Raw genomic sequence first — 54,578 nt, 5'->3', positions numbered from 1 at the left:
CATATCACCGATCGCCTCGATGCGTACATTATTCGCCATAAGCTCAGGCAAATGCACACCGAGAAATTCCTTAGGCAGTTTTAGAATGAATTCAACCTCGGTCTTTGGCCGCTTCCAGTTCTCCGTGGAAAACGTATAGAGCGTGAGTGCATCGACACCATAGTCGACTGCCGTCTTGACCACTTTGACGACAGTTGCGACACCCTCCTTATGACCTGCAAATCTCGGCATACCATGCGCCTTCGCCCAGCGCCCGTTCCCATCCATGATAATTGCGACATGCTTTGGCACATTTGTTTCAGGTCCACCGATTGATGCTGTAGATTCATCATTATATAAAGGATCTCTCATCGACATACATTTACCTCCATTCTGTTTAAAAGACCTGCTTTACACTTCAGGATATTTCAAATTCCTTTGAAGTGCGGCTGAAAAAATGAAAACCATAGCCGAACCGGCGATGATGAACGCACCGATCAAGATGGCTGGTGCATCATCTACTGCCATGAGACGGTACAGGAAAGGCAGTTCCAGAACATACACAATACCGATGGCAACCGCACAGTATTTGATCTTTCCCACTGCTTTTATCGCTTTTTCCGAAGATGCTTCGTCTCTGCTCATATAGCCAAGGAATTTCAAAGCCTGGTACAGCGCAAAGAAGAACGGAATCATCCCCATATACATGCCAGTCAGTACTGGATACTGTAGTTGCGCAAGCTCAGGGGAAGACCAGTAGGGAGAATCGGGATTGAACCGGGATAGACCATAGACGCATATCGCAAGAAGCGGAATGGCGATAATCAGAATCATGACTTTCAGTAGGCCGGGATTCAATTTCGACAGCATCATATCCAATCTCATAAGATCACCTCTTCTTTATCATAAGCCTATAATAGCATATATTTATTGATAATCAATAAATATATATTGAAAAGAAATACTTTTTTGCTGTATAGTATTACATCAGATCTCTTCACAAAATAGAACCACCCTCCATTAAATGTGGAGGGTGGTTCTATCGATGGTTCAATTATCCGTATTCCTTCTGGTGCGCTTTCTTCAGCTTAAGGTAGTCTTCGTCTTCCCGTACTGTTTTCCACTTCTCTTCGAAAATGGAAGCCGACTCCGCCTTTTCCGAATCAATATCCCGCTCGTTCACTTCACCGTTCTTGTCGTACTTCCTGCCGCCCTTATAGTTTGCGTAGCGGCGGGATCTCGTATATCCCATCTGCAGAAACTTTCTTGCCATATCCATTCCGACAAAATCGTCCTTTTCCTTATAATCCAAATACATCTGATATATCTTATCGGACGACTCCTTTGCGATATCAGGTGTCTTGAACCGCCAGTGCGGGAGAATTTCACTTTTATAGGGCTCCACCATCAGCACACCCTGCTCCCCTCTCCCCACTCTGTAGAGCTCAGGCTGCTCACGAAAGTTGATGTTGTCGAAATCCAGGTCATAGTCAAAAGCCATTCCTATCCGCCTCACTTATCTCTGTCTTTCCAACTCTGTACCCTTTATTCATACGTTCGAAAAGCACTATCATAATCAGACCCGTCCACGATTACTCTGAAGGCCGGGTCACTCTTTCTCCTATAATAGCCATCGCTTTTCGCGTCATGAATCGGCTCGCCTGGGCAACCCAGTAGTTATTGGCACCATCTACGATATAACTCCTATTTTTTTCGATACCTTTAAAACCCGTCTTAACGACAGACTCCGGTGTGCCTTTGATTCCCCCCGGCATGTCTGTTGTGCCCATCACATCAAAGAATGATGTCTTTGTCGTTCCCGGACAAAGTGCCAGAACTCTTACCCCAAGATGCCGATTCTCTGCATATAGAGCCTCGGAGAAGGATAGAACAAACGCTTTCGTGGCTGCATATGTCGCCATATAGGCAAGCGGCTGAAACGAAGCGACGGAAGCTAAATTCACAATGATCCCCTCTCTCTGTTGCTGCATGTACGGCAAAAACTGGTGTGTCAGTCCTACGAGGGTAGATATGTTGAGTCGGATCATTTCCTGCTCCCGATCAATCGAAATCGTTTCAAAACGACCATGGGTACCGAAACCTGCATTATTGATCAAGATATCTACGTCCAGACCAAGCTTCTTGATACGTTCTGCCAACTCAGCTACTGAACCCGCTTCGGATAAATCCATCGGAATGACATACGTATCTACTTTATGCTTGAATGCTAGTTCGTCTGCCAATGCATTAAGTTTCTCATCAGAGCGTGCAACCAGAATGACATGGCTTCCTCTGGAAGCGAGCTCTTTCGCATACGCCTTGCCAATGCCTCCTGAAGCCCCTGTAACAAGCGCTGTCTTGCCTTTATAGTTCACCATCTTCATAACCTCCACTTTACTTGTATAATAAATGGGCTCCTAAACCTTTTAGAAACCTCTGTCTACATTTGCCTTCGTAACTTCCTGCAGGTAGATTTACTTCAATTATACCTATATGTAACTTTCCCTAATATATCAAATATAGTATGTTCTATTTACTATTAAGCTTAAGGATTTGTTCAAATAAAATAAAAAAGCACTTCCCATTGATGGGAAGTGCTTTAAAACGATAATATTTCGATTAACGTTTTGAGAACTGTGGAGAACGACGGGCTTTCTTGAGTCCGTATTTCTTACGTTCTTTCATACGTGGGTCACGTGTAAGGAGTCCTGCTCTCTTAAGCACGCCACGGTTTTCCGGATCTGCTTCAAGAAGTGCTCTTGCAATACCATGACGGATTGCTTGTGCTTGTCCTGTGAAGCCACCACCATTAACGTTTACCAGTACATCATAGTTACCTTCAGTTTCTGTAACTGAGAATGGCTGATTCAAGTCAAGGATAAGACTTTCGAATGGAAGGTATTCTCTCATGTCACGTCCGTTCACTGTAACGTTACCTTCACCTGGTACGAGACGTACTCTTGCTACTGCATTTTTACGACGACCTGTTCCTCTGTATTCTACTTTAGCCAATGAATTAACCTCCTATTCTTAACCGCGAAGTTCGTAGTTTTCTGGTTTTTGTGCTTCATGTGGATGCTCGCTTGCAGCATATACATGAAGTTTCTTGCCTTGTGCGCGTCCAAGTCTGTTTTTCGGCAGCATGCCTTTGATGGAGTTTTCCAGCAGGCGTACAGGGTTCTTTTCTCTCAGTTCACCAGCAGAGATGGATCTGATTCCACCTGGATGCCCAGTGTGTCTGTAGTAGATCTTGTCCTGTGCTTTGTTACCAGTCATTTCGATCTTTCCAGCATTGATGATGATGACGTTGTCACCTGTATCAACGTGTGGCGTGTATGTCGGCTTGTTCTTACCGCGCAGTATGGATGCAACTTCAGAAGATAGACGACCAAGTGTCTGTCCTTCTGCATCGATAACATACCATTTACGTTCAATATTGGCTTCGTTGGCCATGAATGTTTGACGCATTTCCAGTCCTCCTAAATATATGAGTGGTTCTCTCGTTTATGCTCCCTAAAATAAAAAAAGCTTCGTTTGCTTTATATCTTGTTCACAATAAGTTTCCGGGGCTCATCGTGGGTGATATAAAATTATACCGTTATCTATGATAACCTTAATAGGGTATTTTGTCAATGTTTCAGCGGTTTCTTTTTAATTTTTCCAGTGCCGCTTCGCGTTCTTCATCGTTGAGGAATACGCGTTCGAGGTAGAGGCCTTCGGGTGGGGCTGTTTTCGGCACCATTGTCCGGTCTTTGGCTGCAATCACCTCGGGTGTTCTTGCCCCGTCCCAGCGGCCCTGTCCGACTTCAAGCACATAGGCGACCAGAATGCGCACCATGTTGTACAGGAACCCGGAGCCGATGATCAGGAAGTCATAGCCGTTATCGGTTCTAATGAGATCGAACCGGTAGATGTGGCGCACTTTATTTTCAATCGGTGACTTGGCGCTCGTGAAGCTGGTGAAGTCATGTGTACCGACGAAGTGCTGCATGGCCGCGCGCATCTTCGTTTCATCCAGTTCATAAGTGTAGTGGACCTTGAGCCCCTTCTCGAAAGGATTGCGCACATCCCCCTGATAGATGCGGTAGCGGTATGCCTTCCCCTTCGAGTGATGACGGATATGGTAGTCCGGGCTGATGGTCGTCACTTCGTGGATGGCGATGTCATCCGGCATGGCGATGTTCAGTGCGTGCTGCCATCTGGATACAGGAATATCCAGTCCGGAATCGAAATGGAAATACTGCTCGATCGCATGCACACCGCTATCCGTCCGGCCGGCTGGATGTATCCTGACCGGGGTCTTATGCATGCGATTGAGGATCTTTTCGATCTCCCCCTGCACAGTACGTCCTTTCATCTGATACTGGAAGCCGTTGAATCCGGCTCCGTTATAGCTTATTTTTACCAGGTAGCGCATATCTGTACTCCTTACTGTCTGATCACCCATAGGATGATGCCGAATATGATCATCAGGATCAGGACCATTGTATCCTTGAACTCCCAGTTCAATACGCGATAGTGTGTCCGTCCTTCTTCTCCTTGGTATCCTCTGACTTCCATTGCGATCGCCAGCTCCTCAGCTCTTTTGAAGGAGGAGATGAACAACGGGATGAATATCGGTGTCAGTGCCTGCAGTCTCGACGTGAGGCTGCCTGCCATGAATGTGGATCCGCGAGCGCTCTGCGCCTTGATGATCTTCTCCGTCTCATCCATCAGTGTAGGAATGAAACGCAGGCTGATGGACATCATCAGGGCAATTTCATGCACAGGCACCCGGATGGCCTTCAGCGGCCTGCAGATACGTTCTATGGCGTCTGTCAGCTGCAGTGGACTCGTTGTCAGAGTCATGATGGTCGTGATCAGCACAAGCATCGCAAGACGTATTGTGATGTATATGCCGGTGATGACACCTTCCGATTCGATGGTGAAGAAACCTCCGTCTATAAGTACCGTGCCACCTTTGGTCAGGAAGAGATGCATGAAGAAGGTGAACAGCAGGAGGATCAGTATCAGCTTCAGTCCATTGAAAAGGAATCTGGGTGACAGGTCTGCCATCTTCGTCAGAGTGAGGATGAACAGGATCAGCAGTCCATACCCTGTCCAGTGGTTGGCAAAGAACACGATGACCATGAAGAGGACGACCGCAATGATTTTCGCACGAGGATCAAGCCGATGAATGATGCTGGAGCCTGGAATGTATCTGCCGAGCAGCATTTTACTGAGCATGATTCGTCCTCCACTCTTCATAGAGTCGAGCAAATGCTTCAACGTTCTTCGGCATCTGCTCAAACGTGATGCCTTTTCTCTCCAGATCATGCACCAGCCTGACGATATCGGGCGGTTCAAGAGAATATCTTTCGAGCAGCACTTCATCAGTAAGCAGATCATCGGTTCTGCCTTCTTTGACAAGATGGCCTTCACTTAATATTTTCACCTGGTCCGTATACTGGAACACATCATTCATATCATGAGTGACAAGAATGACAGTGATGCCCATATCCTGATGGATGTTCTGGAACAGTTCCATGGTTTCTATATGACTCTCAGGGTCGAGGCCTGCAGTCGGCTCATCCAGGATAAGTACTTCCGGCTCCATCGCAAGAATCCCTGCAATGGCCACCTTCCGCATCTGTCCTCCGGAAAGGTCGAATGGAGAAGTGTCGAACAGAGAGGCATCGATATTGAGCAGATGCAGATAATGCCTCGCCTTCTCCTCGGCAGTCCTCTGGTCCATGCCCATATTCTTCGGCCCGAACATGACATCCTTCAGTACTGTCTCCTCGAACAACTGGTGTTCCGGAAACTGGAACACCATGCCCACATGCTTTTTTACCTGGTGGATATTCCTCTGTCTGGACTTCCTCCTGAGCACAATGTTCCCTGCATGCACTTCTCCGAGGCTCGGAAGAAGCAGACCATTCAAAGTCTGGATCATCGTCGATTTGCCACTGCCTGTATGGCCGACAATGCCGTAGTATAATCCTTCTTCGAATGTTGTGGTGATATTGTTCAGAGCAAGATGCTCAAATGGTGTGTTCTCGTGATAGATGCTCGTCAGATTTTTAAAAGTGATATTCATAGGCGTCTCACCAGCTCATCATACGACATATATGCTCCATCCAGCAGTCTTTTCGACAGCTTGATGTGAAAAGGCAGGACAAGCCGGCTCGCTATCAGTGCATCGGTATCCTGATAGATCTCCTCAACCGTACCCTCGCTGATGATTCGGCCTTCCCGCATGATGACCGCATGATCACTCTGCTCGATCTCTGTCAGATCGTGCGTAATAAAGATCAGCGTTGTCCGGCCTTCATGATGGATTTTCTGCAGGATATCAAGCACTTCGCGCCGGCCTTCCGGATCAATCATGGATGTTGCTTCATCCAGAATCAGAACATCCGGGGCCATTGCCAGTGCACTGGCGATGGCGACCCGCTGCTTCTGCCCCCCGGAGAGCCTTGATGGCTCATGATCCCTGTAGGAAAGCATATTGACTGCCTGGAGCGCTGCCTCTGTCCTTCTGACCATCTCTTCTCTTGGTACACCATTATTTTCAAGGCCGAATGCCACGTCATCTTCAACGGTCGCACCGACAAACTGGTTGTCCGGATTCTGAAAGACGATGGCAAACCGTTTTCTCAGTTCAGCACGGTTTTCATCGTCCAGCACTGTGCCCTCCACTCGGATGACGCCTTCATAGTCTTCAAGTATGCCCATCAGAATCTTCACCAGTGTGCTTTTGCCTGAACCGTTATGGCCGATTATGGAAACCCAGTCTCCTTGATGGATGGATAGGGAGATATGATCCAATGCCCTATGTTCACCTGATCTATAGCTATAGGTCAAACTTTCAAATTCAATCATATCTCCACCGCCATTTTTATGTAATAAAAAAGCGCGTACCCTGCATTTGGGAGTCGCGCGTCTATTCTGTATAGCCTGCAGGGTACGTTGAGCTAGACAATATGGCCCTATGGGGCCATATTATCGTAACACTCATTCTGCTTTTATATGATTACGCTTCTTCAGTCGCTGCTGCGCCCTGAACGAACTCGATTACTACGAGTTCTGCGCCGTCGCCACGACGTTCACCAAGTTTCTTGATGCTAGTGTAGCCACCTTGACGATCTTCAAAACGTGGTGCGATATCTTCAAAAAGCTTTTGAAGTGCGTACTGAGTTGTACCGTCTTCATTTGCGATTTCAACATTACGTACAGTCTGACCCGCACGGCGTCTCGCTGAAAGATCTCCACGCTTGCCGAGAGTAACCAGCTTGTCTACGACTCTGCGCAGTTCCTTCGCTCTCTGTTCAGTTGTTGTAATGCGTTCGCTTACGATAAGGGATGTTGCCAGATCACGAAGCATTGCTTTTCTTTGGTCGGATGTACGTCCTAGTTTTCTGTAGCCCATTTCAATTTACCTCCTTTATCAGTCTTCTTTACGGAGCCCCAGACCGAGGTCCTCGAGTTTGAATTTGACTTCTTCAAGAGACTTGCGTCCCAGATTTCTTACTTTCATCATATCTGCTTCACTCTTATCAGTGAGTTCCTGTACAGAATTGATTCCTGCACGCTTCAAGCAGTTGTAGGAACGTACTGACAGATCGAGTTCTTCAATGGACATTTCAAGAACTTTCTCTTTCTGGTCCTCTTCCTTCTCGATCATGATTTCGGCATTTTGTGCCTCATCAGTGAGTCCAACAAATATATTCAGGTGTTCTGTCATGATTTTGGCAGCAAGAGATACACCTTCCTGCGGTGTAATAGAACCATCAGTCCAGACATCCAGAGTAAGCTTGTCGAAGTTTGTCATCTGACCTACACGCGTATTTTCAACCGTGTAGTTTACACGTTCGATCGGCGTATAGATGGAGTCCACCGGAATGACACCGATTGACATTTCGCTTTTGTTATTCCCATCAGCAAGAGTGTAGCCTCTGCCGCGATCTGCGATCATTCGTACTTTGAACTGTCCACCGTTGGATATTGTTGCGATCTTCAGGTCACGGTTCAAGATTTCGACGTCACTATCATGGGTAATATCTCCAGCTGTAACGACACCTTCTCCGTTAAAGTCGATTTCCAGAACTTTTTCTTCGTCGGAATAGACTTTAAGTGCCAGCTTCTTGATGTTGGTGACGATTGTTGTAACATCTTCCACAACGTTTTCAATTGTAGAAAATTCATGCAGTACATTTTCTATTTCTATCGTTTTGACTGCCGCACCAGGTAATGATGATAAAAGAATGCGACGTAAGGAGTTCCCAAGTGTTGTTCCATATCCTCTTTCAAGAGGTTCAACAACAAACTTACCAAACTTAGAATCTTCCGATACTTCGACTGTTTCAATTCTAGGTTTTTCGATTTCTATCATTTGTCTACTTATCCTCCCTTTAAACGTCGGAAATATTATGCAGCCATGTGTTTTACATTACACTCGGAATTGTCCTGTGACCAGTAATTATACACGGCGACGTTTAGGTGGACGGCAGCCATTGTGTGGTACAGGAGTGACATCTTTGATTGCTGTGATTTCAAGACCTGCAGATTGAAGTGCGCGGATCGCTGATTCACGACCTGCACCAGGGCCTTTTACTGTAACTTCAACAGATTTGAGTCCATGTTCCATAGCTGCTTTTGAAGCAGTCTCAGAAGCCATCTGTGCAGCGAATGGAGTTGATTTCTTAGAACCTCTGAAACCAAGTGCACCTGCTGATGACCATGACAGCGCGTTACCAAAATCGTCAGTGATTGTGACAATTGTATTATTGAAAGTTGAACGGATATGAGCAATTCCAGTTTCAATATTCTTTTTCACTTTACGTTTACGTGTTTGTTGTCTACGAGCCATATTTTCTCCTCCTTTTCCCTAATTATTTCTTCTTGTTCGCTACTGTTTTAACTGGACCTTTACGTGTGCGGGCATTGTTCTTTGTATGCTGTCCACGCACTGGCAGTCCACGGCGGTGACGGATACCTCTGTAAGATGCGATTTCCATCAAACGTTTGATGTTGAGGTTCTGTTCACGACGAAGGTCACCTTCGATTTTATAAGTGTCAACGACTTCACGAATAGTGTTGAGTTCGTCTTCAGTAAGATCTCTCACACGTGTACTTTCGGATACATTAGCTTTTTCAAGAATTTCTTTCGCTCTTGTGTTACCGATACCGTAAATATAAGTGAGGGAGATTACAACACGTTTTTCACGTGGTACGTCTACTCCTGCAATACGAGCCATATGTTACACCTCCGATATTATAATATTAACCTTGCTTCTGTTTATGCTTAGGGTTCTCACAGATTACCATAACTTTGCCTTTTCTGCGGATGACTTTGCATTTTTCACAGATAGGTTTGACTGATGGTCTTACTTTCATGTGTTTTACCTCCTTAGAATGTGGAGTCCATTATTTAAAACGATAAGTGATTCTGCCACGTGTAAGATCATAAGGTGACATTTCAACTGTTACTTTATCGCCAGGAAGAATACGTATATAGTTCATACGGATTTTACCTGAAACATGAGCGAGAATCTCATGTCCATTTTCAAGTTCCACTTTGAACATGGCATTCGGCAAAGTATCCAATACAGTGCCTTCCAACTCGATAACATCTTGTTTACTCATTTCAAATTCCCCCTTTACAGCTTTCTAATCTCTATTAGAAATTCACTTCAGGTGAAGATTGGACTACACTTAACGTCAAAATATGAACTTGGATATTTTTCGTTATGATACAAGTAACATTCACCTAGAAGTGTCTGAAAAGGTGAATATCCTTATATACTTTGCAGAATCGCATCGACATCATCGAATACTTCATCAATGTCACGAGAACCATCCACTTTGACAAGCACGCCCTGGTCTTCGTAGAAGTCGAGCATAGGTGCCGTCTGCTGGATGTTCACTTCCAGACGATTTGCAACTGTTTCAGGGTTGTCATCTTCTCTCTGATACAATTTGCCGCCATCCAGGTCACAAACGCCTTCCTGCTTTGGCGGATTGAAAACGAGATGGTAGGTCTTGCCGCAGACTTCACAGATGCGTCTGCCGGTCAACCGGTTCATCAGCTCTTCTTCAGCCACTTCAACGTAGATTGTTCTATCAATCTTCGTTCCAAGTTCCTGCATGATGCTGTTCAATGCTTCAGCCTGTTCCACTGTACGTGGAAAGCCGTCCAGCAGGAAGCCGTCTTTGGCATCACTCTGGCTCAGACGCTCTTTGACAATACCGATCGTCACTTCATCCGGAACAAGTTCGCCTCTGTCCATGAAGGACTTGGCTTCCTTGCCGAGTTCTGTACCGTTCTTGATTGCAAGGCGGAACATATCCCCTGTTGATATATGAGGGATCGGGTATTTCTTTATAATCTTGGACGCCTGAGTTCCTTTGCCGGCACCAGGGAGTCCCATCAATATAATATTCATACGCTTTTCCTCCTACCTACGCTTTCTGAAACCGCGGTATTCCTTTTGGTTTGCTTGAGCTTCCAGCTGCTTCATGGTCTCAAGAGCGACACCAATAACAATCAGAAGACTCGTACCTCCAATTTGAATCGCCTGGGGCAGATCCATGAACTTGGTGATGAGCAGTGGCAGTATTGATATGCCGGCCAGGAAAAGTGAACCAACAAACACGAGTCTGTACAGAACAGAAGTGATGTAGTCCTGGGTGTTTTTACCCGGGCGGATGCCAGGTACATAACTTCCCTGTTTCTTGAGGTTATCTGCCATTTTTTCCGGATTGACCTGAACAAACGAATAGAAGTACGTGAATGCAATGATCAGAGCGACATAGAAGATCATGCCTACCCAATCTGATGGATCAGCGAATCTTGCAACTGTCTGAGCCCAGTTGGCATCAGGGAAGAATAGTGTCAATGTCTGCGGCAGCATGAAAAATGCCATCGCAAAGATGACCGGTATTACCCCAGCCGGATTGACTTTAAGCGGCAAGAATGTTGATTGTGGTGCCAGTTGTGATGATGTTCTTTGGCGTTTGGCATACTGCACCGGTATTTTACGGACAGCCTGCAGAATGAAGACTGCAAATGCCGTGATCAGTATCAGCATGATAAACAGACCCACCATTCTGAGTATTGCCATCGTCATATCATCAGCACCGACAAAGTTCTGTTGGTACAACTGGACGATTGCATTTGGAAGCACACCAAGTATACCTGCAAAGATAATGATCGAGATGCCGTTTCCGACACCGTGGGTCGTTATCTGTTCACCAAGCCACATGAGGAAGGCTGTTCCTGTAGTAAGCACAAGTGCAATGAGCAGGTAGGAACCGACGTTGGTGCTGTCCAGCAGCATACCGCCGAACATCCTGTTGAAGGCAAAGGACATTCCAAGCGATTGTATAAACGCAAGTATGATGGTGAAATAGCGCGTAAACTGACTGAGTTTACGTCTGCCGACCTCACCCTGCTTGGCCCATTCAGCAAATTTAGGTACAACGTCCATCTGAAGGAGCTGTACGACGATTGATGCTGTAATGTAGGGCATGATGCCCATGGCCAGGATGGAGAAGTTCATCAGTGCGCCACCACCGAAGGTGTTCATTAGATCAAGCACGCCCTGTTGACCTGCTCCCATATCGAACACACTCGGATCCACTCCCGGAACCGGGATATATGTGCCGATCTTGAAAATCACGAGCATTGCCAAAGTAAATAGAATTTTACTTCTGATTTCTTTAATCTTAAAGAAATTGGATAACGTGCCGATCATTAGATCACCTCGTAGCTTCCGCCCTGTTCCTCAATTGCTTTGACAGCTGAACTTGAAAACTTATGAGCTTTTATTGTTAATTTCTTCTCAAGAGTACCATTGCCTAATACTTTGATACCAGATTTTTCATTCTTAACAATACCATTTTCTTTCAGCATTTCAGGTGTAACTTCAGTACCTTCTTCGAAACGATTCAGATCGCTCAGGTTAAGCACTGCATATTCTTTACGGTTAATGTTCGTAAATCCACGCTTTGGAATACGACGGAATAGTGGGAGCTGTCCACCTTCGAATGTTGGTCTAACTCCACCACCGGAACGTGAATTCTGACCATTATGACCGCGTGCAGAAGTCTTACCATTACCAGAAGACATACCACGACCTACACGATTACGGCTTTTGCGAGCACCTTCTACTGGTTTCATCTCATGTAATTTCATCTTCGCACCTCCTATATCATAATATCATTATTTTTCTTCAACTGAAACTAAGTGGCTGACTTTGGCAACCTGACCTCTGAGCTGAGGTGTATCTTCAAGCTCAACACTATGGTGAAGCTTTCTCAGGCCTAGAGAAGCAACTGTTCTTCTTTGAGTTTCAGGCTTCCCGATCAAACTTTTTACGAGGGTTATTTTAATTTTAGCCATGTCTGTAAATCCCTCCTTAATTTTGTAGCTCTTCTACTGATTTGCCACGCAATTTAGCGACATCTTCTGCGCTCTTGAGCTCAGTAAGACCTGTCATTGTTGCACGTACCACGTTGATAGGTGTGTTTGCACCGAGTGACTTGCTCAGGATGTCGGAAACACCAGCAAGCTCCAATACGGCACGAACCGGCCCACCAGCGATAACTCCTGTACCAGGTGCTGCTGGCTTCATGAATACTTTACCGGAACTGAAACGTCCGATGATTTCATGTGGAATGGTACCTTCTACCAATGGTACTTCGATAAGATCCTTCTTGGCAGCTTCGATAGCTTTTCTGATTGCTTCAGGCACCTCTTGGGCTTTACCTGTACCAAAGCCGACACGTCCTTTTTTGTCTCCTACTACAACAAGTGCAGAGAAACGGAAACGACGTCCACCTTTTACAACTTTAGCGATACGGTTGATTGTAACAACGCGCTCTTCGAATTCCTGTACTTTCTCTTCTCTACGAGCCATAAATGTTATTCCCTCCTTCGATTAGAATTGCAGACCGTTTTCGCGGGCAGCCTCTGCGAGTGCTTTCACGCGTCCGTGGTATAGATATCCACCGCGGTCGAATACTACGCTTTCAATACCTTTGTCTTTAGCACGTTTTGCGATCAGTGTGCCTACTTCAGCAGCTGCGTCTACGTTTGATCCGATATTGCTGTTGAAATCGGAATCTTGTGTAGAAGCACTTGCCAGTGTCACTTTTTGGCTGTCATCAATCAACTGAGCATAGATATGCTTGTTAGAGCGATAGACATTAAGACGTGGTCTTTCTGAAGTGCCAGAAAGTTTGCTGCGTACACGCTGATGTCTTTTTTGACGCACTTTATTTTTATCAATCTTAGCGATCATTGATGTTCACTCCTCACTTTATAGATTATTTACCAGTTTTTCCTTCTTTACGGCGTATAAGTTCGCCTTTGTAGCGGATCCCTTTTCCTTTGTAAGGTTCAGGTGGACGTACGGCACGGATTTTGGAAGCAAGAGCGCCAACGCTTTCTTTGTTGATGCCTTCAACCTTGACGTTCGTATTGCCATCCACTGAAATGGAAAGATCCTCGGAAGGTTCGAATTCAACCGGGTGAGAAAGCCCAACACTGAGTACCAGTTTGCTGCCTTGCATCTGCGCACGGTAACCGACACCGACAAGCTCAAGTTCTTTGGAGAATCCTTGTGATACTCCAACGACCATGTTGTTGATCAGGGCACGCGTTGTACCATGATTTGTACGGTGTTCTTTGGAATCACTTGGTCTTACGACCTGTAGTGTATTGTCTTCCATTTCATAAGTCATTTCTTCGTTAAATGTGTTAACAAGTTCACCTTTGGGACCTTTAACAGTAACAGTAGATCCATTGATGTCAACTGTAACATCACTTGGTATTTCAATAATACGTTTACCTACACGGCTCATTTATTTGCACCTCCTGTTAATTGATTACCAAACGTATGCGAGAACTTCCCCGCCGATATTTCTTTTGCGTGCTTCTTTATCTGTAAGCACACCTTCGGATGTTGAGATCAGTGCAACGCCAAGACCATTAAGGACTTTTGGAAGCTCTTCTCTTTGAGCGTATACTCTAAGACCAGGCTTTGAGATACGTTTCAATCCAGTGATAACTCTTTCGTTCTTGCTACCATATTTGAGGAATACACGGATGACTCCTTGCTTGTCGTCTTCGATATATTCTACGTTTTTGATAAAACCTTCTGATTTAAGAATCTCTGCAATTTCCTTTTTGATATTGGATGCAGGGATTTCAAGTGTTTCATGTCTCACGATATTCGCATTTCTGATGCGAGTCAGCATATCTGCAATTGGATCTGAGATTGTCATTACTAATTGCCTCCTTTCAATTTATGGCGATTACCAGCTTGCTTTTTTGACACCAGGAATCTGACCTTTGTAAGCAAGTTCACGGAAACATATACGGCAGAGCTTGAATTTGCGAATGACTGAATGTGGTCTTCCGCAACGTTCGCAGCGTGTGTATTCTCTAACTTCAAACTTCTGTTTCTTTTGCTGTTTAGCAATCATTGATTTTTTAGCCACAATTTCGCCTCCTTATAGCTTACTTTTGAAATGGCATACCGAACTGGGTAAGCAGCTCACGTGCTTCTTCGTCTGTGTTCGCTGTTGTAACGACAACAATATCCATACCTCTTACTTTGGATACTTTATCGTAGTCGATTTCAGGGAAGATAAGCTGTTCTTTGACACCGAGTGTGTAGTTGCCGCGTCCATCAAACGCTTTTTTGGAAATACCTCTGAAGTCTCTTACACGTGGGAGGGATACTGAAATCAGTTTATCCAGGAAATCATACATTCTTTCTCCACGAAGTGTAACTTTAGCTCCGATTGGCATACCTTCACGCAGGCGGAAAGTTGCGATGGATTTTTTAGCTTTGGTGATTACCGGCTTCTGACCTGTAATTGCCTGTAGTTCTTCTACTGCTGTATCGAGTACTTTAGAGTTCTGAACTGCATCACCAACACCCATGTTTACAACAATCTTCTCGATTTTTGGTACTTCCATTACAGAAGAATAGTTGAATTTGCTAACAAGTTCGTTTTTGATCTGTTCATTGTATTTTTCTTTCAAACGTGCCATTGGATGGACCTCCTTCCATTACTAATTAATTTTTTTCGTATTTTACAGTCGGAATTTCTTTTCCTGATTTTACAGCTACTCTCACTTTAGTTCCGTCTTCTTTAACTTCATGACGGATGCGAGTGCGTTCGCCTGATTCAGGGTCAACGTGCATAACGTTGGATACGTGGATAGCCGCCTCTGTTTCGAGGATGCCGCCTTCAGGGTTCATCTGTGAAGGTTTAAGATGTTTCTTCATCATATTGACGCCTTCGACGATGACACGGTTTTTAGCAGGGATTGATTTAAGTACAGTGCCCTCTTTGCCTTTATCTTTACCGCTGATTACAACGACTTTGTCTCCAGATCTTACGTGCATGGGAATCGCACCTCCTTGTTTAAATGTCGATTAAAGTACTTCTGGCGCAAGTGAAACGATCTTCATGAAGTTGCCTTCACGGAGTTCACGTGCTACTGGACCGAAGATACGAGTACCTCGTGGACCTTTATCATCACGGATGATCACGCATGCGTTCTCATCGAATTTGATATAGGAACCATCTTCACGGCGTACACCAGATTTAGTTCTAACTATTACAGCTCTTACTACTTCACCTTTTTTAACAACGCCACCAGGTGTTGCATTTTTTACAGTTGCAACGATGACATCGCCAATATTTGCAGTCTTGCGACCTGTTCCACCCAAGACCTTGATAGTCAGCACTTCACGTGCACCTGAGTTATCTGCCACTTTTAAGCGGGTTTCCTGTTGGATCATGCGAATAGACCTCCTTTATCCTCGATAGTTTAGATGACTACTGCTTCAACAACGATTTCCACGAGACGGAAACGTTTAGTTGCTGATAGTGGACGTGTTTCTTCGATTCTTACTACGTCACCAGTTTTTGCAGTGTTGTGCTCATCATGCGCTTTGTATTTTTTAGAGTATTTGACACGTTTGCCAATGATCGGATGTCTTTTCTGTGTTTCAACGACTACTGTGATCGTTTTGTCCATCTTGTCGGACACTACGCGACCTTGGTAAACTTTACGTTCGTTTTTACCTTCCACTATATGAGCCTCCCTTTAATATTATTGGCTTGCTTTCGCTTCGTCGAGCTCTCTCGCGCGGATAGTTGTTTTCATTCTAGCGATAGTTTTTCTAACCTCTTTGATACGAGCAGTGTTCTCTAGCTGACCAGTAGCTAGTTGAAAGCGTAGGTTGAAGAGCTCTTCCTTCAGTTCTTTGACGTTATTTTCAATTTCGGAAGTTGTCAGATCACGGATTTCATTAGCTTTCATTCGTATCACCACCTAATTCTTCACGTTTAACAATCTTGGTTTTTACTGGAAGTTTGTGGCTCGCGAGACGAAGTGCTTCTCTAGCTACCTCTTCTGGGACACCCGAAACTTCGAACATAATACGGCCAGGCTTAACTACTGCCATCCAGCCTTCTACAGCACCTTTACCGGAACCCATACGTACTTCCAATGGTTTTTTAGTATAAGGTGTATGCGGGAAAATACTGATCCATACTTTACCGCCACGCTTCATATAACGCGTCATTGCGATACGCGCAGCTTCAATCTGTCTGGAAGTGACCCAGGCTGTCGTTGTTGCCTGCAGTCCGTATTCACCGAAACTTACTTCAGTTCCGCCTTTTGCGCGTCCTTTAGTATCCGGACGATGTTGACGACGGTATTTTACTCTTTTAGGTAATAGCATTGTTATTTTCCTCCTTTACTTTTTGTCATTCTTGACAGGAAGAACTTCTCCACGGTAGATCCATACTTTAACACCGAGTTTACCGTATGTTGTATCTGCCTCTTCATGTGCATAGTCTATGTCTGCACGAAGAGTATGCAGTGGAACTGTTCCTTCGCTGTATCCTTCAGAACGTGCGATATCTGCGCCACCGAGACGACCTGAAACTTGTGTTTTAATACCTTTAGCTCCAGCTTTCATCGCTCTTTGTAGTACTTGTTTTTGTGCTCTACGGAAAGATACACGGTTTTCAAGTTGGCGTGCAATGTTTTCAGCAACCAGCTTCGCATCCATATCAACTTTCTTGACTTCAACAACATTAATGTGGATTTTCTTGCCTGTGATATTTGTCAGTGCAGTACGCAGCTTGTCGATCTCGCTACCGCCTTTACCGATCACCATACCAGGTTTGCCAGTGTGAAGCGCAATGTTTACACGGTTTGCAGCGCGTTCAATTTCAACTTTTGAAACAGCTGCATCTTTAAGATTATTTTCGATATATTCACGAATTTTAAGGTCTTCGTGCAGCAGGTCTGCAAAGTCTTTCTCTGCGTACCACTTAGCCTCCCAATCACGGATGATACCAGTACGAAGCCCAATAGGATTTATCTTCTGACCCAAATTAATTCCCTCCTTGTGGTTGTTATGCGTTCTCTTCTACTTTTGTTTCTTCTGTTTCCTGAACTTCTTCAGTTGAAGGTTCTGAAACAACAATAGTGATATGACTAGTACGTTTGTTGATCTTTGTCGCACGGCCTTGTGCACGTGGACGGAAACGTTTCAATGTTGGACCTTCGTTGGCATATGCTTCAGAAACATATAGGCTGTCGATGTCCATGTCGTAGTTGTGCTCAGCATTGGCTACTGCTGATTTGAGCAGCTTTTCAACTACCGGCGAAGTTCTTTTGTTTGTTAGTTTGAGAATTGCGATCGCTTCTCCGACTTCTTTACCGCGAATGAGGTCAAGAACCATTCTCGCTTTGCGGGGAGCAATTCTAACTGTTTTTGCAACTGCTTTCGCTTGCATCTTTCGTTCCTCCTTTATTCCGTCTTATACCTTATCGTCTTGTTTTCTTGTCGTCGTTTCCGTGGCCTTTGAACGTTCTCGTTGGAGCGAATTCTCCAAGCTTGTGACCGACCATATCTTCAGTTACATATACCGGTACATGTTTGCGTCCATCATATACAGCGATTGTATGACCGATGAAGTTAGGGAAGATTGTAGAACGGCGTGACCATGTTTTGATTACACTTTTTTTGTTATCTTCGTTGAGTTTTTCCACCTTGTTCATGAGGTGATCGTCAACAAAAGGTCCTTTTTTAAGACTGCGAGCCATTTTGGCGCCTCCTTCCAATAATGCGTGCGGATGTAGAATCCGCACACTACTTTGGTTTCATTATTTCTTCTTCTTACGTCCTCTTACGATGAGCTTATCAGAACGATTCTTGCCTTTACGTGTCTTCTTACCGAGGGTTGGTTTACCCCAAGGAGACATTGGTGACGGACGTCCGATTGGCGCACGGCCTTCACCACCACCGTGTGGGTGATCGTTAGGGTTCATGACGGAACCACGAACTGTAGGGCGTTGTCTCTTCCATCTTGAACGACCCGCCTTACCGATGTTGATCAGTTCGTGCTGTTCGTTACCGACAGAACCGACAGTTGCGCGGCAAGTTGCAAGGATCATACGTACTTCACCAGAACGGAGTCTGACAAGAACATATTTACCTTCCTTACCGAGAACCTGGGCACTTGCACCGGCTGATCTCACCAGCTGGCCGCCTCTGCCTGGTTTAAGTTCGATATTGTGGATTGTTGTACCTACAGGAATATCAGTAAGTGCCAGTGCGTTACCAACTTTGATGTCCGCTTCCGGGCCACTCATGATTTCGTGTCCTACTGTTACACCTTTAGGTGCAATGATGTAGCTTTTCTCACCATCTGCATATACAACCAGCGCGATGTTCGCTGAACGGTTTGGATCATATTCAATCTGAGTTACACGACCTGGTACGCCATCTTTGATACGTTTGAAGTCGATTACTCTGTATTGACGTTTGTGTCCGCCACCTTTGTGACGTACTGTGATTCTACCTTGGTTGTTACGTCCCGCTTTTTTCGGCAGCGGCTGTAATAGTGACCGTTCCGGCGTCGTTGATGTGATCTCAGCGAAGTCGGAGCCAGTCATATTACGACGAGCGTTGGTGGTCGGCTTATATTTTTTAATCGCCATCTCGTTTTACCTCCTTATTGGTAATTGTTGATTAGAATATTTCGATAGTACCTTCTTTAAGTGTCACGATTGCTTTTCTTCTTTTTCTTGTATAGCCGCTGTAACGTCCCATACGTTTCTTCTTCGGCTTGTAGTTCATTATGTTCACTTTGTCGACTTTGACGTCAAAGATCTTTTCAACTGCATATTTAACTTGTGTTTTGTTTGCTTTTACATCCACTTCAAATGTGTATTTGTCCATGGACATCAAGTCAGCAGAACGCTCAGTGATTACCGGGCGTTTAATGATATCGCGTGCATCCATTACAGAAGCACCTCCTCTGCTTTATTGATAGCACCTTCAGTGAAAATAACACGGTCTGCAGAAAGGATGTCGAGTACGTTGAGCTGCTCTGGTGTCAACACTGTAACACCTTGCAGGTTACGGGATGAAAGTTCGACATTTACATCTTCGCCTTCAAGTACAAGCAGTACTTTTCTGTTTGCGTTCAGATTTTCAAGAATTGCTGTGAAGTCTTTTGTCTTCGGCGTTTCAAGTGACAGGCTGTCGACAACAGTCAATGCTTCTTCATTAACTTTTGCGGACAGTGCTGAGCGAAGAGCCAGACGACGCATTTTTCTAGGCATTTTGTAAGAGTAGCTTCTTGGCGTAGGGCCGAATACTACTCCACCTCCACGGTAGTGAGGTGCACGGATTGTACCTTGACGTGCATTACCTGTTCCTTTTTGTCTGAATGGTTTCTTACCACCACCGCTGACTGCAGAACGGTTCTTGACTGAGTGGGTACCACGGCGAAGTGACGCACGCTGCAGGTTCACTGCTTCAAAAAGCACATGCTGGTTCGGCTCAATGCCGAAGATATCCTGGTTGAGTTCTATAGAATTAACTTTGCTTCCTTCTTTAGTTAATACATCTACGCTTGCCATTGTGTTAAATCCTCCCTTCCTAAATTACTATTATTTAACACCTTTTTTGATTGCTGTTGCGATTTTTACATATCCTTTACGTGGACCAGGCACGTTGCCTTTTACAAGGATGACGTTGCGTTCTGCGTCCACTTTGACGATTTCAAGATTCTGCAGTGTAACAGTTTCTCCGCCCATGCGTCCTGGCAATGCTTTGCCTTTGAATACGCGTGATGGGTCGGCACCCTGTCCCATTGAACCAGGTCTTCTGTGGTAGCGGGAACCGTGGGACATAGGTCCGCGGCTCTGGTTGTGACGCTTGATCGCACCCTGGAAACCTTTACCTTTGGATGTTGCTGTCACGTCTACCAAGTCGCCTGCTGCAAATGTATCTACAGTGACTTCTTGACCGACTTCGAATTCATCTGCTGCGAGATTTTTGAATTCGCGTACGAAGCGCTTAGGAGCTTTGCCGGATGCTTTAGCATGTCCAGTTTCAGCCTTGTTTGCATATTTGTTTGTTCTCGCACCTGCGAAGAACTCACGCTTGTCGTCGAAACCGATTTGTACTGCACTGTATCCATCAGTTTCTTCCGTTTTCTTCTGCAGCACTACGTTGCCTGCTGCTTCAACTACAGTTACTGGAATAAGCTCGCCGTTTTCTCCGAAAACTTGAGTCATTCCCACTTTTCTACCTAAGATTCCTTTGGTCATCGAAAGTCGCACCTCCTGCTATAATTTATAATTTGATTTCGATGTCCACACCAGATGGCAGGTTGAGTCCCATTAGGGCATCTACCGTTTTCGGTGTAGGGTTTGCAATGTCGATAAGACGTTTGTGTGTACGCTGCTCAAACTGCTCACGGGAGTCTTTGTACTTGTGTACCGCACGGATGATTGTGTATACAGTCTTCTCAGTTGGAAGTGGAATCGGTCCGGAAACATCTGCACCCGAACGCTTCGCTGTTTCAACAATCTTCTCTGCTGACTGATCCAGCACTCTGTGGTCGTACGCTTTCAAACGAATACGAATTTTTTGTTTTGCCATTATTTAACCTCCTTTTGGTCGTCATCATTGATTGATAGACTTCTCCACGAAAATTCTCTTGCACGCTGCCATGGCAAAGCGGCCGGGCGTGTCAGTAACCTCTCGCTTCATCGATTCAGAAAACGCGCGCCTTCTTATGTAAGGCGGTGTGTTCTTTAACATGGACATATCACGTCCATTTCAGTCCAACGTTAGATATATTACACGAAAAGAGTGAAAAAATCAATAGATAACTCAAGATTTTTTCACTCTTTTTCAACCGGGCTGCCAATACGCTGCCCAATTATACAGTATTCAGTTACAAATTACAATGTCTATTCAGTCATAAATATAAAATAAAGTATGAAAATCACAAACAGACCATACATGATCGGATGAATCTCTTTTCTTCTGCCGGCCATGATCATGGTGATGGGGTAGAAGACAAAACCGATGGCGATGCCGGTAGCGATACTATAGGTCAACGGCATCATGAACATGGTCAGGAATGCCGGAACTGCGACTTCAAACTGGTCCCATCTCACTTTGGACAGATTTGAGACCATGAGTGCGCCGACGATGATCAGTGCAGGCGCTGTCACTTCGGAAGTGAAAGTGACGATGAGTGGAGACAGGAAGATGGCCAGAAGGAACAGCACACCGGTGATGACACTTGCAAAGCCTGTTCTTGCCCCTGCTGCCACGCCCGCTGTGGATTCGACATACGACGTTGTCGTCGAAGTACCGAAGATGGCACCGGCGATTGTTGCAATCGAGTCGGACAGCAGTGCGCGTCCGCCCCTCGGCAGCTTGTTGTCCTTGATCATATTCGCCTGGCTCGCTACACCGACCAGTGTACCTGCAGTATCGAAGAAATCGACAAACAGGAAAGTCAGTACAACGATCAGAAACTGGATATTGAATATTTCAGCTGGATTCGCAAATGCTTCGAATGCCGCACCAAATGTCGGTTCTATGCTTGGAACCGAACCGATGAAGCTCTCAGGAAGCGGCACAAGCCCGAAAATAAGACCGATGATTGCAGTGATGATCATACCGAAGAATATCGCGCCCGGCACTCTTCTTGCCATCAGGATGACGGTGATGACCAGACCTGCCACAGCAAGAAGTACAGTCGGATCGTGAATCACACCAAGGCCGACCAGCGTCGATTCGTCCGTTACAATGATGCCGGCACCCTGCAGCCCTACGAACGTGATGAAGAAGCCGATACCGGCGCTGACTGCCATTTTCATTTCCATCGGAATGGAGTTGATGATGTACTCCCTCACACCACTGATGGTCAGCAGCGCAAAGATCACTCCGGAAAATAGAACGCCTGTCAGTGCAGTCTGCCAAGGGATTCCCATTGTCAGGATGACGGTGAAAGCGAAGAACGCATTCAGACCCATTCCCGGCGCAAGCGCAATCGGATATTTTGCATATAGCCCCATCACCAGACAGCCGATGAATGCTGCAAGTGCTGTGGCAACAAAGACTGCGTCCATATCCATGCGCATCGTTTCAGGTATCCCTTCTACACCCTGCAGGGATAATATGGATGGGTTGACGGCGAGTATGTATGCCATGGAGAGGAAAGTGGTCAATCCCCCGATTATTTCACGCCGGTAGCTTGTGCCATTTCCTTCGAAGTCAAAAAACTTTTTCATAACCTACTCCATTCTTTGATCAGTTTGTTTGATACTATATTATCTTGATGATTTCCTTATCTTCCCCACCGAGAAATCCGACGAGCAGACGGCGAGTGAGGGGCAGCCATATTTCGATAAGTTTACCCAGAGACAGAATGATGATGAGCGTACCGATGAATACCGGTCCGCCAAGCAGGAATCCTGCCACAGCAGCACCCAGCTCCATGATATTCCTTGCCATCGATATTTTCAATCCGAACTTTTCAACCAGCAGCAGCATCAGTGTATCCCGCGGTCCGGCTCCAAGATTCGGAGTGATATAGAAGGCGACGCCAAAAGCCATGACAAAAAGGCCGATTGCAAAAACGATGATATGCTGGGACCAGCCTTCAAATTCCGGGATAAGCCAGTTGAATACATCAATGAACAGTCCGACCGCCACCATATTGATGTAGACTCCTGCTTTAGGAAGACGGCGGGTAAAGATAGCAGTGACCAGAACGATGGAGGCACCGGCAATGATCGCCCAGCTTCCGATTGTCAGACCAAAGGTCTGCCACAGGCCATAGTGCAGCACGTCCCATGAACCCAGACCGAGAAGCCGCCCTTTGATGGTCAGTGATATGCCAAGTGCAAGTATGACCAGTCCTATTACGTAGAACAGCCAGCGTTTTGCTACATTGCTCGACATGTGACACCTCCTCGACTTTATTATCTAAATCAGTTTACGCCCATGTGATGAAAAACGCAATATCATTCGAGAACACTTCCAAAACGTTTGAAGCATTCAGCGTGCGGGAAAATTATAATAATTGAATAATGAACGGGAGGAAAAACTATGAAAAATAAATATATGATGGCAGGTATCCTCCTTTCGGCATCACTTGCGATGACCGCATGTGGAGAGGGTGAAGTGAGCGAAGACACATCCGAAATGCCGGAAGCGGATGAAGTTGTAGAGGAGAATCCAGTCAACACTTCAGAGGAAGGAACTACGGAAGAGCCTGCTGAATCCAGTGAAGAGGCAACCACGGAATCTTCAGACGGCAGCGAAGATACATCCGAAATGCCTGAAGTGGACGAAGTAGTGGAAGAGAACCCGACCAGCACCTCAGAGGAAGGAACTACGGAAGAGCCCGCTGAATCCAGTGAAGAGGCAACCACGGAATCTTCAGGCGGAAGTGACGATACTTCAGAAATGCCGGAAGTAGATGAGGTTGTGGAAGAGAATCCGAGCAGTGATTCGGAGGAAGGGACAAGCGAATAGATTGCTGTAGTAAAAACTGAGAACGACCGAAAAAAGGCGCGACCCGACGGGTCGCGCCTTTTTATACTTCCACAGCCTGTATGAATCGGGCCAGCTTCCCTGCATCGAGGTGATCCTTAATACGGTATCCTTCGTGGAAGTGTCCCACATACTGGTTGCCCAGTAGATTTCTTATATCAAGTGTCATGGCTGCAAGATCGAAGTACCGGTCTCTTACGCCCACATTTCCAAGATCCACACTGCCGGTGATATAGTTCTCATTGATAATGACATTGGAAAGGGTGAAGTCTCCGTGGGTGAAGACCGGATCTGTATGGATATCATCTTCCGAATATATGAATGGGCATCCATCGATGTTCTGCTTATGCAGGAAGCTCAAGTATCTTCCGATCTGACGCATGGTGGAAATGATCACTTCCGGCTGCTGCCGTTGCAGAAATGCTGCTGCATCAATACCCGGAAGCGCCAGATAAAACATCCACGCTCCATTTTCCTCATATAAAGTAACCGGTTTCGGTACACCTCCCACCCCATTCATTTCCATCCATAGCAGTCTTTTGTATTCCCTGCGGGTCCTTCTTGGATCATCGCCATAGGATTTTGCCACCAGTGGTTCCTTCGGCTGGTACATGTTGGGCGGGTCTTCGCCTCCATATTCAAGCAGGTGGATCTGTGCATCGGAACTTCCCTCGAGCGATGTCCAGTCATAGTATTCCTCATATATCTCAAAAGTGTGCATGCAAGTCCCTCCAGTCACTATCATTCTACTTCAATTATCGTTAGAATGTCATCAGTGTTTCCCCTAATATCAATTGCATTATGATATGATACAACTATAATTCAAGGTGGTGAAAGTAATGGATTTGAACTATAGACTCGAGGAACTTAAAAATGAGTATATACGGATTCAGGGCGATCTGGAAAAGCTGGAATCCACCGGCAACAGTACATCAAAAATGGAAGAGCGCCTTGTTCAGATAGAGACGGAGATTGCACAGACAAAAAAGGAAATCAGAAATAATCAATAGGAAGTGCCTACCATGAAAAAAATGATCCTGTTCATTATGATCATACAATTCCTCATATATTTCGGCTTCAGCATGATCATCCCCGTCATCCCGGAGCTTGTTACCGAGCTCGGTGTATCCACAATGCACATGGGCTGGCTGCTGGCTGTCTACTCCATTGCCAGCTTCCTCTCGGCACCTTTCTTCGGTAGACTGAGCGACCGTTATGGACGTCGTCCGATTCTGCTGTACGGTCTATTGGCATTCAGCTTCAGCTTTCTCCTGTTCGGCATGTTCATCGACGTCCTGTGGGTACTTTATCTGAGCCGGCTGATCGGAGGCGCCGCTTCGGGCGCACTCTACACGGCAACTACGAGCATGGTGGCCGACCTGACCACACGGGAAGAGCGGACACGGTTCATGGGACTCATCGGAATGTCCATCGGTCTCGGCTTCATTTTCGGACCAGGGATAGGCGGCCTGCTCACCCAGATCAGTCTGAGCTTCGCATACTACATGACCACCCTTGTCATCGTCGGTGCACTGCTGTTCAGCATGTTCAAAATCAAGGAGACCTATCGTCCCGGGAATCGGGCCGGCAAGGAGATTACACTGCCAAGCGAGTACTTCCTGAAACCCGTCGGCATCCTGCTCATCTGTACGTTCTTTGTCATGTTCACCATGAGTGGCATGGAAAGCACATTCCAGCTGCTCGGCATCGATCGGATCGATATTACACCTGCCCAGATGGGCGCACTGTTTGTAGTAGGTGGCATATTCAATGCTGCAGTCCAGGGTGGATTCATCGGCCGGCTTAAAGATGGCCAGGAGTATCCTGTCATGATTGCCGGCCAGATTCTGACATTGACCGCCTTCATTCTGCTGCCGTTCATGTCGAGTCTGCTATACGCAGGGGTGTGCATCGTTCTCCTCATGACAGGAAATGCGCTCGTCAAAACGCTGCTTACTTCCCAGATCACCAAAGAGGCACACAGCGATGAAATGGGACGCATGACCGCCACTACATACTCCCTGGACAGTTTGGGGAGAATTTTCGGACCGGTCGTCTTCAATATACTGTTCGTCCTGACTTCGGGACTGCCCTTCGTGTTCGGAGCAGCTGCAACGCTGCTGTCCACCTACTTCATTTTCCAATACTTCAGGAAAAGGAGGAATTTCGCATGATTCTGACCATACTTATGCTGCTTCTGTATCTGGTTATCGGGGCAGCAACCATACTTTTTGTAAGAAACCGGACACTCGATATTTTAAGGCTCATCGCCGGTATCGCATTCATGCTGATAATGACGGCCACTGCCCTCAATGCCCAGAACCCGGATGGCATACTTGTATTTGCACTCGCCGTCTGCCTGTTCCTATCAGTTGAAATCACCGGCTTCAAGGAAGCTAAAGGGGACCGTTCGCGTCTATTCATGATACACGCCTTCACACTCATGATCTCCGCCGTCCTCATCATCATGCTGCTGACGCAGTAACAGGGAAAGAGGTGGAAACTTGAGACGCGTCATACTGATTCTGCTCATCCTCATGCAAATCATGTTCTTTATAAACTACATCATCAATGATGGTGTCATATTCTTCAATATATACGTATGGGCGCTGCTGAGCCTGATTTCACTTACAGCGGGCTGGAGGGCAACAAACTCCGAACCGAACCTTTATGAAAACAGCAATATCCATCTTGCACTGTCCATCACGCTGCTGCTCATGTCGATAATGTCTCTGATCTTCATACTGCTCATCATCATTACACGGCCCTATTTCCTATAGCCGGTCAAAAAGAGGGGCTGGGACATAAATATCTTCATCACAAATAATCCGTACGTTAGCTTTCCTGGGGCATCGCGTAAGCCTGTAGTCTTACGCTGATGCTATTTCCCAAGGAGTCGAACGTACGGATTATATTTATATTTCATGACATGCATCATCTGTTCGAAACTTTTGTCCCAGCTCCTCTTTTATAATACATGGCTTATCGTCGGTCTTTGATGGATTTCAAGGTCTGGTTGAGCTTCACCTTGCCTTTTTGGAATATCGGCACACCCATTTCAGCCAATATATACAATGGCCGATGGATGATATAGTCGAACTCTCCAACCTTTTCGCTCACTTCTGTTCCCCACATCTTCTTGAACTGCCATAGCCCGAAATGCGGCGAGTCTTTCGGTGGCGCTGCACTGACACCACCGAAATCATATGTCTTCGCGCCATTATCGCGCGCATATTTCATCATTTCATACTGCATGTGGTGATTCGGAAGATACTCCCTGTAGAGGTCAGAAGAGGCGCCGTACAGGTAATAGGACTTATGTCCGGACTGGGCAAGCAGTGCGCCCGACAGGATGACACCTTCAGGATGATCCTTCTTCAGCTCGTCGGTTTCCTGCTGCTGCTTTTCGAGCTTCTGCTTTCTGTTGCCGATATCCCGGAGCTGATTCTCCTTTTTAGTGCCTTCCTTCTTCTTCTCAGCCTTTGCCAGCTCTTTGTGCACCTTCTGCAGATCTTCTTCAATCGCTGCAGCAGCCTTCTCCGGAATCAGCTTCACCAGAAACAGTTCCATATGTCCGTTATCATGGAGATTATCATAGAGAGATTCAAAGTAGGTGATGTCCCTCGTCAGGAAACCATCCCGCTGTCCGGTCTCCTTCATGAGCTTGACAAATGTCGGCAGATCTCCACGCGACGCCCTATAGACCTCCGTACCCCGGCGGAGTGCATTGCGGACTGTGGTCCGGTTATTTCGATCATAACTCTGAAGCAGGTCCTCGTCGCTTTTATCGATCGCAGCCACCATTGTCTGGCGAGGCTGTATATTGTCCTTGCTCATGCCATCTTTCAGACCACGATGTCTGAAGCCGATCGACTTGAGATATTCTATCGTATCAGGATGTGCTTCAAGAGGCAGATCCGGATCTATCTTGATGGCATACGCCTTCTCATCCCTGGCAATCTGCAATGCTTCATCCAGCATGAAATCCACTAGTTCCCGATTCTTATAGTCGCATACGAATCCTCTCGATATGTAGCATAGCGTATGTTGAAGTCTTGGCACCCTTTTGAAGAGCAGAAGCCCGACGCCAAGCACTTCCCCGCCATCATCACCAACCGCCAGACGCCTCGAGTACCAACCGGTAAGACGCTTGGATCCCGCCCAGTCGGTCAGCTGCAGCAGATCGCCATGCGGATGGCTCTCTACAAATTGATCATGTTCATCTTCTGTCAGGTTCAACAATTTAAGCATATTGGTCTCCATTCAAATAAAATCTGATATAATTGTCTCATGAAAGGTGGTCCTATCATGAGACAAGGTATTTTGATCTTTCTTCTGCTTATCAATATCGTCAGCATAATACAGCTCGGACAATATGAGAGCGGTGAACTTATTGCCCTGATGAGCGTCAGAATAATCCTCAGCGTCATCACCATCATGTTGAGCATAGCTTATATACTCGTCAGAGGTTCAAAGTCTCTGATCATTCTCAGTGTCATCACAGCACTTTCAGCCTTCATCCAGCTCGCTCTGATCGTCTATATAAACTTGTAGACAGCACCTTTGTATATGACCGGCTCTCCATCCATTTCCACTTCCAGAGTGATGGATGGAGTTTTATTTTCAGAAAGGGTGATGGTGGTGTGCGGATCAACTTCGCCTTCCCATATGCCGATGACATCAAAAAAGGCTTCCCATACCTTTCTGCTCCGAACTTCGTGATGGATATTCATCTGTGGGCTCAAAAGATCCCCTCTCAGCTGCCTGATCCGGGCCAGCCGCTGCATTTTGGATTCTTCCCACTGGATGAAGAACGGAAATATTTCCGAATCATCTTCAATATAGAGGAGCTTCCAGCGGATGGTTTCCGTCCCCGCTTTGCGCTCCATATCCACTGGACCAATCGGTGTGAAGCCCTGTGCACGATATCGATCCGCCAATTGGTGAATTTCATCCGTAGCAAAAGCATAGCGGATGAATCCCTCCTCATACCCCATTACATCAATGGTTCTGGCAAATGAATCCACCGACTCCTGCAGATGCTGATTGAAGATCGCCTCGTCATAGATGCCCAGATATTCGATGTATCTCAGGTCAAAATACGACAGCAGGTTCTCCGTACCCAGTCGTTCGTGCCTCCCTCCGGAATGGATGGGCAATACACCTTCCGCCTCCACTGTATCCAGCTGTTTTACATAATGTATGATGTGATCGAATTCCACCATGCCGTTCACCTCTTTTTTACTATATCATAATACCATGCAACAATACCGAAAACCAAAAAATGCAGCCTGCCCTATAGGGACAGGCTGCTCGCTCTATGATTTGATGACGTCTGGTGCATCCTGCTCGAGTCTTTCCTGTTCTCGCATGCGCTCTTCTCTTGTGACGATCCGCTTTTCCGTTTCGCTGTCGAAGAAATGCCCTTTGTTCATATCGAATGCAAATTTTATGACGTCTCCCGGATCCAGCTGGTTCCGTGCATCCACCCGGGAAATGAATTCCTGCCCTTCAAGCTCGGAATACAGCATGATTTCGGAACCGAGCAGTTCACTTACTTTCACCTCTGCATTGAATGCTGAAGCGAGTTCCGACTCGACAAAAACGGCTTCTTCCCGAACGTCTTCGGGACGGATGCCGAATTTGATCGGCTGATTGTCATAGCCCTGGTTGATCAGCATCCGACGTTTTGCTTCAGGAATTTTCATAGTGGAATCGCCAATGACCAGTTCTCCATTTTTGATTTCTCCATTAAAAACATTCATCGCAGGTGCACCGATGAACTGGGCAACGAAAACATTCTCAGGAAAATCATAGACTTCCTTCGGTGTACCGACCTGCATTATATCACCCTTGTTGAGTATGACAATGCGTGTCGCCATGGTCAGTGCTTCCGTCTGGTCATGCGTAACGTAGACCGTCGTGGTTTTCAGACGCTTGTGCAGCTTGGTAATTTCCGCACGCATCTGGACCCTCAATTTGGCATCCAGGTTCGACAGCGGCTCATCCATAAGAAAGACGCCTGCATCCCTGACGATGGCACGGCCAAGTGCCACACGCTGCCGCTGGCCACCGGATAGCGCTTTCGGCTTACGGTTCAGAAAGTCTGTCAGCCCCAGAATTTCCGCTGCGTTTTCAACACGCTGTTTTATTTCCCGTTTTGGCGTCTTCCGCAGCTTCAGACCAAATGCCATGTTGTCATATACACTCATATGCGGATAGAGTGCATAGTTCTGGAATACCATAGCGATGTCCCTGTTCTTCGGCTCCACATCATTCATCTTCTTGTCATCGATATAGAAAGCACCATCTGTAATCTCCTCAAGTCCTGCAATCATCCGCAGCGTCGTCGACTTGCCGCACCCGGAGGGGCCGACCAGCACGATGAATTCACCATCATGGATTTCAAGATTGAAGTCATGTACAACTGTCGGACCGTTATCATATTTCTTCTTTATATGTTCAAGCTTTAATTCTGCCATCCCCACTCACTCCTTTAAGCCCACCACATATCAGTCGGCTTTTCTCTGATTATAACATTCTGCAAAGTCTTTACAGCAGTCTGGAAGCCCTCTTCGATGGACATCAGTCCATCTTCATGTTCAATGGATACAACATAGTCGTAATCGTAGGTTCTGAGCGCACTCATCATGTTCGCCCACTCCTCGATGCCATGCCCGAGCCCTACACTTCTGAATGTCCAGCTTCTGTCTCTGATATTGCCGTATGGATTCATATCCAGATATCCATGCATATTCAGATTATCGGTGTCGATATAAGTATCTTTGGCGTGGAAATGATGAATAGCATTTTCACGTCCCAGAATTTTTATTGCCGCTACAGGATCAATGCCCTGCCACCACAAGTGGCTCGGATCAAGATTTGCACCGATATATTCATTTGTCGCTTTTCTCAATTCCAGCATTGTATGTGGAGAATGGATAAGGAAACCGCCATGAAGTTCCAGGCCGATTTTGACATCGTGTGCTTTCGCCACATCTGCGATATCCTTCCAGTATGGAATGAGCCTGTTTTCCCACTGCCATTCCTTGATCTGGGAGTATTCCTCAGGCCATGGTGTCACCGGCCAGTTGACGGCTGTATCGGTCGCGTTGCCTGCTGGTGTACCACTGAACGTATTGACGACCGGTACATCCAGAAGATCGGCGAGTTCAATCGTTTTACGCAAAACCGTGTCCGATTCCTCACGCAGGGACGGGTCCGGGGAAATCGGATTGCCGTGACAGCTGAAGGCACTGATGATCAGGCCACGAGATGCGAACTTATCAATATATGCGTGTCTTGTCGTTTCCGATTCAAGCAGTTCATCAAGATTACAGTGCCTGCTGCCAGGATAGACACCTGTGCCGATTTCGACTGCATCCAGACCCGATGCTTTGACGTAATCCAGCATTTCTTCGAGTTCCATGTTCTGGAATAATGGATTGAATACTCCGAGTTTCATCTATTTGCCTCCTAAAGTCTGATACTGCGCTGTTCCTTCGAGCTCAAGTAGATTGCTTCGATTATTTTTGATACTTCTTTTGCCTCCGTGGACTTCACTGTCAGCGGTGTATTGTACTTGATGGCGGAAATGAAGTTCTCCGCCTGCAGCCGGCTGTAGGTCTCGTCCACTTTTATATAGTCGATGCGCATTGTCGTCATAAGATCCTCATCCGCCTGGTTGACCTTCATATCAAATACATCGAGACCCGCTTTTGCGCCTGAAATACTGATATGATTTTCATCTTCCGGGATATTTGCCGCCCAACTTGTTTCAAACAGCATGGACGCCCCATTATTGAAGCGGATGAATGCACTGACATGGTCCTCCACTTCGAATGCATCACGATTGAACTGGCCCCATTCGTTGACTGTATTCGAACGGCTGAGATGGTTGTACGTCGCGCTCGATACTTCCACCGGTTTTACTTCACCCATCAGATACATTGCCAGATCGAGCAGGTGGCATCCATAATCGATCAGCGCACCACCACCTTGAAGCTCCTGATTGATGAACACACCCCAGCCGGGTACTTTTCGGCGCCTGAGCCCCTTGACCCGAACAACCAATGGTTCACCGATTGTTCCACGCTCAATCACTTTTTTGGCCGCAATCGCTTCCTTCATGAAGCGGTAGTGATAGGCGATGTGCAGTTTCACACCATTCTCCTCTTCGGCTTCAATCATCGCGTTGCATTCCTCTGTCGTCATCGCCATCGGCTTCTCGCAAAGCACATGCTTGCCGTGGTTCATGGCATCAATGGCGATGGGGGCGTGATATTTGTTCGGTGTGGAGACAACCACCGCATCCACGTAGGGATACATATCTTCAATTTCGGAAAACACTTCAGGGATGCCAAGTTCATTGGCCACCTTCATCGCGCGCTCCTGATTGATGTCCTGGACCGCCATGATCTCCACTTCGTCAAAAGTTCTGAAAGTGGGGATATGGCGACCGGTCGCTATTCCACCGACACCTATGAAACCTAGTCTGATTTTGGACATTTGCAACACCTATTCTTCAGTAATGATCTTATTTGTTCTATCAGATTCGAAAGCATTCAGTATGATTTCGACGGATTTTTTTGCGTCCTCCGCCGTTACAGGGACACGCTCGTCTTTGACAAGCGCATCGATGAACGCTTCCATGACAAAGGATTTCTTGCTCTGCCCTTCGTCGTCATTCGTCTGGATGCCGCCATAGTTTTCGCGGACCACTTCTCCTGTACTGCTGGTGAAAATAAACGAATATTCCGGGTCATCGAGAAGATTGAGCACACCCTTGTCGCCATAAATGACCGTCGAATTGTCCTCTTCCCCGTAGAACGCCCAGCTCGCCTGCAGCGTACCAATTACATTCGACTCTGTACGCAGGATGCATACCGCATTATCATCCACATCGGAGAATTCCTTTGCTTCCTTTGAAATGAACCCGCCGACATCGACGACCTCTTCATCGAGAATGTAACGGATCAGGTCCGCCTTGTGCACACCGAGATCACCCATGGCACCCATTACTGCCTGATCTTTTTTGAAGAACCAGCTGTCCTTTCCGTCCACACTCCAGCCTTCCGGGCCACCATGACCAAAAGCTGTTCGGAAAGAGTAGATTCTACCGAGTCTGCCTTCGGCTATATAGTCACGTGCCACCTGATGCTCCTTGATCAGCCGCTGGTTATGGCCGACCATCAGCTGCTTGCCTGATTTCTTTTCAGCCTCAATCATACGGTCCATTTCGTCCAGAGTGATACCCATCGGTTTCTCGCACAGTACATGCTTCCCCGCTTCAAGTGCTGCAATTGAAATTTCTGCATGCTTATAGTTCGGTGTACAGACACTGACTGCTTCTACGGACTCATCAGCCAACAGCTCGGTGTAATCCTCGTAGACTTTCCCCCCGTAGATTTCCTGCTGGGCTTCAGCCCGTTCTTTCACCAGATCGCAGAATGCGACCAGTTCCACATTTTCGAGTTTGCTATATTCGGCAATATGACGTTTGACTCCAATGCTGCCGCATCCGATAATACCAACCTTGATCATTATGATTTCTCCTTTATCTGTTCCAATGGTTCGTGGTTTCCGTAGAAATGCTTCTTGCCGCGGCCACTGCCTGCCCAGTCGACACCATTTCTGATGACTGTCTGGACGTTTGCATCGTAGTATGTCGGATGGGTTTCATGTCCCGGGCGGAAGTAGAAGATCTTGCCGTTTCCACGCTTGAATGTACATGCACTTCTGAAGACTTCGCCGCCTTCGAACCAACTGAGCATGATCAGTTCATCCGGAACCGGGATATCGAAGTGCTCGCCGTACATCTCTTCCTGCGGCAGCTCGAAATATTCTCCGAGTCCGTCCACAATCGGATGTGTTGGATCCACGACCCACAGACGCTCCTTCTCCTGTGCCTCGCGCCACTTGAGATCGCATGACGTCCCCATGAGCAGTTTGAATGGTTTTGAAAAGTGTGCGGAATGGAGAACGACCAGTCCCATGCCATCCCATACACGCTGCTGTACCTTCTCGGCGATCTCATCAGATACTTCATCATGGGCCTTATGGCCCCACCAGATGAGCACATCCGTATCATCCAGCACTTCGTCGGTCAGACCATGCTCAGGCTCGTCGAGTGTCGCAGTCGTCACTTCATGCCCCTCGAGGAAGCTTGCAATCTGGGCGTGGATGCCTTCCGGATATATATTGCCTACCTCTTCATTTTCCTTCTCGTGTCTGTATTCGTTCCAAACCGTCACTTTCATTCATCTTCCTCCTTATGTGTGGATTGCCTCTCTATGATGCGTGTCGGCACTGTGATGTCCTTCTTCGGCCTGTCCGGATCCCTGACCAGTGTGATGATCTCCTTGCCCGCTTCCCTGCCCAGCTCCTGCGGAAAAATATCCACTGTTGTCTGAGGAGGAGAAGCAAGCTTGGTCAGCAGCGAATCACTGAAAGTTGCGGTCGCGACATCTTCCGGAATGCGGATTCCCAACTGGTAGAGATGGGAAATGATTCTGGAGTTCAGCACCCCATCCAAAGTCAGCAAGGCGTGCGGCCGGCTGCTGCTGAAAAGGAAGTCCAGCATGCGTCGGATTGAACCGTCTTCATTTTCACATTTGATCACACTGCCCGTTCCGGGCAGAGCAGATCCATCCATAGCCATTTCAAATCCTTTTATCCTATCCTTCGCAACTGCGAAAATATCATTATCGACAACCATTACAATTTCACTATACCCTTTTTTGAGCAATAATTCAGTGATTGCAAATGCCGCCTGTACATTATCATTATCCACATAGGCTGCTTCACAGTTTTTAAATATATTTTTCCCTATGACCACGTAGGGAAAACGTGCTGCTTGAAGGAAATCCGCTATCGGATCGTCTGCTTTGGAATAAAGAAGGATGAAACCGTCGACCTGTCTGGAACTGATCAGTTCTTTCACTTCCGCCAGCAGGTTCACATCGTCTGCTGCAGAAGTAGTGAGCGTGGAGAAGCCGTTTTCCCTGCACGTTTCGGAAACTCCAAGATTCACTTCAGAATAGAATGGATTGAGGTTCACCTCATGCATACCACTTTTGATGACCAGACCGATTGTGTTAGCCTGGTTCGTCACCAGGTTCCGCGCCGAAATATTGGGCGCGTACCCGACCTCCTCCATTATTCTTCTGACTTTCTTTTTTGTAGTACTGCTGATGCCATCATGATCCTTGATCACTCTGGAAACAGTGGAAGGGGAAACCCCTGCAATCTTCGCTACATCTTTTATCGTCACCATTTCACCATAACCCTCCCGGCTACTTCACTGCACCATCCGATACTCCTTTGATGATATGCTTCTGAGCAATAAAGTAGCCGATGATGACAGGAATGATGGATATTGTCAGACCTGCAAGTGCCAGTGTCCACTGCTTTGTGTACTGTCCGAAGAACAGGAACAGTTTGAGCGGGATTGTTTCATCCCCCTGTCCAAGCACCAGACTCGGCAGTAGGAAATCGTTCCATATCCAGATGACATTCAGGATTGCCACTGTGATGCCGATCGGTCTCAAAAGTGGGAAGATGACATGCCAGAAAGTCTGCCATTTGGTTGCCCCGTCGATCTTCGCCGCTTCATCGAGAGAAATCGGTATGTTTTTCAGTGCACCATGATAGAGGAAAAGTGAAAGCCCCGAGCCGAAGCCGATATACATGAAGATCAGACCCCACTTGTTCAGACTCTGAAGCTCACTGAAAATCTTGACCAGCGGAATCATCACCGACTGGAATGGTATCAGCATGCTTGCTACAAAAAGGAAGAAGATCACTCCACTGACTTTGCTCTTGTTTCTTGATAGCGCATAGGCTGCCATAGCCGAAAAGAATACGATGCAGATGATGCTGAGTGAAGTGATCAGGAACGAATTGAAGAATGTTCTAAGAAAATCAAGCTCATTAAAAGCCTCCACAAAGTTCTGTACAATAGGTTCGCTCGGCGGTGCAAGTGTGTTTTCAAACAACTCCCTTTTCGTTTTGAAGGCATTGGCCAGCATAATATAGAAAGGGGAGAGCCACAGAAGTGCGAGCAGGATACCGATGATTTCGAGAACAACACGACCGGTCGTCTTTTTCTTCTTCATTACAGCTCCACCTCTTTTTTCTTATTATAATAGACCTGCGTGAGACTGAGGAGGGCAACAATGATGAAGAATATGACGGCCTTGGCCTGGGCAAGCCCCATGGTGTTCATGGCAAATGCCGTATCTACGATATCCATCGCAATCATTTTCGTCGTACCTCCAGGTCCGCCTCCTGTAAGAGAAAGGTTCTGGTCGTATATCTTGAATGCACCGGACAGCGTCAGGAACATGCTTACTGTAAACGCAGGAGCCACCAGCGGCATTACGACATTCTTCAATTTCTGCATATAACTTGCTCCGTCCATATCCGCTGCCTCAAGGAGTTCATCAGGTATGCTCTGCAGATAGGCGATATAGATGATCATGATATATCCGGCCATCTGCCACACATGCAGGATTACAAGTCCCCAGAAGCCCGTCGCCGGAGTTGCCAGCCACCCTTCCAGCATCTCAACCCCGAGTGCCTCGCCTATAGTATTGAAAATGTCCGTAAAGATGAACTGCCAGACAAAACCGAGTATCAGACCACCAATGAGGTTCGGCATGAAAAAGACGGTTCTCAGGAAGTTCTTCGACTTTATGTAGCTGGTCACAATCAGAGCCAGCGAAAAGCCGACGACGTTTATGATGATTACTGTAACAATGGCGTATTTGAAAGTGAACCAGAGTGCCCCGAGAAATGTCGGGTCGGAAAACAAACTCACGTAGTTGCCGAAACCTGTGAATACCGGCGTCTGTGCCATATCCCCCGACCATTCAGTCAAAGAATAATAGATACCCCAGACGAATGGGACGACTACAACAATCAAAAGCGCAGCCAGCACTGGGGCGATGAATACCCAGTACATGATATTTTTGGTCTTCATATTAACACCTCATTTAAGAAATAATGGAGCAATGCGATTGCTCCATTATCATCCCTATTATCTATTCTCTTCCCAGTATGCTTTGGAGTTTTCCACGACTTCTTCCCATGTAATGTCTCCGGAGATGTACTGCTGCACATTATTTCCGAATGTCTCTTCCGCGAATCCTGTCGGGTAGCCGAGGAACACCCAGCCGCTTGTATTGCCTTCTTCAGAATACTGGTATATCTCCTGAGACAGCGGATCTGTAATCTGGCTTGTATCATAGCCCTCATATGCCGGGATGAAGTTGAAGTCGTTGATTACTGCTTCCTTGCCCGCATCAGAAGTATACATCCAGTCCAGGAAATCGACTGCTGCTTCCTGTACATTTTCTTCAGCACCGGAGTTGACGACCCAGTACTGTGGTACACCGACCGGCATTTTGGATTCTCCTGCTACAGGAATCGGAATGATGCCTGAGTTTTCCGCAACTTCAGGTGCGATCTGTTCGATGGATGGGTATGCCCAGTTACCCTGCTGGATCATCGCCACTTTCTCCATGGAGTAGAGTGCTTCCACCTGCTGTGAATAGTCGAGACTCAGCACAGGCTGCTCGGAATATTCAACCTGCATATCAATATAGTTTTTAAGCTCTTCGGAAAGTTCAAACTCTACTGTGTCCGATTCAAAAGCTTCCTGGACGCTATTGTTGAACTCAGGTGCGAGGAAAGAACTGCTGGAGTGGTTTCCATAAACCCATCTCTCCTTGCCCGGGAATGCAAAGACAGCTTCTAGTCCAAGCTCTTCCTTCATGCCATCAAGCGTCTCAACTGCCGCCTGCAGATCTTCCATTGTTGTCAAGTCGTCCGGGTTGATACCTGCCTCTTCGAAGATGGACTTATTGTATATCAGACCATAGCCTTCAAGGTTATATGGCAGGCCATAGACCTGATCGTCAACAGTCACTGCTTCGAGTGTGCCGTCAAGCGCTGCGTCTGCAGCTTCGGAATCTTCTATAGGTGCGATACGATCCTGGTGGTCTGCATAGTCCTGCGGACCGCCTATGTTGAAAATATCAGGTTCCTCACCAGATGCAATCTTTGATTTCAGAGTCGCACCATAGTCATTACCACCGCCGACAGTTTCCACGTTGATGGTTACATTGGGGTTCTCTTCTTCATATTGTGCGACCAGACTCTCAAACTGATCCCTGAACTCCACTTTGAACTGGTAAAGGTCAATGGTCACTGATTCTCCTTCGCTTCCACCTTCCTCTGTTTCGTCTGAAACTGCCCCTCCTGCATCCCCGCTGTTTCCACATGCACCAAGCATCAGAATCAGTGTGAAAAGGAAAGCATAACTCCACTTGAATTTCTCCATCTGTACATCCCCCTTTTTACGTAAGCGCTGTCATTCGCTTATAGATATGATTCTATATTTGAAATAATCTGAAGTCAACACTTTTTTGCAAACGATTGCATAAAATTTTTATTGCATTCATGGAAGAAGTAGAAACGGTTCCTGGGCCCCTCTACCCAAAGGGGCGGCCGAGCATGAAAAAAAGCGTTTCAGCTGATGAGCTGAAACGCTCCTGTCATCGATGATGTTTGATGACTTCACGAGCAAAATCATTCATATCCCCAACGTATTCAAATGTCCCTTTCATCACAGGATAGATATTCTTTATCCCGATTTCTCCAAGTGATGAGGCGATGAAAGTGACTACATTCAGTTTGCGCATCTTGAAGATGGCACTGAATACCGAGGCAAGATGATTGATGTAGTCTCTGGGGTTCTTCATATCCTTGTCCGTGTTTTTCACCCGGTTGATGTATGTTGCTGCTCTCGGAATCTCCTGACCGATTTCGACACCGTCTTGTGCTGTCACCTGGTAATGCGATTCCGTCATCTCCTCGATGGACCGGTAGGCACGACTCAGGATGATGTCCTTGAAGCCTGGTGAAAGCAGCCTCGTTGCGAGTCCATTCATCTTTTTCGTAAGAAATTTTTCAATAAACTGTGCGCTTTGCACCCTTTCTTCAAAGCGTGCATCCTTTTTTTCAAAAATGCGGTCGAGCTGTGCGCGCAGCTCCGCAATGCCCGCGCCCTCTTTGACACTTGTAAAATAGTAGTGGAGCGGCTGGTCAATCTGCTTCTTGAAAGTGACATGCAACTCAGTATCCTTGTCATTCATCAGGATTTCCTGTGACCTTTTCCCTGAAACATCGACAAGCGTATCACTTTTGTTATAGACGAAAGTGATATGGATTCCTTTCTTCGCAAGGTACCTGATGGTCGCCTCATCCGCATCGCGGATTTTTGAGGAAAAGACATACAGTACATGCTTGATATCCGTTTTCGCAATCAGCTTCCTGTACTGTTTTGGTGAATATTCAGTTGTGCCAACACCCGGAAAATCAAGTATTCTGCCCCGTGCGCCATAAGGGTGCTCAGTTACTGTACGTGTGGCATCGGTCTGGGCCGATATATGGGAATCTGCATCTGCAAGCCTGTTCACCAGGGCACTCTTGCCTGCATCCACCTGGCCCAGTACAGCGACACGGTAATCGATTGTCGATTCTACATATTGATGATAGGCCATGATCAGTGGGTGGCGCTCCATATACTCACCTCGATTCATATTGTCTCTTTATTCCGTTTACCCATGAACCAGCTGATGATAAACCCGGCAATCGCAGCCACTGCCGTAAAGAACCAGGACAGGACCGTTTCCGGCAGACCTGGGTAGATGGCAAACACGGAGCCGATTACCAGACCCAGTATGAGCGCATAGGTCAGGTACGTATAGTGCACAAGCATGTACTGGATGATCCGGCTGGCCAGAAGCAGTCCAAGGACGATGCCGGCACCGACAGCGATCAGCACAGGCAGTATTTCCAGATTGAAAGCTTTGAGCTGATTCACGGAATAGATGACAATGCTGTAGGAACCGAGTATCAGCAGTACAAGAGAGCCTGATATGCCAGGCAGCAGCATGGTCATCGAAGCAAGGATGCCGCTGAAGAACATCTTGCCGAGAAGCGGCAGTGTGACTACCAGATCCTCAGGCGGGGTCTCATTTCCTCTGACCAGGCCGAGTGCAAAGAGCATGGTGACTGCGAGAAGCACCAGTATGTAATGCGGGGTGCGAAATTCCACTCTATAGTCGGAAACTCTGAGCATCATAGGGACCACACCAAGCACCAGCCCGATAAAGAACCAGTGGGTAGGGACTGTATGATGATCAAGCAGGTATTCTATCAGCGACGTGAGTGTCAGAATGGCAATGCCCATGCCAATGACCAGTGGCAGCAGGAAAAGGATTGCCTTTTTGTAGTGTTTTGTTACGATTCTGCTGATGGCTCCGAGAAACTCGTCATAGATGCCGAGCAGCAGCGCCATCGTTCCGCTGCTGACACCAGGAATCAGTTCACAGATGCCCATCAGAAAACCTTTGAATATATTCATCCATCTTATCATTCGGTACATACCTCGACTTTTCATTTTATACCATCTGATTGTAGCATATATCCGGCTGATAGTTGCCCATGTCATGCAACCGGATTTGATAAACCGCTTCTATACTGATATAACTGGTTTAACACTTAAATCGTTAGGAGATTGCACTGTGAGAGATCTAGGTATTTACTTCGGCACATTTGCACCTTGTCACGTTGGTCATTTTGAGCAGGTCATCCGTGCGAAACGGGAAAATAGGCATGCGTTCGTCATAGTCAGCGGTTACGAAGGGGATCGGGGAGGCAATTATGGCATGGTATTGGATAATCGGGTCAAGGCAATGCGCCAGCTGCTTGGCCCGGACGATAATGTGACAGTCCTGAAACTCGACGAAACACACATTCCAAGATATCCACATGGTTGGGAACCATGGCTCGAAATGCTTTCAGAAACAATCATGCATGAAAAGGATGCGCTTCCTTTTGAAGTCGGAGCGTTGACGTTCTATGTCGGAGAGGAGGAATACATTGAACCATTGCATTATTTCTTCTCCAGAGTATATCCGGACATCGAGACAAAAGTCACCATGGTGGATCGCAAAATACTCGGTATCAGCGGTACGAGCATCCGAGAATCCCCCATACTCAACTGGGATTATGTCATGCGGCCCTTCAGAAGGTTCTTTGTTCAGAACGTTCTGGTCATCGGTGCCCCGGGGACGGGCCGGACATCGATGGTCCAGGATCTCGCCAGACGCTATTCCACCAGCTATTCCACAGAGTATGCAAAAACCTACTGCAAGGAGCAGCGCATTGCAGAAGACGAGCTGGATGCAAGGGATTTCCACACCATAGGCATCGGCCAGTTTGAGAACAACAGGCATCACATCCACTCACCCGGTACACGAAAAGTCTTCTTCGCCGATACGGATGTCATGACTACCAAGGTCAGCATGAAAATGTATGCCGATGGGGAAGAATTCAACCGGCTCAAATCGGTCTTCGACTATTATATCCATCTGCAGAACTGGTCGCTGATCCTGGTGCTCCCCCCCGAAGCACCCATTGATGAAAAAGTCGCAAATACCGACTACCAGAATACAGTACACCAGATGATCATGGCAGAGCTGGAAGAGCAGAACCTGCTTCATATCACCCATACTCTGGATGGTACATCCTACAGGGACCGTTACCAGGAAGCACATAGGCGCGTTGATGAAATATTGATGGAAGGCAAAGATAACTGATGGAAACGCTTTAAATTGTAATTTTACAACTTAACCGATATTTTTTCCGTGTGTTTATGGAAAATACAGAAAAAACTGATATTATAGTGTACATCTATTCAATGGAGGCCGATACAAATGGAACCTAATCTGCTGCTTACACCTGGACCTACGCCAATTCCCCCACAAGTGACACACGCCATGTCCGCCGGGATGATCGGGCACCGCTCTTCCGACTTCACTTCCCTGATGGAAGATGTACAGTCCAATATCAGAACCCTGTTCGGAACGGACCATTCCGTTGCCATCCTCACCTCCAGTGGAACCAGTGCACTGGAAGCTTCAATGATCAACCTGATTGAGCCGGAAGATGCCATTGTCATCATTGTCAGCGGCGCATTCGGTGACCGTTTCAGAAGTATCGCAAAAACATACCCATATGAAGTACATACGTATGAAGTGCCGTGGGGCGAAGGATTGGATATTGAAGATTTCAAAGCTTTCCTCACCGGCAAAACGGATATCAAAGCAGTATTCTCCCAAGCCTGTGAAACTTCTACAGCCGTAGTCCATCCGATAAATGAACTGGGGCAGCTGGTAAAAAGCTACAGTCCGGATACCTTGTTCGTAGTGGATGGTGTCAGTGCGGTCGGCGGCATGAAGTTCGACATGGAGGCGGACGCCATCGACTGCCTGGTGACAGGCAGCCAGAAGGCGCTCATGCTGCCGCCAGGACTTGCTTTCGTAGCAATGAATGAAACAGCACGTGCACGTGCCGCCAACAACCCACTTTCAAGATTCTATCTGGATATCAACAAGTATTTTGATGCACTTGAAGCACACTCCACACCTTTCACTCCGGCCGTCTCCCTCATACAGGGGCTGGCGCAAGTGCTCTCACTCTACAAGGCAGAAGGGGTGGAGAAAGTATTTGAACGCCACTTGAGCATGCGCAACATGCTCCGAGCCGGACTCGAGGCATTGGACCTCGAGCTCCTTGTGGATGATGCATACGCCTCCCCGACCGTCACGGCTTTCAGATCCGATGAAGCAGAACTTGCACATATTAAAGATGCACTGAAGAAAAAGCATGGCATCACCATTGCCGGCGGACAGAAGCATCTCAAAGGGCAGATACTACGCATTGGACACATGGGCTACATGTTCCCAAAGGACATGCTGACCGTTCTTGCAGCGCTCGAGGCAATTTTAAGCGACTATCGCAATCAGCAGTACTATGGCAAAGCATTGGCTGCTGCACAGGAGGCATATTATGAATAAATTCAAAGTACTTGTACTGGATCCGATCAGTGAAGATGGCATCAGGGAACTGCTCAATCATCCGAACTATGAGGTGGATATCAATACAGGCCTGACGGAAGCGGAAGTTCTGGAAATTGTAGGGGACTATCATGCACTGATTGTCAGAAGCCAGACGACCATCACCGAGGAAATCATCCAGCGTGCACGGCCACTTAAAGTCATTGCACGCGCAGGCGTTGGTGTCGACAATATCGACATCGATGCTGCGACAAAGTATGGCGTCATTGTCATCAATGCACCGGATGGCAATACGATTTCCGCCACCGAGCATACGCTGGCAATGATGCTGGCACTCACACGCCAGATACCTGCAGCCCACAAGCAGCTGTCGGAAGGTGTATGGGATCGTAAAGCCTACAAAGGGACAGAGATGTACGGAAAGACACTCGGCATCATCGGCGTCGGTAAAATCGGCTTCGGTGTTGCACGCCGCGCCCGGAGTTTCGGTATGAGAATCGTCGCTTTCGACCCCTACCTTTCTGATGAAAAAGCTCAGGAGGCGGACATAGTAAAAATGGAAATTGATGAAATTGCCAGGAATGCGGACTTTGTAACTGTTCACACACCACTGACCCCACAGACAAAAGGCATTGTGGGCAGGGAGTTTTTCGATAAGGCAAAACCGGGACTCAAAATTGTCAATGTCGCACGTGGTGGCATCATTGATGAATCAGCACTGCTTGAAGCACTGGATGCAGGCAAGATCGGTGGCGCTGCGCTCGATGTGTTTGAAAATGAACCTCCGACCAATCAGAAACTTCTCGGCCATCCCCAGATTGTTGTTACACCACACCTTGGTGCATCGACTATTGAGGCACAGGAAAAAGTGGCAGTCAGCGTTTCCCGGGAAATAATCGATATACTTGAAAACAATGTAATCATTCATGCTGTAAATGCCCCGAGGATGAATGAAAACATCAATGAAGAACTTAAGCCCTATATCAATATTGCAACCCACATGGGCAAGGTGGCGATCCAGCTGATGAACCGGCCACCATCCGAGATCAAGCTCAAGTATCACGGAGAACTCGCACTCGATGACACCAGCATTCTGACACGCTCGTTCGTGGCAAACATGCTGAGGCCACACCTCGGGGAAAACGTCAATATCATCAACGCCCTATACCTGTTGCAGGAGCAGGGCGTAACGTACAAGGTGGAAAAGCAAGGCAAGACACACGGCTATAATAATTATCTGGAAGCGGAACTGATCAATAATGACGAAACACTGACTGTTGGTGCAAGCGTCTTGAACGGCTATGGTGAGCGGATTGTAAAAATAAACGGATTCCAGGTTGATATCAAACCGACGAAGCATCTGCTCTTCATCAATCATGTCGACCGTCCCGGAATCATCGGGGAGATGGGATATACACTGGGCAAGTACAGCATCAACATCGCATCCATGCAGCTCGGACGAAGAGATGAAGGCGGCGAAGCGATGCTTTCCTTGAGGCTCGACCAGACTGTAGGCAAAGAAGCATTGGAAGAACTGATAAAAATCGAGGGCTTCCACCGGGTCAAACAGGTCAATCTTTCCTGATGCAAAAAAGCCATCACTTCAAGAGTGATGGCTTTTTAATATGATCTCTTCCACTCCAAGGACAGTGTCGACCATGTGCTCTACGCCCAGAGCTTCGAACCTTGGAATGATTGCATGCCCAGTCAATCCTGTCAGTGTTGCGATGAACTCCGATCCGATCGACTCTGCACAATAGTAGTCGGCTACAGAATCTCCTATGATGAATATCAGATCGTCCGATATGTTGTTCTGATCCACTGCATCTTTGAAGCGATTGACATCATGAGCATACAGGCTCCAGAGATAGCTGTACGGATGGGGTTTCGCAAGCGAGACTTCCACCTCATCCACTGCTTCAGCAGCAAGCACCTCGGAAGCGGTGGATATTCTATTATCACGGAATATATCCGTCAGTCTTTCCTGCTGGAAAGGGATAAGCGTCTCCTGTCTCGGCCGGCCGGTAGCAACACCAATTTCAACACCCGCCTCAAGCAGCCGGTTCAGCATGCCTCTGATATCCTCGGGGTCCACAATCCACTCTTCATCATGAATAAAACCCGGCTTGTCCGCCTCCTCAGGTTCAATACCTGTGGATGTCTTTACATCTCTGCTGCCCAGGTACCATTCCTGGTATTTGTACTGCCCTATTCTCCATATCGGTCCTGACATCTCAAACGCTTGAGCGTCCTCGATGCCAAGGTTCCTTCTGACATACGCCATGAGTGCATCATAGATGGTATCTTTAGTATAGTCGTCCGCTTTCAGGAAATCGACGACTTTGGCATAGTTCGCCTTCTGCAGGCCAAGCATTTCTCCGACACTATGAATGTCAGCGATATCCACATTTTCAACATTGAGCTTTGCATCTTTCATCAACTCGATATATACAATTGAAAATGTAACAAAAAGCATATCCCAGTTTGAATTCAAACCCATCTGTTTGAACCGGTCGAGCACCTCATCATTGCTGAATGTTTCAGCTCTTATTTCATTTATTTCCTTATCGCTGTAATCGGTGCGGAACTGATATGTATCCAGATTCAAATATCTCGGACTATACAGAAGCTCATGCACTGCCAGTGCAGATACATCAAAACATCTTTCCTCACTCAGAAAAACACCATCCACATCAAATAGTACGACCGTCACTATCTTGTCCTCCCCATCCATATTAAATTATAATCTTAATTTTCTCATATCATATGGCGAATGTCGACAATGCTTTATATGAATAAATTTCTATTGAAATACTATGAATTTCCAATAGTAATTTTACACTATTTATATATTGAATCATGCACGTCAGAGGACAAATCGAGACAAAATTACAAAACCATCGAGAAAACGTTTTACCTCAAATATATAATTTTAACCCGGGTTAATTTTTTTATTCTGGTGCATTTTGATAAGTTTAGCACTATAATGTAAGTCGTAATATGAATGGTTAATATTGCGTAAAGATCATTAATATAATGTTAAGGTATTCATTACCTGGGTGGAGGAATATTTATGGAACTCAGTCCGATGGAAGTCATTTTTCTATTTCTTGGCGGACTTGGTATTTTTCTTTATGGTTTAAAACAAATGGGGGACGGATTACAGGCAGTAGCAGGAGACCGCCTGCGTGAAGTACTGAATCGTATGACTTCCAATCCCATAAAGGGGATAATTGCAGGGATCATCGTCACTATCCTCATTCAGAGCAGTTCAGGAACGACAGTCATAACCATTGGGCTTGTTTCCGCCGGATTCATGACCCTGCGCCAATCCATCGGCGTGATCATGGGGGCGAACATCGGAACCACAGTCACTGCTTTCATCATCGGTCTGAAGATCGGTGACTATGCACTACCGATACTGGCACTTGGTGCCTTCATGATCTTCTTTATGAATCAAAGTCCAAAGTTCAATAATATAGGACGTGTACTATTTGGATTCGGGGCACTCTTCTATGGTCTTGATCTGATGGGTCAGGGTGTCAAACCACTGGCCGACCTGCCGAGCTTTGGTGATCTGATGCTCAGCATGTCCAACAATTCCTTCCTCGGACTCGTGGTTGGTACTTTACTGACGGTTGTTGTCCAAAGTTCAAGTGCAACGATTGCCATACTGCAAGGATTCTACTCCAACGACCTTTTGGACTTGAATGCAGCACTACCGATTCTTCTTGGTGATAACCTTGGTACTACCATTACAGCCGTTCTCGCAGCACTTGTCGGTTCGATTGCTGCCAAGAGAGCCGCCGCTGTCCATGTCATCTTCAACGTCATCGGCGCAGTGATATTCATGATCATCATGCCATTTTTTGTGCAACTGATTTCATATTTGAGAAACGTTCTGGAACTCAATCCCGAAATGACAATCGCCTTTGCCCATGGTTTCTTCAACGTATCCAATACACTGATACAACTGCCATTCATTGCGGTTCTTGCGTGGATTGTAACACGGATTGTACCCGGCAAGGATTTTTCCGAGGACTACAAACCGAATCATCTCGACCCTCTGCTTCTCAGACAATCTCCTGGTCTTGCACTGCAAGGCGCGCAGAAGGAAGTCAAAAACCTCGGTAATCTTACATTGAGCATTCTTGAAGATACACAGGAATTCAGTAAAACTGAGAATCCGAAACTGTACAAGCAGATCAAGGAGAAAGTAAATGTCGTCGATACATTGCAGGACAGCTTAAGATCCTATCTCATCGACGCATCGAAGCATGATATATCTGCCGAAGACGCGGAAAGGCAGTCCACGCTGCTTGAAGTATCGCGCATCTTCTACAAAGTCAGCGGACAGATTGATGAATTTGCCGAGCTCTATAACCGCAAGCATCGTGAAAATATCGACTTATCAGAACCTGCCCAGGAGGGACTTGATGATCTGTTCGACCACGTGTACAAGTCATTCAAGAAGTCGATAGATTCTCTTGATATCTATAGTCCTCAAGATCTGGAAGAAGTCATCAGACTGAGCCAAAAGTCGTATAAAATAGAAAACAAACTGAGAAAACAGCATGTAAAGCGCCTGAACAAAGGCATCTGTTCCACCGATGGAGGATTGCTCTATGTCGACCTCATCAGTACTTTGGAACGTATCGGCTATAATGCCAGAAACATCTCCGAAACAAACTTGAGCGATGAAGACGAAGATCTCGCTGAAGAATTTACAATATATGAGTAAGCAAAAGAGCTGGGCCAATGGCCCAGCTCTTTTTATACTTTCCCTTTCAATAACGCATACCAGTACATGATAGGCAGCATATTCTTCTTGAACTGATAGAACAACCACTTGTCGTCCGACTGGTTGAGAAACGTGGATTCTTCAGGCATATGATTATAATCGAACTCAGCGAGTATCAGATGGCCATATTCTGTTGCTATAGGGCATGCTGTCTTACCATCATACTTATGGGACGGTGCTTTATCATCCATCCGTTCCAGCAGATTCTTGACCAGAATCGGCATCTGCTCCTTGACTGCACTGCCCATCTTGAATGTCGGCAGACTGGAGGCATCCCCCAGTGAAAACACGGTTGTATAGGTGTTATGCATCATGGTGTGGCGATCCACGCTCACCCATCCTTCCGGGTCAAGCAGTCCGGAATCTTCAAGTACTGAAGGCCCGTGCATCGGCGGCGTGATGATCAGCATTTCAAAAGGAATAACATGAAGTTCGCCCGTCCCAAGGTCTTTGAAGACTGCTTCCTTATGCTCTCCTCTGACTTCGACGAGCTCCTGTTCCAGTTTGTAGTCTATCCCCTTTTCATCCAGTTGTGCCGTCAGGTTGTCACTGTACTTCTTGACTGGAAAAATCTCATTGCTGCCACTTCGAAAGACAAGATTGACATCCAGGTCATGATCCTTCACATATTCATCCATGGTAAAGAGCGAGTTTTCGGCTGAAACGCCCCCTTTTATTTTGGACTGCGGTTTGGTCACAACAATATTACCTGCCTTCACGTTCTGCAGTGTGTCATAAGTGTAATTGACCAGATCATATATATAGTTGGTACAGACGCCATTCTTTCCGAGCGATTCCCTCGCACCTTCAATTGCATCATAATCCAGTTCGATGCCGAGAGCCACTACAAGAAAATCGTATTTGACAATGCGGTTCCCGGCTTTTACTTCCCTTTTGACAGGATCGACATGTCTGACTGCTTCCTGGAGCCACCTGACGCCTTTAGGCATCACCCTGCTCATCGGTTTCCGTGTGGATTCAAGCTTCATTTCTCCACTGCCGACGAGTGGCCAGCCCGGCTGGAAATAGTGATGGTCCCGAGGTTCTATGATCAATATGTCATTTGCCAGTTTTTTATCTTCACTCAGCATACGGTTTGCTGTGGAAATGCCAGCAGTGCCTCCACCAAGTATAATCAGTCGATAATGCTGTTTCATGCTTTCCGCCTCCTCCGTTTTAGTTATCTTTCCCCTTTAGTCATAAGTTTATTCAATAAACCTATGGCAATGTTTTCCTTCTTCTATTAACATGTAGTTAAATGAAAAGGTGGGGAAAATTTTGAATATTGAAAACCATTTGGAAGATTTCAAGAATGAGATAAGAAAAGTGATCGTCGGACAGGATGAGGTACTGGATTTGATTTTCATCAGTATCCTCAAAAAAGGGCATATTCTTTTTGAAAGTGTACCGGGTACAGGCAAGACGACATTATCAAAAGCATTGGCCAGAACTATTGGCGGCTCTTTCAACAGAATCCAGTTCACACCGGATCTGCTGCCGACGGATATTACCGGCTTGAATATGTATAACCCGAAAACACATGATTTTGAACTGCAGATCGGTCCCATAGATACCAATGTACTGCTGGCAGATGAAATCAATCGGGCAACACCACGCACCCAGTCTGCCCTGCTCGAAGTCATGGAGGAACGGCAGATTACAATAGACGGAAAAAGAATCGAAATCGCCGACCCGTTCATTGTTCTGGCTACACAGAACCCAATAGAGTCGACCCAGGGAACATTCAGCCTGCCTGAAGCACAGATGGATCGTTTTCTGATGCGTATCGACCTCGGGTATCCATCACGCAGGGAAGAACTGGATATGATGGCTTTACATAGTGATGCCAGCGCTCCAAAAGCCGTACAGCCTGTTTTCAGCGAAGCATTGCTTGCAAAGCTTCAAATCAGAGTTGCAAATATCACAGTCGATCCGTCCGTTAGGGAATATATGCTCGACATCATCGAAAAGACCCGGCACCACGAACACGTAGATGTTGGTGTATCGCCACGCGGTACATTGGCTTTGATGCATGCTGCACAAGGCGTCGCCATGATTCGGGGTAGAGACTATGTAACGCCGGACGATATAAAATATATCGCACCGTACGTCCTCCCTCACCGGCTGGTATTGAGCCTTGAAGGACTGACCCTGTCGGATCAGAATACCGTCCTGAAAGCCATTCTTGACGATGTTGAAGTTCCGGTCGAATATGGGGTATCGCCGGATGCACTATAGAACCCAATACCGCCCTTCAAAATCAATGGCATTCTTTACAGGTGCAGTGCTCATCCTCCTTATAATGAATATATTGTATAGTGTGGATCTCAATCCATTGCTGGTGCTCGCTCTTGGCTTTTTCATGTCCTTTTTCGTACTGGATCTTATCTATGAGAAGATCGTACCCGGAAAGCTCGTAGCTTCCATACGCAATAAGGACATCAGATTATTCAAAGGACAGGAGAACGTACTCGAAATAGAGATCAGAAACGAGGGCTGGATGCCAATCCTCAATGCCGCTTTCAGACTGACAGCCGGCGATGATATCCAGTTTGAGAAAGATATCTCTCTAAAAACAAGATACCAGACTGAAACAATCGCTTCTTTTACAGTCATGCCGAAAAGCAGCACCATCCTGAAAGTGCCGTTCAAAGCCAGAAAACGTGGAGTCAGTAAGATCATCAGGACAGACATCGAAGTACCTAGAATTTTTGGATTCGGTTCTCTTTTCCTTGTCCAGTCCGGAAGATCCTCGCATGAAATAATGGTCTATCCTGAACAGCTGCATACACCGCCGTTTGATATGAGAAATAAAATGATACAAGGTCTCTTCATCCAGAGAAAGGCAATGTTCAATGATCCAATGCTGACAGTCGGTACAAGGGACTATCATCAGAGAGACAGCATGAGGGACGTCCATTGGAAAGCCAGTGCAAAAACTGGAGAACTCAAGACCCGGATCTATGAGAAGACGACACACCTTTCATGGATGATTGCAATCAATTTGAGATCTGAAAAGAATTATGCGCCTCCGGCGAATATTGAAGCGGTCATTGAGAATATCACCTATCTTACCAGTCGCGCTGCTGAACTGCAGATACCGTACAGTGTGTTTACCAATCTGTCATCCTTCGACTCCAACACCTTCCTCAGCCGCGTTGAAGGCAGCGGTGGACTTCATTATAAAAGCACACTGGAAGTACTTGCACGTATCAATACTTTGTCTTTTACATTAAGCTTCGATCGTCTTCTGAAACACCTATATCTGCATGAAGCGCTGCCTTCCCATCTGCTCTTCACGGGCAGAACCGACCCGGCAATTGAGGAATTACTCATGTCTTTCCAAGCAAAAGGTGTGGAGATTTTCCAGGTAGAGGAGTCAGGTGTGCAACCTTACAATGCGTATAGAAGGAGTGGCAGCCGTGTCCCAATCTAAATATTATTTCTCCTTTTTCCATGCATACGCGACGAACATGTTTCTACTGTATTTCGTAGTACTATTCATCAATACACATAATGGCAAGACACCTTCCACCCTGTCTTTCATTCTGCTCGTTATTGCCATACTGCTCTGCGGCTGGTGTGTCGTCCACTATTTCAGTCTGCGGTATATTTATATATTGCTGCCGATCATACTTGCAGCCGCCCTGATGCTCGATTTTCATTGGCTGTCGGCGCTACTGGTCAGCTATTTGCCGATACTGCGCATGGAATATCTGTATGATGATCTGGAAGCGACCATGGCAGACTTATCGATCATCATTACATTCCTTCTGCTTATTGCTGTATCCGTCTTCCAGACAGAGGCGACTTCAGAGTATATGACGCTTTATCATATTCTGCTCATCACCCAGATACTGTTCCATTTTGTCGGGAGAATAATCTATCTGCTATTTGACAACGCCTACTCATGGAGGCGGAGGTCAATCATATTCCTCACTTGTTTTTCAGTATTTATAACGCTTGGCGTTGCACTGTCGTTTGCCTACAGGTATGCTGTTTTCGCTGCCCAGTACATCGTCTTTCTACTGCTCAGCGTTACCGTTTTTATACTGCGTCCATTTTTCAGTTTTCTGGAAACTGTCGAACTTGAAATGCCTGATCTCCCAGACAGTGAAACAACCGAGCAGCAAGGAGAGGAACAGACGGAAATAATTCAGGAAGAGTCACTATCTTCCAATTACCCATTCGACTCCATCTTGATGATTCTGCTGGTCCTACTGCTCGGTGCAGGGCTTTACTACTACTATAGGAAAAGGAGCCAGCCTTCTGAGCAGCACAAGGCTGCAGGGAACAACTCCCGATTCAATACAGTAGACACCATCAGAAAGGAAAAGAGCAGAAAAGCAGAAGTACCTCACAACAAAGTTCGTAAACTCTATTTCGAATTTGAAAGATGGCTCGCTTCAAAAGGAATGGGGAGATATCGTAATGAGACAATAGACGAATGGATCGGTCGTTGCCAGCTGCAGGATATCATTGAGTCAAGTACTCTCGAAACATATCGGCGAACGCGCTATATGAGCAAAGAAGTCCCGAACGATGAATACAAGGTCTATAGGCAAACGATCGAAAAAATGAAAAAGGAAATCATAAACGATATAAAAAAGCGGCGATGAGATACTTACCTCATCGCCGCCTGCTTATATATACTAGTATTGGTTCAAGTACTGTTTGAGCTCCCATTCGGAAACTTGTGAACGGTACATGTCCCACTCGACACTCTTATTGCCATTGAACTGCTTGTAGATGTGCTCACCCAGGGCGTCTCTGATGACTCTGTCTTCTCGGAGCGCTTTAAGTGCTGTATAGAGTGTTGAAGGCAGGTCTTCTACGCCGACCGCTTCTCTTTCTTCTCTGGACATTTCGTAGATATTTTCATTTACCGGTTCAGGCAGATCCGATTTATTTTTGATACCTTCAAGACCAGCCTTAAGAATGACAGCAAGTGCCAGGTAAGGGTTTGCTGACGGATCGACAGATCTTACTTCCGCACGTGTAGACATCCCACGGGAGGAAGGGATACGCATCAATGGTGAACGGTTTCTGCCACTCCATGCAATGTAGCTTGGCGCTTCGTAACCAGGCACAAGACGCTTATAGGAGTTGACCAGCGGGTTGCAGATTGCAGTGAATCCGCGGGCGTGCTTGAGTATACCAGCCATGAAGTATCTCATATCCTGACTCAGGCCGAAGTCGTCATTCTCATCGTAGAATGCATTTTCCTTGCCATTGAACAGGGAAACGTTGAAGTGCATGCCGTTACCGTTCAGGCCGAACAGTGGTTTCGGCATAAATGTCGCATGCAGGTTGTGCTTACGGGCAACTGTTTTGACAACAAGCTTGAATGTCTGGATGTTGTCACAGGCAGTAATTGCATCTGCATATTTAAAGTCGATTTCATGCTGTCCTGGAGCAACTTCGTGGTGGGATGCTTCGATTTCAAAGCCCATGTCTTCAAGTTCCAGCACGATGTCCCTACGGCAGTTTTCACCAAGGTCTGTCGGTGCAAGGTCGAAGTATCCACCCTGGTCATTCAGTTCAGTTGTCGGCTGTCCTTTTTCATCCAGCTTGAAGAGGAAAAATTCCGGCTCAGGTCCGAGGTTGAATGCGGAATAGCCCATGTCTTCCATTTCTTTAAGTATACGCTTCAGGTTCGCTCTCGGGTCACCATCAAACGGCTGTCCATCAACATTGTAGATATCACAGATAAGTCTCGCTACTTTGCCTTTACCGGCTGTCCATGGGAAGATGGACCAGGTGTTCAGGTCCGGGACCAGATACATATCGGATTCTTCGATGCGGACAAAACCTTCGATTGAAGAGCCGTCAAACATCATTTCTCCATCCAATGCTTTATTCAGCTGGCTGATCGGCACTTCAACGTTCTTGATTGTACCAAGGATGTCGGTAAACTGTAGGCGGAGGTATCTTACGTTTTCTTCTTCTGCAATGCGGATGATATCTTCTCTAGTAAATTCGCTCATTGTACACGCTCCTGTAAATTATTGAAAAAATCTAGATAGGTCGCCGCGGTTGAGCAGCGGTTTGCGGTAATCATTATGCTTCAGCACTTCAGGTGTATCAATTCTCTTAGGTTCATTAAGGATTTCCCCTATACGTTTCATGGTAAACCCTTTTTCCATATAATCCTGGATGGTCAGAAGAAGATCCAAATCATTCATGGAAAAAATACGGTGATTACCCGGCGTTCTTTCAGGAGTGACAAGAGACAGGGATTCATAATATCTTATTTGCCGTGCCGTCAGGCCAGTCAGTTTCATCGCTGATGACATCGGAAAAATCGGGGTATTACGTCTCATCTGATCTCTATCCAAAATGATCACCTCTAATCATATTCATAATATTAGCACAAAGTATTCTGAAAATCTAATCAATGTTAGGTTTTCTAACATAACATGTAATGTATTAAAAATCCCTTGCTGTCGGGCATTTCATGCACCTCAGCAAGGGATTTCTACAACCATATAGAATTTTTATAAATATTTTTGTAAACTTTTTTGGCTTCTGCTCCAAATTTGATGTCGAATGCAGATTAAAACCATTAGCCGAAGATGCTTACTGCAAACACAATCAATATGACAACAGGAAGTACAAATCTCAGCATTATGAGCCAGAATCTATACAATCCATACATCTTGCTGTTTTCATCTACGGTAAGCTGGTGCATCACTACACGCTTGTCCACGATATAGCCGACAAAGAGAGTGGATATGAGTGCGCCGATAGGCAGCATGATGTTGGATACAAGGAAATCCACATTATCAAATATGGATCTGCCGAATATGATGACATCGTTCAGTACACCGTATGAAAGTGCGGAAGGAATGCCTGCCAGGAATACGAAGAAGCCGAAAATGTAGGCCATTCTGCCACGCTTGTCCTCATTACCTTTGATGGCATTGGCTACATTGATCTCAATCATTGAAATTGAAGACGTCAAAGTGGCAAACA

The 54,578-nt window shown here is 46.5% G+C and carries 73 protein-coding genes (2 of these 73 running past the window's edge); 13 read left to right on the top strand and 60 right to left on the bottom strand.

What is annotated here, in order from left to right:
* The 41 genes from FO441_RS07445 to FO441_RS07245 form a co-directional block, all read right to left on the bottom strand.
* Window positions 1-357 carry the 5' portion of an undecaprenyl pyrophosphate synthase gene (locus FO441_RS07445; RefSeq protein WP_145288049.1) on the bottom strand. Its footprint begins 402 nt before the window's first position, so only the first 357 of its 759 coding nucleotides appear in the window; the start codon lies at window positions 355-357; the stop codon falls past the left edge of the window.
* 33 nt (window positions 358-390) lie between these two features.
* Window positions 391-864: a DUF2975 domain-containing protein gene (locus FO441_RS07440; protein ID WP_246095064.1), complete on the bottom strand. Its 474-nt coding sequence runs from the start codon at window positions 862-864 to the stop codon at window positions 391-393.
* Between the two features lie 169 nt (window positions 865-1,033).
* Complete coding sequence (locus FO441_RS07435) at window positions 1,034-1,480, bottom strand: DUF4385 domain-containing protein (RefSeq protein WP_145288046.1); 447 nt, start codon at window positions 1,478-1,480, stop codon at window positions 1,034-1,036.
* A gap of 91 nt (window positions 1,481-1,571) precedes the next feature.
* Complete coding sequence (locus FO441_RS07430) at window positions 1,572-2,357, bottom strand: SDR family NAD(P)-dependent oxidoreductase (protein WP_145288043.1); 786 nt, start codon at window positions 2,355-2,357, stop codon at window positions 1,572-1,574.
* 241 nt (window positions 2,358-2,598) lie between these two features.
* A complete protein-coding gene (gene rpsI, locus FO441_RS07425; RefSeq protein WP_145288040.1) occupies window positions 2,599-2,991 on the bottom strand; it encodes a 30S ribosomal protein S9 in 393 nt (130 codons plus the stop codon).
* Window positions 2,992-3,009: 18 nt separating this feature from the next.
* A complete protein-coding gene (gene rplM, locus FO441_RS07420) occupies window positions 3,010-3,447 on the bottom strand; it encodes a 50S ribosomal protein L13 (RefSeq protein ID WP_145288037.1) in 438 nt (145 codons plus the stop codon).
* A gap of 169 nt (window positions 3,448-3,616) precedes the next feature.
* Window positions 3,617-4,396, bottom strand: a complete 780-nt coding sequence (gene truA, locus FO441_RS07415) for a tRNA pseudouridine(38-40) synthase TruA (protein WP_145288034.1) — start codon at window positions 4,394-4,396, stop codon at window positions 3,617-3,619.
* A gap of 11 nt (window positions 4,397-4,407) precedes the next feature.
* Window positions 4,408-5,205 (bottom strand): energy-coupling factor transporter transmembrane component T family protein, encoded by a 798-nt coding sequence (locus FO441_RS07410; protein WP_145288031.1) that lies wholly within the window; start codon window positions 5,203-5,205, stop codon window positions 4,408-4,410.
* On the bottom strand, window positions 5,195-6,058 hold the full coding sequence (locus tag FO441_RS07405; protein ID WP_145288028.1) for an energy-coupling factor transporter ATPase: 864 nt from the start codon (window positions 6,056-6,058) through the stop codon (window positions 5,195-5,197). Before FO441_RS07405 ends, FO441_RS07410 begins: the two co-directional genes overlap by 11 nt.
* On the bottom strand, window positions 6,055-6,843 hold the full coding sequence (locus FO441_RS07400) for an energy-coupling factor transporter ATPase (RefSeq protein WP_145288025.1): 789 nt from the start codon (window positions 6,841-6,843) through the stop codon (window positions 6,055-6,057). Before FO441_RS07400 ends, FO441_RS07405 begins: the two co-directional genes overlap by 4 nt.
* A gap of 151 nt (window positions 6,844-6,994) precedes the next feature.
* Window positions 6,995-7,390 (bottom strand): 50S ribosomal protein L17, encoded by a 396-nt coding sequence (rplQ, locus tag FO441_RS07395; protein ID WP_145288022.1) that lies wholly within the window; start codon window positions 7,388-7,390, stop codon window positions 6,995-6,997.
* Window positions 7,391-7,408: 18 nt separating this feature from the next.
* Window positions 7,409-8,353 (bottom strand): DNA-directed RNA polymerase subunit alpha, encoded by a 945-nt coding sequence (locus FO441_RS07390; protein ID WP_145288019.1) that lies wholly within the window; start codon window positions 8,351-8,353, stop codon window positions 7,409-7,411.
* Between the two features lie 87 nt (window positions 8,354-8,440).
* On the bottom strand, window positions 8,441-8,830 hold the full coding sequence (gene rpsK / locus FO441_RS07385; RefSeq protein WP_145288016.1) for a 30S ribosomal protein S11: 390 nt from the start codon (window positions 8,828-8,830) through the stop codon (window positions 8,441-8,443).
* 22 nt (window positions 8,831-8,852) lie between these two features.
* On the bottom strand, window positions 8,853-9,218 hold the full coding sequence (gene rpsM, locus FO441_RS07380) for a 30S ribosomal protein S13 (RefSeq protein ID WP_145288012.1): 366 nt from the start codon (window positions 9,216-9,218) through the stop codon (window positions 8,853-8,855).
* Window positions 9,219-9,243: 25 nt separating this feature from the next.
* Window positions 9,244-9,357 carry a 50S ribosomal protein L36 gene (gene rpmJ / locus FO441_RS07375; protein ID WP_003156543.1) on the bottom strand — a complete coding sequence of 38 codons (114 nt, stop codon included), beginning with the start codon at window positions 9,355-9,357 and terminating at the stop codon, window positions 9,244-9,246.
* Between the two features lie 30 nt (window positions 9,358-9,387).
* Entirely contained in the window at window positions 9,388-9,606 is a 219-nt protein-coding gene (gene infA, locus FO441_RS07370; RefSeq protein WP_017547668.1) for a translation initiation factor IF-1, read from the bottom strand.
* 152 nt (window positions 9,607-9,758) lie between these two features.
* Window positions 9,759-10,406, bottom strand: a complete 648-nt coding sequence (locus FO441_RS07365) for an adenylate kinase (RefSeq protein ID WP_145288009.1) — start codon at window positions 10,404-10,406, stop codon at window positions 9,759-9,761.
* 12 nt (window positions 10,407-10,418) lie between these two features.
* Window positions 10,419-11,717: a preprotein translocase subunit SecY gene (secY, locus tag FO441_RS07360; protein WP_145288004.1), complete on the bottom strand. Its 1,299-nt coding sequence runs from the start codon at window positions 11,715-11,717 to the stop codon at window positions 10,419-10,421.
* Window positions 11,717-12,157 carry a 50S ribosomal protein L15 gene (rplO, locus tag FO441_RS07355; protein WP_145288001.1) on the bottom strand — a complete coding sequence of 147 codons (441 nt, stop codon included), beginning with the start codon at window positions 12,155-12,157 and terminating at the stop codon, window positions 11,717-11,719. Before rplO ends, secY begins: the two co-directional genes overlap by 1 nt.
* Window positions 12,158-12,184: 27 nt before the next feature.
* On the bottom strand, window positions 12,185-12,364 hold the full coding sequence (gene rpmD / locus FO441_RS07350; protein ID WP_145287999.1) for a 50S ribosomal protein L30: 180 nt from the start codon (window positions 12,362-12,364) through the stop codon (window positions 12,185-12,187).
* A 16-nt stretch (window positions 12,365-12,380) separates the two neighbouring features.
* The gene (gene rpsE, locus FO441_RS07345; RefSeq protein WP_145287996.1) at window positions 12,381-12,881 is read right to left on the bottom strand and encodes a 30S ribosomal protein S5; all 501 of its coding nucleotides are present in this window, start codon (window positions 12,879-12,881) and stop codon (window positions 12,381-12,383) included.
* Between the two features lie 21 nt (window positions 12,882-12,902).
* On the bottom strand, window positions 12,903-13,265 hold the full coding sequence (rplR, locus tag FO441_RS07340; protein ID WP_145287993.1) for a 50S ribosomal protein L18: 363 nt from the start codon (window positions 13,263-13,265) through the stop codon (window positions 12,903-12,905).
* A 25-nt stretch (window positions 13,266-13,290) separates the two neighbouring features.
* On the bottom strand, window positions 13,291-13,827 hold the full coding sequence (gene rplF, locus FO441_RS07335) for a 50S ribosomal protein L6 (protein ID WP_145287990.1): 537 nt from the start codon (window positions 13,825-13,827) through the stop codon (window positions 13,291-13,293).
* Between the two features lie 24 nt (window positions 13,828-13,851).
* Window positions 13,852-14,250, bottom strand: coding sequence for a 30S ribosomal protein S8 (gene rpsH / locus FO441_RS07330; protein WP_145287987.1), 399 nt, complete (start codon window positions 14,248-14,250; stop codon window positions 13,852-13,854).
* 30 nt (window positions 14,251-14,280) lie between these two features.
* Complete coding sequence (locus FO441_RS07325; RefSeq protein ID WP_145287984.1) at window positions 14,281-14,466, bottom strand: type Z 30S ribosomal protein S14; 186 nt, start codon at window positions 14,464-14,466, stop codon at window positions 14,281-14,283.
* A gap of 19 nt (window positions 14,467-14,485) precedes the next feature.
* The gene (gene rplE, locus FO441_RS07320) at window positions 14,486-15,025 is read right to left on the bottom strand and encodes a 50S ribosomal protein L5 (protein WP_145287981.1); all 540 of its coding nucleotides are present in this window, start codon (window positions 15,023-15,025) and stop codon (window positions 14,486-14,488) included.
* Between the two features lie 25 nt (window positions 15,026-15,050).
* Complete coding sequence (gene rplX / locus FO441_RS07315) at window positions 15,051-15,383, bottom strand: 50S ribosomal protein L24 (protein WP_145287978.1); 333 nt, start codon at window positions 15,381-15,383, stop codon at window positions 15,051-15,053.
* A 30-nt stretch (window positions 15,384-15,413) separates the two neighbouring features.
* Window positions 15,414-15,782, bottom strand: coding sequence for a 50S ribosomal protein L14 (rplN, locus tag FO441_RS07310; RefSeq protein WP_145287975.1), 369 nt, complete (start codon window positions 15,780-15,782; stop codon window positions 15,414-15,416).
* Window positions 15,783-15,811: 29 nt separating this feature from the next.
* Window positions 15,812-16,075, bottom strand: coding sequence for a 30S ribosomal protein S17 (gene rpsQ / locus FO441_RS07305; protein WP_160656964.1), 264 nt, complete (start codon window positions 16,073-16,075; stop codon window positions 15,812-15,814).
* Between the two features lie 21 nt (window positions 16,076-16,096).
* A complete protein-coding gene (gene rpmC / locus FO441_RS07300) occupies window positions 16,097-16,306 on the bottom strand; it encodes a 50S ribosomal protein L29 (protein WP_145287970.1) in 210 nt (69 codons plus the stop codon).
* Window positions 16,296-16,730, bottom strand: a complete 435-nt coding sequence (rplP, locus tag FO441_RS07295; RefSeq protein ID WP_145287967.1) for a 50S ribosomal protein L16 — start codon at window positions 16,728-16,730, stop codon at window positions 16,296-16,298. The genes rpmC and rplP overlap by 11 nt, the downstream gene beginning before the upstream one ends.
* Before the next feature lie 15 nt (window positions 16,731-16,745).
* Entirely contained in the window at window positions 16,746-17,390 is a 645-nt protein-coding gene (rpsC, locus tag FO441_RS07290; RefSeq protein WP_145287964.1) for a 30S ribosomal protein S3, read from the bottom strand.
* A gap of 22 nt (window positions 17,391-17,412) precedes the next feature.
* Complete coding sequence (rplV, locus tag FO441_RS07285) at window positions 17,413-17,796, bottom strand: 50S ribosomal protein L22 (RefSeq protein ID WP_145287961.1); 384 nt, start codon at window positions 17,794-17,796, stop codon at window positions 17,413-17,415.
* A 31-nt stretch (window positions 17,797-17,827) separates the two neighbouring features.
* Window positions 17,828-18,106 carry a 30S ribosomal protein S19 gene (gene rpsS, locus FO441_RS07280; protein ID WP_040105344.1) on the bottom strand — a complete coding sequence of 93 codons (279 nt, stop codon included), beginning with the start codon at window positions 18,104-18,106 and terminating at the stop codon, window positions 17,828-17,830.
* A gap of 60 nt (window positions 18,107-18,166) precedes the next feature.
* Window positions 18,167-19,003 carry a 50S ribosomal protein L2 gene (rplB, locus tag FO441_RS07275; protein WP_145287958.1) on the bottom strand — a complete coding sequence of 279 codons (837 nt, stop codon included), beginning with the start codon at window positions 19,001-19,003 and terminating at the stop codon, window positions 18,167-18,169.
* A 31-nt stretch (window positions 19,004-19,034) separates the two neighbouring features.
* Entirely contained in the window at window positions 19,035-19,307 is a 273-nt protein-coding gene (rplW, locus tag FO441_RS07270; protein WP_145287955.1) for a 50S ribosomal protein L23, read from the bottom strand.
* A complete protein-coding gene (rplD, locus tag FO441_RS07265) occupies window positions 19,307-19,930 on the bottom strand; it encodes a 50S ribosomal protein L4 (protein WP_145287952.1) in 624 nt (207 codons plus the stop codon). The genes rplW and rplD overlap by 1 nt, the downstream gene beginning before the upstream one ends.
* A gap of 30 nt (window positions 19,931-19,960) precedes the next feature.
* Entirely contained in the window at window positions 19,961-20,623 is a 663-nt protein-coding gene (rplC, locus tag FO441_RS07260; RefSeq protein WP_145287949.1) for a 50S ribosomal protein L3, read from the bottom strand.
* Window positions 20,624-20,648: 25 nt separating this feature from the next.
* Window positions 20,649-20,957, bottom strand: a complete 309-nt coding sequence (gene rpsJ / locus FO441_RS07255) for a 30S ribosomal protein S10 (RefSeq protein WP_145287947.1) — start codon at window positions 20,955-20,957, stop codon at window positions 20,649-20,651.
* Window positions 20,958-21,271: 314 nt separating this feature from the next.
* Window positions 21,272-22,606: an NCS2 family permease gene (locus FO441_RS07250; protein WP_145287944.1), complete on the bottom strand. Its 1,335-nt coding sequence runs from the start codon at window positions 22,604-22,606 to the stop codon at window positions 21,272-21,274.
* A gap of 34 nt (window positions 22,607-22,640) precedes the next feature.
* On the bottom strand, window positions 22,641-23,279 hold the full coding sequence (locus tag FO441_RS07245; RefSeq protein WP_145287941.1) for a YczE/YyaS/YitT family protein: 639 nt from the start codon (window positions 23,277-23,279) through the stop codon (window positions 22,641-22,643).
* A gap of 147 nt (window positions 23,280-23,426) precedes the next feature.
* Between FO441_RS07245 and FO441_RS07240 the strand changes: the two genes are divergently transcribed.
* Window positions 23,427-23,855, top strand: a complete 429-nt coding sequence (locus FO441_RS07240) for a hypothetical protein (protein WP_145287938.1) — start codon at window positions 23,427-23,429, stop codon at window positions 23,853-23,855.
* A 61-nt stretch (window positions 23,856-23,916) separates the two neighbouring features.
* Here FO441_RS07240 and FO441_RS07235 read toward each other — a convergent pair whose 3' ends face one another.
* On the bottom strand, window positions 23,917-24,594 hold the full coding sequence (locus FO441_RS07235; protein ID WP_186365502.1) for a phosphotransferase: 678 nt from the start codon (window positions 24,592-24,594) through the stop codon (window positions 23,917-23,919).
* 118 nt (window positions 24,595-24,712) lie between these two features.
* On the opposite strand from FO441_RS07235, the gene FO441_RS12580 reads away from it, so the two are divergent.
* Genes FO441_RS12580 through FO441_RS07220 form a run of 4 tightly spaced genes read left to right on the top strand, consistent with a single transcriptional unit; the run spans window position 24,713 to window position 26,653 of the window.
* Window positions 24,713-24,883 (top strand): SE1832 family protein, encoded by a 171-nt coding sequence (locus FO441_RS12580; protein ID WP_186365501.1) that lies wholly within the window; start codon window positions 24,713-24,715, stop codon window positions 24,881-24,883.
* A 12-nt stretch (window positions 24,884-24,895) separates the two neighbouring features.
* On the top strand, window positions 24,896-26,047 hold the full coding sequence (locus tag FO441_RS07230) for an MFS transporter (RefSeq protein ID WP_145287932.1): 1,152 nt from the start codon (window positions 24,896-24,898) through the stop codon (window positions 26,045-26,047).
* A complete protein-coding gene (gene mspA / locus FO441_RS07225) occupies window positions 26,044-26,358 on the top strand; it encodes a membrane stabilizing protein MspA (RefSeq protein ID WP_145287929.1) in 315 nt (104 codons plus the stop codon). Before FO441_RS07230 ends, mspA begins: the two co-directional genes overlap by 4 nt.
* Before the next feature lie 19 nt (window positions 26,359-26,377).
* Window positions 26,378-26,653 carry a hypothetical protein gene (locus FO441_RS07220; RefSeq protein ID WP_145287920.1) on the top strand — a complete coding sequence of 92 codons (276 nt, stop codon included), beginning with the start codon at window positions 26,378-26,380 and terminating at the stop codon, window positions 26,651-26,653.
* A gap of 202 nt (window positions 26,654-26,855) precedes the next feature.
* Here FO441_RS07220 and FO441_RS07215 read toward each other — a convergent pair whose 3' ends face one another.
* Window positions 26,856-28,124, bottom strand: coding sequence for a lipid II:glycine glycyltransferase FemX (locus FO441_RS07215; protein ID WP_145287919.1), 1,269 nt, complete (start codon window positions 28,122-28,124; stop codon window positions 26,856-26,858).
* Window positions 28,125-28,181: 57 nt separating this feature from the next.
* Between FO441_RS07215 and FO441_RS07210 the strand changes: the two genes are divergently transcribed.
* Window positions 28,182-28,427, top strand: coding sequence for a hypothetical protein (locus tag FO441_RS07210; RefSeq protein ID WP_145287915.1), 246 nt, complete (start codon window positions 28,182-28,184; stop codon window positions 28,425-28,427).
* Here FO441_RS07210 and FO441_RS07205 read toward each other — a convergent pair.
* The 12 genes from FO441_RS07205 to FO441_RS07150 form a co-directional block, all read right to left on the bottom strand.
* Window positions 28,412-29,098: a VOC family protein gene (locus FO441_RS07205; protein WP_145287910.1), complete on the bottom strand. Its 687-nt coding sequence runs from the start codon at window positions 29,096-29,098 to the stop codon at window positions 28,412-28,414. The genes FO441_RS07210 and FO441_RS07205 overlap by 16 nt on opposite strands.
* 93 nt (window positions 29,099-29,191) lie before the next feature.
* On the bottom strand, window positions 29,192-30,355 hold the full coding sequence (locus FO441_RS07200; protein WP_145287905.1) for an ABC transporter ATP-binding protein: 1,164 nt from the start codon (window positions 30,353-30,355) through the stop codon (window positions 29,192-29,194).
* 14 nt (window positions 30,356-30,369) lie between these two features.
* A complete protein-coding gene (locus FO441_RS07195) occupies window positions 30,370-31,338 on the bottom strand; it encodes a sugar phosphate isomerase/epimerase family protein (RefSeq protein WP_145287904.1) in 969 nt (322 codons plus the stop codon).
* A gap of 11 nt (window positions 31,339-31,349) precedes the next feature.
* Window positions 31,350-32,381 (bottom strand): Gfo/Idh/MocA family protein, encoded by a 1,032-nt coding sequence (locus FO441_RS07190; RefSeq protein WP_145287903.1) that lies wholly within the window; start codon window positions 32,379-32,381, stop codon window positions 31,350-31,352.
* Between the two features lie 9 nt (window positions 32,382-32,390).
* Window positions 32,391-33,422: a Gfo/Idh/MocA family protein gene (locus FO441_RS07185; protein WP_145287902.1), complete on the bottom strand. Its 1,032-nt coding sequence runs from the start codon at window positions 33,420-33,422 to the stop codon at window positions 32,391-32,393.
* Window positions 33,416-34,132, bottom strand: coding sequence for a ThuA domain-containing protein (locus FO441_RS07180; protein WP_145287901.1), 717 nt, complete (start codon window positions 34,130-34,132; stop codon window positions 33,416-33,418). Before FO441_RS07180 ends, FO441_RS07185 begins: the two co-directional genes overlap by 7 nt.
* Window positions 34,129-35,148 carry a LacI family DNA-binding transcriptional regulator gene (locus tag FO441_RS07175; RefSeq protein ID WP_145287900.1) on the bottom strand — a complete coding sequence of 340 codons (1,020 nt, stop codon included), beginning with the start codon at window positions 35,146-35,148 and terminating at the stop codon, window positions 34,129-34,131. The genes FO441_RS07180 and FO441_RS07175 overlap by 4 nt, the downstream gene beginning before the upstream one ends.
* A gap of 19 nt (window positions 35,149-35,167) precedes the next feature.
* Window positions 35,168-35,989 (bottom strand): carbohydrate ABC transporter permease, encoded by an 822-nt coding sequence (locus FO441_RS07170; protein WP_145287899.1) that lies wholly within the window; start codon window positions 35,987-35,989, stop codon window positions 35,168-35,170.
* Window positions 35,989-36,855 carry a carbohydrate ABC transporter permease gene (locus tag FO441_RS07165; RefSeq protein WP_145287896.1) on the bottom strand — a complete coding sequence of 289 codons (867 nt, stop codon included), beginning with the start codon at window positions 36,853-36,855 and terminating at the stop codon, window positions 35,989-35,991. Before FO441_RS07165 ends, FO441_RS07170 begins: the two co-directional genes overlap by 1 nt.
* Before the next feature lie 57 nt (window positions 36,856-36,912).
* The gene (locus FO441_RS07160) at window positions 36,913-38,217 is read right to left on the bottom strand and encodes an ABC transporter substrate-binding protein (protein WP_145287894.1); all 1,305 of its coding nucleotides are present in this window, start codon (window positions 38,215-38,217) and stop codon (window positions 36,913-36,915) included.
* Between the two features lie 214 nt (window positions 38,218-38,431).
* Entirely contained in the window at window positions 38,432-39,478 is a 1,047-nt protein-coding gene (locus FO441_RS07155) for a GTPase domain-containing protein (protein ID WP_237605649.1), read from the bottom strand.
* Window positions 39,475-40,305: a DUF368 domain-containing protein gene (locus FO441_RS07150; RefSeq protein ID WP_237605650.1), complete on the bottom strand. Its 831-nt coding sequence runs from the start codon at window positions 40,303-40,305 to the stop codon at window positions 39,475-39,477. Before FO441_RS07150 ends, FO441_RS07155 begins: the two co-directional genes overlap by 4 nt.
* Window positions 40,306-40,465: 160 nt before the next feature.
* Here FO441_RS07150 and FO441_RS07145 point away from each other — a divergent pair, with 160 nt between their 5' ends.
* The 3 genes from FO441_RS07145 (at window position 40,466) to serA (ending at window position 44,387) form a co-directional block, all read left to right on the top strand.
* Window positions 40,466-41,542 (top strand): AAA family ATPase, encoded by a 1,077-nt coding sequence (locus FO441_RS07145; protein WP_145287891.1) that lies wholly within the window; start codon window positions 40,466-40,468, stop codon window positions 41,540-41,542.
* Window positions 41,543-41,659: 117 nt separating this feature from the next.
* Window positions 41,660-42,802 carry a pyridoxal-phosphate-dependent aminotransferase family protein gene (locus FO441_RS07140; RefSeq protein WP_145287889.1) on the top strand — a complete coding sequence of 381 codons (1,143 nt, stop codon included), beginning with the start codon at window positions 41,660-41,662 and terminating at the stop codon, window positions 42,800-42,802.
* On the top strand, window positions 42,795-44,387 hold the full coding sequence (gene serA / locus FO441_RS07135; RefSeq protein WP_145287884.1) for a phosphoglycerate dehydrogenase: 1,593 nt from the start codon (window positions 42,795-42,797) through the stop codon (window positions 44,385-44,387). Before FO441_RS07140 ends, serA begins: the two co-directional genes overlap by 8 nt.
* An 18-nt stretch (window positions 44,388-44,405) precedes the next feature.
* On the opposite strand, the gene FO441_RS07130 is transcribed toward serA, so the two are convergent.
* Window positions 44,406-45,515, bottom strand: coding sequence for an HAD family hydrolase (locus tag FO441_RS07130; RefSeq protein WP_145287881.1), 1,110 nt, complete (start codon window positions 45,513-45,515; stop codon window positions 44,406-44,408).
* Between the two features lie 360 nt (window positions 45,516-45,875).
* On the opposite strand from FO441_RS07130, the gene FO441_RS07125 reads away from it, so the two are divergent.
* Window positions 45,876-47,543 (top strand): Na/Pi cotransporter family protein, encoded by a 1,668-nt coding sequence (locus FO441_RS07125; RefSeq protein WP_145287878.1) that lies wholly within the window; start codon window positions 45,876-45,878, stop codon window positions 47,541-47,543.
* A 32-nt stretch (window positions 47,544-47,575) separates the two neighbouring features.
* On the opposite strand, the gene FO441_RS07120 is transcribed toward FO441_RS07125, so the two are convergent.
* Window positions 47,576-48,760, bottom strand: coding sequence for an NAD(P)/FAD-dependent oxidoreductase (locus FO441_RS07120; RefSeq protein ID WP_145287875.1), 1,185 nt, complete (start codon window positions 48,758-48,760; stop codon window positions 47,576-47,578).
* 121 nt (window positions 48,761-48,881) lie between these two features.
* On the opposite strand from FO441_RS07120, the gene FO441_RS07115 reads away from it, so the two are divergent.
* The 3 genes from FO441_RS07115 to FO441_RS07105 are packed head-to-tail and all read left to right on the top strand — an operon-like array spanning window position 48,882 to window position 52,222.
* Window positions 48,882-49,841: an AAA family ATPase gene (locus FO441_RS07115; protein WP_145287872.1), complete on the top strand. Its 960-nt coding sequence runs from the start codon at window positions 48,882-48,884 to the stop codon at window positions 49,839-49,841.
* On the top strand, window positions 49,831-51,039 hold the full coding sequence (locus FO441_RS07110) for a DUF58 domain-containing protein (protein WP_186365500.1): 1,209 nt from the start codon (window positions 49,831-49,833) through the stop codon (window positions 51,037-51,039). Before FO441_RS07115 ends, FO441_RS07110 begins: the two co-directional genes overlap by 11 nt.
* The gene (locus FO441_RS07105) at window positions 51,026-52,222 is read left to right on the top strand and encodes a hypothetical protein (RefSeq protein WP_145287866.1); all 1,197 of its coding nucleotides are present in this window, start codon (window positions 51,026-51,028) and stop codon (window positions 52,220-52,222) included. The genes FO441_RS07110 and FO441_RS07105 overlap by 14 nt, the downstream gene beginning before the upstream one ends.
* A gap of 33 nt (window positions 52,223-52,255) precedes the next feature.
* Here FO441_RS07105 and glnA read toward each other — a convergent pair whose 3' ends face one another.
* The 3 genes from glnA to FO441_RS07090 all read right to left on the bottom strand — a co-directional run.
* The gene (glnA, locus tag FO441_RS07100; RefSeq protein WP_145287863.1) at window positions 52,256-53,590 is read right to left on the bottom strand and encodes a type I glutamate--ammonia ligase; all 1,335 of its coding nucleotides are present in this window, start codon (window positions 53,588-53,590) and stop codon (window positions 52,256-52,258) included.
* A gap of 18 nt (window positions 53,591-53,608) precedes the next feature.
* Window positions 53,609-53,941, bottom strand: a complete 333-nt coding sequence (locus FO441_RS07095) for a MerR family transcriptional regulator (protein WP_255695413.1) — start codon at window positions 53,939-53,941, stop codon at window positions 53,609-53,611.
* Between the two features lie 227 nt (window positions 53,942-54,168).
* Window positions 54,169-54,578, bottom strand: the 3' end of a protein-coding gene (locus tag FO441_RS07090) for a sodium-dependent transporter (RefSeq protein WP_145287861.1). 931 nt of this gene lie beyond the right edge of the window; 410 of the gene's 1,341 nt are visible here — the last part of the coding sequence; the start codon falls outside the window, past its right edge; its stop codon occupies window positions 54,169-54,171.

It is taken from the genome of Salinicoccus cyprini, assembly GCF_007713705.1.
Classification (GTDB): Bacteria; Bacillota; Bacilli; order Staphylococcales; family Salinicoccaceae; genus Salinicoccus; species Salinicoccus cyprini.
The sequence above is the reverse complement of the archived record's forward strand: the minus strand, read 5'-3'. Positions and strand labels throughout refer to the sequence as shown.

Excerpts from the sequence above, each read along its gene's own strand:
- rplO (WP_145288001.1), bottom strand. The coding sequence starts at position 12,157 with ATGAAATTACATGAGATGAAACCAGTAGAAGGTGCTCGCAAAAGCCGT.
- rplE (WP_145287981.1), bottom strand. The coding sequence starts at position 15,025 with ATGGCACGTTTGAAAGAAAAATACAATGAACAGATCAAAAACGAACTT.
- rplB (WP_145287958.1), bottom strand. The coding sequence starts at position 19,003 with ATGGCGATTAAAAAATATAAGCCGACCACCAACGCTCGTCGTAATATG.
- FO441_RS07155 (WP_237605649.1), bottom strand. The coding sequence starts at position 39,478 with ATGAATCGAGGTGAGTATATGGAGCGCCACCCACTGATCATGGCCTAT.
- rplM (WP_145288037.1), bottom strand. The coding sequence starts at position 3,447 with ATGCGTCAAACATTCATGGCCAACGAAGCCAATATTGAACGTAAATGG.
- FO441_RS07435 (WP_145288046.1), bottom strand. The coding sequence starts at position 1,480 with ATGGCTTTTGACTATGACCTGGATTTCGACAACATCAACTTTCGTGAG.
- FO441_RS12580 (WP_186365501.1), top strand. The coding sequence starts at position 24,713 with ATGGATTTGAACTATAGACTCGAGGAACTTAAAAATGAGTATATACGG.
- FO441_RS07240 (WP_145287938.1), top strand. The coding sequence starts at position 23,427 with ATGAAAAATAAATATATGATGGCAGGTATCCTCCTTTCGGCATCACTT.
- FO441_RS07190 (WP_145287903.1), bottom strand. The coding sequence starts at position 32,381 with ATGTCCAAAATCAGACTAGGTTTCATAGGTGTCGGTGGAATAGCGACC.
- FO441_RS07245 (WP_145287941.1), bottom strand. The coding sequence starts at position 23,279 with ATGTCGAGCAATGTAGCAAAACGCTGGCTGTTCTACGTAATAGGACTG.
- FO441_RS07405 (WP_145288028.1), bottom strand. The coding sequence starts at position 6,058 with ATGAATATCACTTTTAAAAATCTGACGAGCATCTATCACGAGAACACA.
- FO441_RS07165 (WP_145287896.1), bottom strand. The coding sequence starts at position 36,855 with ATGAAGACCAAAAATATCATGTACTGGGTATTCATCGCCCCAGTGCTG.
- FO441_RS07235 (WP_186365502.1), bottom strand. The coding sequence starts at position 24,594 with ATGCACACTTTTGAGATATATGAGGAATACTATGACTGGACATCGCTC.
- rplC (WP_145287949.1), bottom strand. The coding sequence starts at position 20,623 with ATGACCAAAGGAATCTTAGGTAGAAAAGTGGGAATGACTCAAGTTTTC.
- rplV (WP_145287961.1), bottom strand. The coding sequence starts at position 17,796 with ATGCAAGCGAAAGCAGTTGCAAAAACAGTTAGAATTGCTCCCCGCAAA.
- FO441_RS07430 (WP_145288043.1), bottom strand. The coding sequence starts at position 2,357 with ATGGTGAACTATAAAGGCAAGACAGCGCTTGTTACAGGGGCTTCAGGA.
- FO441_RS07175 (WP_145287900.1), bottom strand. The coding sequence starts at position 35,148 with ATGGTGACGATAAAAGATGTAGCGAAGATTGCAGGGGTTTCCCCTTCC.
- rplR (WP_145287993.1), bottom strand. The coding sequence starts at position 13,265 with ATGATCGCTAAGATTGATAAAAATAAAGTGCGTCAAAAAAGACATCAG.
- FO441_RS07205 (WP_145287910.1), bottom strand. The coding sequence starts at position 29,098 with ATGGTGGAATTCGATCACATCATACATTATGTAAAACAGCTGGATACA.
- FO441_RS07230 (WP_145287932.1), top strand. The coding sequence starts at position 24,896 with ATGAAAAAAATGATCCTGTTCATTATGATCATACAATTCCTCATATAT.
- secY (WP_145288004.1), bottom strand. The coding sequence starts at position 11,717 with ATGATCGGCACGTTATCCAATTTCTTTAAGATTAAAGAAATCAGAAGT.
- FO441_RS07120 (WP_145287875.1), bottom strand. The coding sequence starts at position 48,760 with ATGAAACAGCATTATCGACTGATTATACTTGGTGGAGGCACTGCTGGC.
- rplP (WP_145287967.1), bottom strand. The coding sequence starts at position 16,730 with ATGCTATTACCTAAAAGAGTAAAATACCGTCGTCAACATCGTCCGGAT.
- FO441_RS07195 (WP_145287904.1), bottom strand. The coding sequence starts at position 31,338 with ATGAAACTCGGAGTATTCAATCCATTATTCCAGAACATGGAACTCGAA.
- FO441_RS07200 (WP_145287905.1), bottom strand. The coding sequence starts at position 30,355 with ATGGCAGAATTAAAGCTTGAACATATAAAGAAGAAATATGATAACGGT.
- glnA (WP_145287863.1), bottom strand. The coding sequence starts at position 53,590 with ATGAGCGAATTTACTAGAGAAGATATCATCCGCATTGCAGAAGAAGAA.
- FO441_RS07365 (WP_145288009.1), bottom strand. The coding sequence starts at position 10,406 with ATGAATATTATATTGATGGGACTCCCTGGTGCCGGCAAAGGAACTCAG.
- FO441_RS07150 (WP_237605650.1), bottom strand. The coding sequence starts at position 40,305 with ATGAATATATTCAAAGGTTTTCTGATGGGCATCTGTGAACTGATTCCT.
- rpsJ (WP_145287947.1), bottom strand. The coding sequence starts at position 20,957 with ATGGCAAAACAAAAAATTCGTATTCGTTTGAAAGCGTACGACCACAGA.
- FO441_RS07210 (WP_145287915.1), top strand. The coding sequence starts at position 28,182 with ATGAGACAAGGTATTTTGATCTTTCTTCTGCTTATCAATATCGTCAGC.
- FO441_RS07400 (WP_145288025.1), bottom strand. The coding sequence starts at position 6,843 with ATGATTGAATTTGAAAGTTTGACCTATAGCTATAGATCAGGTGAACAT.
- FO441_RS07125 (WP_145287878.1), top strand. The coding sequence starts at position 45,876 with ATGGAACTCAGTCCGATGGAAGTCATTTTTCTATTTCTTGGCGGACTT.
- FO441_RS07160 (WP_145287894.1), bottom strand. The coding sequence starts at position 38,217 with ATGGAGAAATTCAAGTGGAGTTATGCTTTCCTTTTCACACTGATTCTG.
- rplD (WP_145287952.1), bottom strand. The coding sequence starts at position 19,930 with ATGGCAAGCGTAGATGTATTAACTAAAGAAGGAAGCAAAGTTAATTCT.
- rpsM (WP_145288012.1), bottom strand. The coding sequence starts at position 9,218 with ATGGCTCGTATTGCAGGAGTAGACGTACCACGTGAAAAACGTGTTGTA.
- rpsS (WP_040105344.1), bottom strand. The coding sequence starts at position 18,106 with ATGGCTCGCAGTCTTAAAAAAGGACCTTTTGTTGACGATCACCTCATG.
- rpsK (WP_145288016.1), bottom strand. The coding sequence starts at position 8,830 with ATGGCTCGTAGACAACAAACACGTAAACGTAAAGTGAAAAAGAATATT.
- rpsH (WP_145287987.1), bottom strand. The coding sequence starts at position 14,250 with ATGACAATCTCAGATCCAATTGCAGATATGCTGACTCGCATCAGAAAT.
- FO441_RS07180 (WP_145287901.1), bottom strand. The coding sequence starts at position 34,132 with ATGAAAGTGACGGTTTGGAACGAATACAGACACGAGAAGGAAAATGAA.
- rplX (WP_145287978.1), bottom strand. The coding sequence starts at position 15,383 with ATGCACGTAAGATCTGGAGACAAAGTCGTTGTAATCAGCGGTAAAGAT.
- FO441_RS07390 (WP_145288019.1), bottom strand. The coding sequence starts at position 8,353 with ATGATAGAAATCGAAAAACCTAGAATTGAAACAGTCGAAGTATCGGAA.
- serA (WP_145287884.1), top strand. The coding sequence starts at position 42,795 with ATGAATAAATTCAAAGTACTTGTACTGGATCCGATCAGTGAAGATGGC.
- rpmC (WP_145287970.1), bottom strand. The coding sequence starts at position 16,306 with ATGAAAGCTAATGAAATCCGTGATCTGACAACTTCCGAAATTGAAAAT.
- FO441_RS07170 (WP_145287899.1), bottom strand. The coding sequence starts at position 35,989 with ATGAAGAAGAAAAAGACGACCGGTCGTGTTGTTCTCGAAATCATCGGT.
- rpsE (WP_145287996.1), bottom strand. The coding sequence starts at position 12,881 with ATGGCTCGTAGAGAAGAGAAAGTACAGGAATTCGAAGAGCGCGTTGTT.
- FO441_RS07410 (WP_145288031.1), bottom strand. The coding sequence starts at position 5,205 with ATGCTCAGTAAAATGCTGCTCGGCAGATACATTCCAGGCTCCAGCATC.
- FO441_RS07250 (WP_145287944.1), bottom strand. The coding sequence starts at position 22,606 with ATGAAAAAGTTTTTTGACTTCGAAGGAAATGGCACAAGCTACCGGCGT.
- rplN (WP_145287975.1), bottom strand. The coding sequence starts at position 15,782 with ATGATCCAACAGGAAACCCGCTTAAAAGTGGCAGATAACTCAGGTGCA.
- rpmD (WP_145287999.1), bottom strand. The coding sequence starts at position 12,364 with ATGGCTAAAATTAAAATAACCCTCGTAAAAAGTTTGATCGGGAAGCCT.
- rplQ (WP_145288022.1), bottom strand. The coding sequence starts at position 7,390 with ATGGGCTACAGAAAACTAGGACGTACATCCGACCAAAGAAAAGCAATG.
- rplW (WP_145287955.1), bottom strand. The coding sequence starts at position 19,307 with ATGGATGCACGCGATATCATTAAACGCCCGGTAATCACTGAGCGTTCT.
- rplF (WP_145287990.1), bottom strand. The coding sequence starts at position 13,827 with ATGAGCCGTGTAGGTAAACGTATTATTGAAATACCAAGTGATGTTACA.
- FO441_RS07110 (WP_186365500.1), top strand. The coding sequence starts at position 49,831 with ATGCACTATAGAACCCAATACCGCCCTTCAAAATCAATGGCATTCTTT.
- FO441_RS07140 (WP_145287889.1), top strand. The coding sequence starts at position 41,660 with ATGGAACCTAATCTGCTGCTTACACCTGGACCTACGCCAATTCCCCCA.
- infA (WP_017547668.1), bottom strand. The coding sequence starts at position 9,606 with ATGAGTAAACAAGATGTTATCGAGTTGGAAGGCACTGTATTGGATACT.
- FO441_RS07215 (WP_145287919.1), bottom strand. The coding sequence starts at position 28,124 with ATGCTTAAATTGTTGAACCTGACAGAAGATGAACATGATCAATTTGTA.
- mspA (WP_145287929.1), top strand. The coding sequence starts at position 26,044 with ATGATTCTGACCATACTTATGCTGCTTCTGTATCTGGTTATCGGGGCA.
- FO441_RS07440 (WP_246095064.1), bottom strand. The coding sequence starts at position 864 with ATGAGATTGGATATGATGCTGTCGAAATTGAATCCCGGCCTACTGAAA.
- truA (WP_145288034.1), bottom strand. The coding sequence starts at position 4,396 with ATGCGCTACCTGGTAAAAATAAGCTATAACGGAGCCGGATTCAACGGC.
- rpmJ (WP_003156543.1), bottom strand. The coding sequence starts at position 9,357 with ATGAAAGTAAGACCATCAGTCAAACCTATCTGTGAAAAATGCAAAGTC.